Origin of the sequence: Photorhabdus viridis, from assembly GCF_040256935.1 — a bacterium.
GTDB classification, from domain to species: domain Bacteria; phylum Pseudomonadota; class Gammaproteobacteria; order Enterobacterales; family Enterobacteriaceae; genus Photorhabdus; species Photorhabdus viridis.
The window spans coordinates 1-44,920 of the sequence record NZ_JBEJZY010000039.1 but is presented as its reverse complement, the minus strand read 5'-3'; the positions used below and the strand labels follow the sequence as shown (position 1 = coordinate 44,920).

36 protein-coding genes, 1 tRNA gene and 1 pseudogene are annotated in these 44,920 nt (G+C 43.8%); 14 read left to right on the top strand and 24 right to left on the bottom strand.

Annotated elements, in window-relative coordinates; genetic code table 11:
- Positions 1-61 precede the first annotated feature (61 nt).
- The 8 genes from ABR397_RS16655 to ABR397_RS16620 form a co-directional block, all read right to left on the bottom strand.
- Entirely contained in the window at positions 62-427 is a 366-nt protein-coding gene (locus tag ABR397_RS16655) for a hypothetical protein (protein WP_350306736.1), read from the bottom strand.
- Positions 428-1,295: 868 nt separating this feature from the next.
- Complete coding sequence (locus ABR397_RS16650; protein WP_350306735.1) at positions 1,296-1,838, bottom strand: CDP-archaeol synthase; 543 nt, start codon at positions 1,836-1,838, stop codon at positions 1,296-1,298.
- Positions 1,828-2,451, bottom strand: coding sequence for a CDP-alcohol phosphatidyltransferase family protein (locus ABR397_RS16645; protein ID WP_350306734.1), 624 nt, complete (start codon positions 2,449-2,451; stop codon positions 1,828-1,830). The genes ABR397_RS16650 and ABR397_RS16645 overlap by 11 nt, the downstream gene beginning before the upstream one ends.
- On the bottom strand, positions 2,448-4,022 hold the full coding sequence (locus tag ABR397_RS16640) for a fatty acid CoA ligase family protein (protein WP_350306733.1): 1,575 nt from the start codon (positions 4,020-4,022) through the stop codon (positions 2,448-2,450). Before ABR397_RS16640 ends, ABR397_RS16645 begins: the two co-directional genes overlap by 4 nt.
- Positions 4,019-5,074, bottom strand: a complete 1,056-nt coding sequence (locus ABR397_RS16635) for a hypothetical protein (protein ID WP_350306732.1) — start codon at positions 5,072-5,074, stop codon at positions 4,019-4,021. The genes ABR397_RS16640 and ABR397_RS16635 overlap by 4 nt, the downstream gene beginning before the upstream one ends.
- Positions 5,067-7,811 (bottom strand): phosphoenolpyruvate synthase, encoded by a 2,745-nt coding sequence (locus tag ABR397_RS16630; protein ID WP_350306731.1) that lies wholly within the window; start codon positions 7,809-7,811, stop codon positions 5,067-5,069. Before ABR397_RS16630 ends, ABR397_RS16635 begins: the two co-directional genes overlap by 8 nt.
- 167 nt (positions 7,812-7,978) lie before the next feature.
- On the bottom strand, positions 7,979-10,501 hold the full coding sequence (locus ABR397_RS16625; protein WP_350306730.1) for a phosphotransferase: 2,523 nt from the start codon (positions 10,499-10,501) through the stop codon (positions 7,979-7,981).
- Between the two features lie 20 nt (positions 10,502-10,521).
- Positions 10,522-11,466, bottom strand: a complete 945-nt coding sequence (locus ABR397_RS16620) for a prenyltransferase (RefSeq protein WP_046974898.1) — start codon at positions 11,464-11,466, stop codon at positions 10,522-10,524.
- A 610-nt stretch (positions 11,467-12,076) separates the two neighbouring features.
- Here ABR397_RS16620 and ubiT point away from each other — a divergent pair.
- Both ubiT and ABR397_RS16610 read left to right on the top strand, forming a co-directional pair.
- Complete coding sequence (gene ubiT / locus ABR397_RS16615; protein WP_350306729.1) at positions 12,077-12,448, top strand: ubiquinone anaerobic biosynthesis accessory factor UbiT; 372 nt, start codon at positions 12,077-12,079, stop codon at positions 12,446-12,448.
- On the top strand, positions 12,442-12,945 hold the full coding sequence (locus ABR397_RS16610) for a GNAT family N-acetyltransferase (protein WP_350306728.1): 504 nt from the start codon (positions 12,442-12,444) through the stop codon (positions 12,943-12,945). The genes ubiT and ABR397_RS16610 overlap by 7 nt, the downstream gene beginning before the upstream one ends.
- Here ABR397_RS16610 and ABR397_RS16605 read toward each other — a convergent pair.
- Positions 12,914-13,228 (bottom strand): GIY-YIG nuclease family protein, encoded by a 315-nt coding sequence (locus ABR397_RS16605; protein ID WP_350306727.1) that lies wholly within the window; start codon positions 13,226-13,228, stop codon positions 12,914-12,916. The genes ABR397_RS16610 and ABR397_RS16605 overlap by 32 nt on opposite strands.
- Positions 13,229-13,503: 275 nt before the next feature.
- Here ABR397_RS16605 and bhsA point away from each other — a divergent pair, with 275 nt between their 5' ends.
- Both bhsA and ABR397_RS16595 read left to right on the top strand, forming a co-directional pair.
- Positions 13,504-13,755 (top strand): multiple stress resistance protein BhsA, encoded by a 252-nt coding sequence (bhsA, locus tag ABR397_RS16600; protein WP_350306726.1) that lies wholly within the window; start codon positions 13,504-13,506, stop codon positions 13,753-13,755.
- A 123-nt stretch (positions 13,756-13,878) separates the two neighbouring features.
- Entirely contained in the window at positions 13,879-14,310 is a 432-nt protein-coding gene (locus tag ABR397_RS16595; RefSeq protein ID WP_350306725.1) for a YhbP family protein, read from the top strand.
- Positions 14,311-14,312: 2 nt separating this feature from the next.
- Here the strand turns inward: ABR397_RS16595 and nrdG are convergent, their stop codons facing one another.
- The 4 genes from nrdG to pyrI form a co-directional block, all read right to left on the bottom strand.
- Positions 14,313-14,777: an anaerobic ribonucleoside-triphosphate reductase-activating protein gene (nrdG, locus tag ABR397_RS16590; protein WP_350306724.1), complete on the bottom strand. Its 465-nt coding sequence runs from the start codon at positions 14,775-14,777 to the stop codon at positions 14,313-14,315.
- Between the two features lie 23 nt (positions 14,778-14,800).
- A complete protein-coding gene (gene nrdD / locus ABR397_RS16585; protein WP_350306723.1) occupies positions 14,801-16,933 on the bottom strand; it encodes an anaerobic ribonucleoside-triphosphate reductase in 2,133 nt (710 codons plus the stop codon).
- A gap of 256 nt (positions 16,934-17,189) precedes the next feature.
- Complete coding sequence (gene ridA / locus ABR397_RS16580; RefSeq protein ID WP_350306722.1) at positions 17,190-17,576, bottom strand: 2-iminobutanoate/2-iminopropanoate deaminase; 387 nt, start codon at positions 17,574-17,576, stop codon at positions 17,190-17,192.
- A 103-nt stretch (positions 17,577-17,679) separates the two neighbouring features.
- Entirely contained in the window at positions 17,680-18,144 is a 465-nt protein-coding gene (pyrI, locus tag ABR397_RS16575) for an aspartate carbamoyltransferase regulatory subunit (protein ID WP_132352965.1), read from the bottom strand.
- A gap of 628 nt (positions 18,145-18,772) precedes the next feature.
- Here pyrI and ABR397_RS16570 point away from each other — a divergent pair.
- Positions 18,773-19,993: a DUF819 family protein gene (locus ABR397_RS16570; protein ID WP_350306721.1), complete on the top strand. Its 1,221-nt coding sequence runs from the start codon at positions 18,773-18,775 to the stop codon at positions 19,991-19,993.
- A 573-nt stretch (positions 19,994-20,566) separates the two neighbouring features.
- On the opposite strand, the gene pyrB is transcribed toward ABR397_RS16570, so the two are convergent.
- A complete protein-coding gene (gene pyrB / locus ABR397_RS16565) occupies positions 20,567-21,490 on the bottom strand; it encodes an aspartate carbamoyltransferase (RefSeq protein WP_350306720.1) in 924 nt (307 codons plus the stop codon).
- Between the two features lie 312 nt (positions 21,491-21,802).
- Positions 21,803-22,819 carry an ornithine carbamoyltransferase gene (gene argF / locus ABR397_RS16560; RefSeq protein WP_350306719.1) on the bottom strand — a complete coding sequence of 339 codons (1,017 nt, stop codon included), beginning with the start codon at positions 22,817-22,819 and terminating at the stop codon, positions 21,803-21,805.
- 164 nt (positions 22,820-22,983) lie between these two features.
- On the opposite strand from argF, the gene rraB reads away from it, so the two are divergent.
- Complete coding sequence (rraB, locus tag ABR397_RS16555; RefSeq protein WP_350306718.1) at positions 22,984-23,400, top strand: ribonuclease E inhibitor RraB; 417 nt, start codon at positions 22,984-22,986, stop codon at positions 23,398-23,400.
- 115 nt (positions 23,401-23,515) lie between these two features.
- Here rraB and ABR397_RS16550 read toward each other — a convergent pair whose 3' ends face one another.
- From ABR397_RS16550 to pepA, 8 genes are all read right to left on the bottom strand, one after another.
- Positions 23,516-23,719 carry a hypothetical protein gene (locus ABR397_RS16550; protein WP_350306717.1) on the bottom strand — a complete coding sequence of 68 codons (204 nt, stop codon included), beginning with the start codon at positions 23,717-23,719 and terminating at the stop codon, positions 23,516-23,518.
- 122 nt (positions 23,720-23,841) lie between these two features.
- The gene (locus ABR397_RS16545) at positions 23,842-24,615 is read right to left on the bottom strand and encodes an amino acid ABC transporter substrate-binding protein (protein WP_350306716.1); all 774 of its coding nucleotides are present in this window, start codon (positions 24,613-24,615) and stop codon (positions 23,842-23,844) included.
- A 92-nt stretch (positions 24,616-24,707) separates the two neighbouring features.
- Positions 24,708-25,472 (bottom strand): amino acid ABC transporter ATP-binding protein, encoded by a 765-nt coding sequence (locus ABR397_RS16540; RefSeq protein ID WP_350306715.1) that lies wholly within the window; start codon positions 25,470-25,472, stop codon positions 24,708-24,710.
- The gene (locus ABR397_RS16535; protein WP_021324943.1) at positions 25,450-26,151 is read right to left on the bottom strand and encodes an amino acid ABC transporter permease; all 702 of its coding nucleotides are present in this window, start codon (positions 26,149-26,151) and stop codon (positions 25,450-25,452) included. The genes ABR397_RS16540 and ABR397_RS16535 overlap by 23 nt, the downstream gene beginning before the upstream one ends.
- 270 nt (positions 26,152-26,421) lie before the next feature.
- Positions 26,422-27,198 carry an amino acid ABC transporter substrate-binding protein gene (locus ABR397_RS16530; RefSeq protein ID WP_350306714.1) on the bottom strand — a complete coding sequence of 259 codons (777 nt, stop codon included), beginning with the start codon at positions 27,196-27,198 and terminating at the stop codon, positions 26,422-26,424.
- A 363-nt stretch (positions 27,199-27,561) separates the two neighbouring features.
- Positions 27,562-30,459 (bottom strand): valine--tRNA ligase, encoded by a 2,898-nt coding sequence (locus ABR397_RS16525; RefSeq protein ID WP_350306713.1) that lies wholly within the window; start codon positions 30,457-30,459, stop codon positions 27,562-27,564.
- A gap of 13 nt (positions 30,460-30,472) precedes the next feature.
- Positions 30,473-30,922 (bottom strand): DNA polymerase III subunit chi, encoded by a 450-nt coding sequence (locus tag ABR397_RS16520; RefSeq protein WP_350306712.1) that lies wholly within the window; start codon positions 30,920-30,922, stop codon positions 30,473-30,475.
- Between the two features lie 61 nt (positions 30,923-30,983).
- Complete coding sequence (pepA, locus tag ABR397_RS16515) at positions 30,984-32,504, bottom strand: leucyl aminopeptidase (RefSeq protein ID WP_350306711.1); 1,521 nt, start codon at positions 32,502-32,504, stop codon at positions 30,984-30,986.
- Positions 32,505-32,795: 291 nt separating this feature from the next.
- On the opposite strand from pepA, the gene lptF reads away from it, so the two are divergent.
- A complete protein-coding gene (gene lptF / locus ABR397_RS16510; RefSeq protein ID WP_350306710.1) occupies positions 32,796-33,908 on the top strand; it encodes an LPS export ABC transporter permease LptF in 1,113 nt (370 codons plus the stop codon).
- Positions 33,908-34,984, top strand: coding sequence for an LPS export ABC transporter permease LptG (lptG, locus tag ABR397_RS16505; RefSeq protein WP_350306709.1), 1,077 nt, complete (start codon positions 33,908-33,910; stop codon positions 34,982-34,984). Before lptF ends, lptG begins: the two co-directional genes overlap by 1 nt.
- A gap of 109 nt (positions 34,985-35,093) precedes the next feature.
- On the opposite strand, the gene ampH is transcribed toward lptG, so the two are convergent.
- Positions 35,094-36,311, bottom strand: coding sequence for a D-alanyl-D-alanine-carboxypeptidase/endopeptidase AmpH (gene ampH / locus ABR397_RS16500; RefSeq protein ID WP_350306708.1), 1,218 nt, complete (start codon positions 36,309-36,311; stop codon positions 35,094-35,096).
- A gap of 501 nt (positions 36,312-36,812) precedes the next feature.
- Here ampH and ABR397_RS16495 point away from each other — a divergent pair.
- The 6 genes and pseudogenes from ABR397_RS16495 (at position 36,813) to ABR397_RS16470 (ending at position 44,726) form a co-directional block, all read left to right on the top strand.
- Positions 36,813-36,897: transfer RNA gene (locus tag ABR397_RS16495), tRNA-Leu, on the top strand.
- Between the two features lie 197 nt (positions 36,898-37,094).
- A pseudogene (locus tag ABR397_RS16490) lies at positions 37,095-38,217 on the top strand (tyrosine-type recombinase/integrase).
- Between the two features lie 154 nt (positions 38,218-38,371).
- A complete protein-coding gene (locus tag ABR397_RS16485; RefSeq protein WP_350306737.1) occupies positions 38,372-40,156 on the top strand; it encodes a DUF262 domain-containing protein in 1,785 nt (594 codons plus the stop codon).
- Positions 40,137-42,086 carry an ATP-binding protein gene (locus ABR397_RS16480; protein ID WP_350306707.1) on the top strand — a complete coding sequence of 650 codons (1,950 nt, stop codon included), beginning with the start codon at positions 40,137-40,139 and terminating at the stop codon, positions 42,084-42,086. Before ABR397_RS16485 ends, ABR397_RS16480 begins: the two co-directional genes overlap by 20 nt.
- A 196-nt stretch (positions 42,087-42,282) precedes the next feature.
- On the top strand, positions 42,283-43,869 hold the full coding sequence (locus tag ABR397_RS16475) for a DNA methyltransferase (protein ID WP_350306706.1): 1,587 nt from the start codon (positions 42,283-42,285) through the stop codon (positions 43,867-43,869).
- A gap of 281 nt (positions 43,870-44,150) precedes the next feature.
- Positions 44,151-44,726: a recombinase family protein gene (locus ABR397_RS16470; RefSeq protein WP_350306705.1), complete on the top strand. Its 576-nt coding sequence runs from the start codon at positions 44,151-44,153 to the stop codon at positions 44,724-44,726.
- Positions 44,727-44,920: the final 194 nt, after the last annotated feature.

The following is a 44,920-nucleotide window of genomic DNA, read 5'->3' as shown; positions in this document are numbered from 1 at the left end:
CGGTCAATTTTGATCTCAGTTGGGCAAAGTAATCTACAGTTTCCATCATTTTCTCCGTGAATTATGAGGCAGTGGCGAATGTCACACTCGCCAATATGGTCAGGACGGCAGTTAATGCGGCGGCGCTCACCAAGGCGGCAGCGGCTAAAATTTCCACCAGTGCAATCAGTGCAGCAGCAACGGCAAGGGTGACAAGAATAACAACGGCAACGCCGGCAACAATCACAACCACCATTCCTTCACCTACCCGGTGAACTGCGCGGTTTGGAGCAGGAGGGTATCTATCAATATCTGAACGCGGTGCCGCTAATGTCAGAGACAGGGTAAATAATGATGAGAGCGCTTCATTTAACGTAAAATTGACGACCGCAAAAGTCATGGGGGCCAGGTTGCCGATGGTGCAGGAAAAGCGGAGTCCGGTTTTCATGGTTTTTCCTCAATGACATAATCTTTTGGTGTCCGGGCATTATTGAAAGATGTCCAGTATTCATGACCTTCCAGCCCCGGAGAATATCGGTAGCACTCGATTCAGGGATACATGATGCAAGGTGTAGTCTGTCTATTATATGATCAAACGTTAATTGGAATTTATATGTTGATTTAATAAATATCAAGATTGATATTTTAAAGATGTGTAAATCTCACTTTATAACAGTCACTGGTGTAAATTTTATCGGTGTTTAAGTAACATAGTGATTTAATTTATTTCGAAAAGTTTGATTTAAAAAAGATTTATTTAATCAAGTTATGGCGCCATGATAGCCCAATATCATAAGCTGAAATTAATGGTTAATGAATTGTTAAGAAGGTGAGGAATGTGACGTTATGTTGTTTTGGTCGGGGATTTGATGTCGTATGGAAGCAAGGTATTAGCGCTGAAACGACTGGAGGATATGACACATGGCTAAAGTAACTCCTATCTCACATTCGGAAGTGAGAAAACGTCTTCTTAATACACCGGAAGCTCTGCAAGCCTATGCTGAGGCCACAGAAGAATATGAGTTGCTAGAATAGCTCACTGAATGGCGGGAAAAGGCAGGCCTAAAAAAGTAGATGTGGCTAAACGGATGGGAATTAACCCGTCTGCAGTTACCCGGATTGAGAAGAATGTAACGAGAGCTAGCTAGCACACACTTAAACGTTATGCTGCTGCATGCGGAGTTGAATTATCTTTGACTACGAAATAATGTTGTAAAATGCGTGTTCTGTTGGTGATAACAGGCAGAGGCATACTTATCTGGTATGCCCTAAAATGGCTTCCAATTAAGGAAGCCATTTTTCTGCGATATTCCCACCTAGAATCTCGTTTTTTTCAGCGAAAGTAAAAACAGCATATTTTTAACGATAAAAGCGCTGATTAAAAACCAGAGAAAAATGAAAAACGCATCAATATAAGTAAGGTTAAGACAAATAAAATAAGCCATTGTAATACCAATAGCAGAATCGAGCTGATCGAATAAAATAAACAGCTGCTTATTTTGCTTCGGATGTTGTCCCGGTGGTGCGCCGAGTTTCCTTTTCAACCAAGAGTTTGGCAATTCGAAAAGAACATAACCTAAACCTGCCAGGAACCCGGTAAATAAGCAGGAGGCAATCGTCCGTGGAATAATGGTGTCCTGTGTTTCGGTACAGAGTATTAACCACAGCGGTGAAAATAGCGCGGTAATAATGGGTACAGCGATAAAACCACGCCAGGTCTTGTTGTAACCAAAATAGCGTTGGTGTACCGGGATAGCCCAGCAGGAAAAATAGTTTTTCGTAACAATCACCATGTGTAAACAACCACCAAGGATAACGGGGATAAGTAAAATCCCCGCGTGATAAAAACTATTGAACATAGAGACTCCAGAAATGAAGACCTGTAAATAAAACAAACCCTGCAAGTGTTGTACTGATGATAGTACTGAGATGTTTGAATTTATAAAACGGGCGATCCCATAGCATGGCAATACTGAATGCAAGGAGCGCTAATGTCAGTAAAAGATGGGTCAGCCCCGGCGTTGCCACCAAACCTACCAAAGCGTAACTACTGACAATAAATAAGCTCCAGAATACGGGCATACCAAGATAGGAGAGTCGATCTTTATCCTGAATATTTCCGACTTCATTAAATACGGATAATCGCAGACAACCGCTGATTATCATTAAGATAATAAACAGCGAATACCAGGATTGATAACCGGAAAGGTATAGGATGATGGACGGTGAGATCAGGTAAATAAGTTGATCCATAAATCCATCGAGATAGCGGCCAAAAGGGCGGACAATATCTAAATTCCTGGCCAGAATACCATCGAGTGCGTCGCCAAGCATGGCAAGATATAAGAACGCAATGGCGAGATAATACCAATGCTGTAATGCGGCTGCCACGGAGAGAGCGCTAAATACCGCTCCGCCAATAGTGATATAGTCCGCTCTGTTTAGCTGGATAATGAAATGGTTACTGTTCATAATTTTTCCTTGTATGGAAAGGAGGATAATTGGCCTTTCCTGAGCATATTTATCAGTGCTATGCGGTTTATTTTGCTGTTATGGCGAATGTCGACGGGAATAGGATTGGCATAATAAATCCGGGTGACCAGAGTGAGATTCAGTTCGTCTAAAATGGCGGATAAACCTGTCGGCAGGGTGGTACTTTCCAATATCAGCGCGGCTCCACTCAAAGGATGCAACACGAATGCGCTCCGGGCGACGTTTGACAGTTCATTGATTCTTTTTTCCACCATGTAGGGATGGATGATGCGTCCATCATCTAACAGCACCTTGTCTTTTACCCGTCCAAGCAACCAGAGCTGCCCTGCGGTATCCAGGTAGCCGATATCACCGGTACAGTGCCAGATCCCTCCCTGTTTACGCGGGAGTTTGTTTTCTTTCGTCGCTTGAGGATTATCAATATAGTCTTTGAGCACATGAGGCCCAGCCACCAGAATTTCACCGATATTACCGGTAGCCAGCGGAGTAATTTGCTGGGGATCAGCGGTTATCTCTCTGATACATATTTCCGCTTGGGCGATAGGTTTCCCGACCAGATAACCATCATGTGTTGCCCAGTGATTTAATTGTGTTGTCATTTCGACTGTACTGATCGGTTCAACCTCGGTAGAGCCATAGACCACCAGACGCAGAGCATGTGGGAAGACTGTCTGGCAATTTTCAAGCAGTTCCTTATTGGCAGGCGCGCCGCCCACGATGACAGTGCGTACATTGGGGAATGACAATCCCTTATTTCTAGCATAATCAGTGACTTTGCTCATATAAGCGGGTGCGCCGCTGAGGCAGGTGATGCCCTTATCTTGCAACTGCCCGACGATCTTCTGCGCATCAACCGTTGCAGGATGGGCAAAATCAAAATCAGGCAGAATACTGGTGTTGCCGCAGCACAATGAATGCAGCACCATGACGGGGAAACTGTGCAGGTCGATTTCGCTCTTTTCCCCGGGGAAAATCGCTTTTATGGCATAAAGTTGTGCTAACAGGCTGTCATGTGTACGGTTTGCACCTTTAGGCATACCGGTAGAACCAGAGGTAAAAGTAATTAATCCAGTTGTATCCTGCGGTAAATCCCGGCAGATAAAGTTATTCATTGATGAATGTTGGCTGGGCGCTTCCAGTATTTTCATGCCCCAGATAGGCTGTCCGATAACAAAACGGCGCAGTCGCCACAGCTCGGGGATCAGAAACCAGAATTTTCCTAACGCAGGTTGGGCAATAACCGCCGATAATTTACTGTGCCGTAGTATCTCCCGAAGTTGTTTTTTGGAAAGTCCCCGCTCAAGCATAACTGGAACCAGCCCCAATCCTAGAATGGCGATAAGCAATGGGTAAAGTACTAAGCCTGGTTGAACGATCACTAATAAGCGATCGCCGGCTACGAACCCGGCTTGGGTTAACAGATGCTGGAAGTGGGATGCATGAGAAAAAAATTCCCGAAAACTTAAACCACTGCCGTGTGGTGCTTGCAGGGCTAAATGCTCAGGGTATTTTTGGGCCGCATTGACAATTGGCTGACAAATATTTGTCATACGAGCCTCCTGTGATAAAGCGCATATTGATGTCTGGTAGCAGCGGGTGTATTGAAAATCCGTTCTGCGGTCTTTAATGATGTGTTGTCTTCACGCATCAGGGCTGCTCCCAGGCGGGGGTGAATGCGGCTGGTGCTCTGCTGATATGAGTGATATAGCGCGTGATATAGCCGACTTCCCCGGTATTGCGGTGCGACTGCTACGGTTTTCAACAAGCCTATAGCGGGCTGACCTTTTTGGCTCACGGATAAGCTAAGAATTAATCCGGCAATCTCACCGCTGTCGGTTTTAGCTAGGAATGATGCAGGGTAATGGCAAAAAGGTTTAATAAACTCCTCACTGCAATACTGTTTAAATGTTGTCCATGACGGTGTGGTGTAAGCGAAATTTTCGCCGAAGACCGAATCGATAAAGGAATATAATCTAACCTGTTCCTGCATCCATAATTCCGGCGTTAGCGGCAGTAATGTCGCCTGAGTATCAGGGAGCTTTTGCCCGCGCTGATAGTCCAGCCGAAAATTGTTTGCTACTGCCTGAGTATCGTCGAATATTGAGGCGTAGTTGTAACGGATACTAAACCCCAATCTTTCTAACAATAGGGAATAATAAGGTGGGTTGTAAGGTTCATGCTCAAAGGGGGGTACATCAAAATGATCAAGTCGGACGCGGTAATGCCCGAAGGTCGAAAAGTTAATCGGCCCGTAGAGATTGTGGGCGCCATTTTTCTTGGCCCACTGTTCCAGGGCGCTAAACAGCATGGTGTTGCTTGCCATATCATTATCGGTTTCCCAAAAGCCGAAAAACGCGGCGGATTGACCATCAACGGCATGGGGCACTAAAAAACCAGCAAGGCGGGTTTTCCCCGGAATACAGCCAATCCAGGCTTTGCTGTGATTAAACCAGGGATTTTCTAGACTGAACTGTTGTTGTACCTTCTCCCGGTCTTCGCCAGGCCAGAGCGGCCAGTCACGGTAGATTGTTGCCGGAAGATCGAGAAAACTTTCAGGCAGTGGGTTGGCCGGGAACCATTCGCCCATGAAGATGTCAGACATGTTCGCTCCTTGCAGGTAATTCTTCTGTAGTGGTGTCGTGCAAACGGATAACACTCCCGGTTGCACCATCCATACGTACCCGATCGCCATCTTTTAAAATTTGGGTAATCGCTGGAATGCCGACAATAGCGGGGATCCCCAGTTCACGCGCGACAACAGCAGAATGCGAGAGGGTGGAACCGCGTTCGATTAATAACCCGCCTGCGGTAGGGAATAGTGGCGCCCAACCGGGATCGGTACGGACGGTACAAAGGATCTGCCCTGCCAATGACATCTCATCCTGTGGGTTTTTAATTAAGCGGATAGTCGTTTCAACTACCCCTGGATAACAGCCTATGCCCTGTAGCATCTTGCTATCGGTGGGTACTTGTTGTTCTTGATAGGGATAGCTGTAATCTTGCTGTTGATACAGCGAGCCTCTGATAAAGAAGTGGTGAGCAGGCTCATCCTCTGTTTCGTAGCTGGCGTATTCCTGTTTGCGTATAGCGACTAAAGGCTTAAGCTGGGTCTGTACTGCTGTTCCTTCGTAACCGCTGTAGATCTCCTCTAACGTCAGATAGAAAATATCGCGGGGTTCAGCAAGAAGCCCTTCTAATGCATATGCCTGTCCGAGCTGTATGAAAATATCCCGGTATAGCCCAAACATACGGGTTCGGGTGAAGCGCATATTTTCCCGGTGGCGTATCGCCTGACGTAATTTACGCAGATTTTTTTTGAAGGCTTCCATACGCCTGGAACCAAGTTGCTCGTGTATTTGCTGAAATGCCGTGTTTTCAGCCTGAGTACGCAATTTTCTTTCCCGGCTGGACAAGGTTTCTGGTGTGAGGGTATCGATCGCAAGGTAGTTTTTTATTATCAGAAAGAGAAAACTGGGATCTTGTTTTAGCGTAATGGTTTCCAGCTTCAGCTCGCCCATAGTGCGATCGCCATATTTTTCAATATAATCAATGCACTGTTGGTGGAAAGATGTATCGAGTTTGCGTACCTGAGTTAACAGGGTACGTGCATCGCCGTGTGTTAGCAGGGTGCATAATTCTGAATTCTGGCGTGCGTACTGGCACATTTTCAACAACACTTTGGTCGGCTGGGTGCTTTCTATATCTTCATCCCCGGAGAGAAGATCGCCTAATAATGCGGATGAGTTTTCAATACCCGCGGCGGTCAGCCCCCGGTGTACCCGGCCATTAAACATCATCACGTAGAAGTCATTCAGGATAGGCGTCGTCCAACGTTGTAGCAGATGTTTATCCAGATATTTCAATTTCTCGATCAGCTGGCTGCTGTTGCAGGTGTGCAGTTCAGTTCGTTTTATGGCGGCAGCATGCTGTTTAAACTGTTCTAAGAAGAGTTCTACCCGCTGATCCATCGTTCTGAAAGCATATAGCAAGCGCAGGAGCGCCCACCCCATCTGTGGGAGTTTTTTTATTTTACCGCCCAGTGAAGGTGTTTTATCTTCAATAAAATCAACCGGGTCTTCCAGCCCCATCATTCTTTCCATATCTTTTTTATTGGTTTGGAAAGAGGGCAGTAATAATAGTCCTTTGTACCAATTGTTGATGTTGTAATAGATTCTGCCTTTAATTAAACCGAGCATGTTTTCCAACATGGAACGATGCTGGTTAACGTGTTTATCCGAACAACCTAAGGCACGTATTGTCTGTTCATAAACGGTGGCATAACCTGCGCGGGCAAAAGAGAATGTCAGTGGCGTTGTTATTCCACAATAAGATTCCTGAATATTGGAATTATCGAAAATAATATGGCGTTCGCTTTTATCATCCAGACGGGGCAACCGGGTAATTGGCCGGGTCTGTAGAATAAAGATTTGGTGGTTTTGAATCGTCCATTCAATATCTTGTGGACATCCCCGTGCTGCGGCGATTTTTTTGCCAATATCCCGTAATGTATAGATTTCGTTATCGGATAAAGTCGGTTCCCACTGTTCTTCTTCCGCGACGGGCATCGTTACCGTACCGCTGCCGCTGGTGGTATCGAAAACACTTGCTGTCCCTTTTTGCGTAATATGACGCTCGATTTCAGGCGTGGTGAGATGAACGGAAAATTCATCGGTATCACATTCGCCGGAAACCACACCTTCTCCTGTGCCCCAGGCGGATGAGATGAGGCAATGTTGTCTGTTGCCGGTCACTGGATGAGCAGTAAACATGACGCCAGAAACCTCACCGGCAACCATATTCTGAATGATGACAGCGCTACGGATATTGCCCATCGGCAGCTGTTTGTGTAAACGATATTGTAATGCGCGGGTATTAAAGGCGGAGGCCATCACGGCGCGTAAACTGTCGGCAAGGGCGGATTTGCCACGCTGAAACAGATAGCTGTCCATCTGTCCGGCGAAGGAGGCGTTGGCTGCATCTTCACCAATAGCTGATGAGCGAACAGCAAAAAACGCATCCGGGTAATTCTCTGACAAAAGAGCTAATTCTTTTTCTAACTCAGCAGGCAACGGAATCGACTGTAGCCATTGGCGCAGAGGGGCGGCGATGGCGTCGAGTTTTTCCTGGCTAATATCATGCGGCACAGCGGCTAATTGTGCCACAATGTTAATCGCAAACGTATCGTTGATTAATAAACCGTTCAGCACTTCGCTGCTGATGACCCAATAATCAGGTACAGGGAAACCGTTTTGCGTAAGCCATAATAAATTAGCCGCCTTACCGCCTAAGGAATGTTCTGCTAATTCAATAGCGCTATCTTGAGTGTAGAGATATTTCATGTTGTTCCACCAATGCAGCAATAGTACACCGTGCCTACATGATGGCCCTATCTGCGCGTAATAATATTGGCGTAGGTCAATCAATAAGACTCGAATGTATTACAGCACCCTTATTTTAGAGGAAGAGTCAGTTAAATAATTTATTTGGGTTACTATTAGTTCCGCGTTTAGTTCCGCGTTAATGAAATAAGCCAGCGGATAGTTTTCATTGTGCGTTCCATAAATGGATAGCCAACGACATTATGCGCCATCATATAAAGCGGTATTCTTCTCATCCATAAATCACGTAATGCGAGCTCATAACCACGTCGCCAACTGATTGGATCGAGAGAAATTCCCGATTTTTGTTCAAGTTCGACCCGGTGCAGTTCAATATAAGAGGCCACACTGTCCACATCGCTATGCTGGTCTAAACTAAAGGCCAGTAATTCAGCAAGGTCGCGCTGTGGCAGATGCAAAGTAGACAATTCCCAATCCCAGGCACATAAACGCAATCCTTCTTCCTGCTGCCGGAAAGCAATATTCCGTGGGTTGAAATCACCGTGGATCAACGTCCTGGGCATTTGCTCGATTTCTTGCCACCAAGTGGCGGCATTATCTACCCAGTGCTGAAAGTCTTGTTGTTCTTCGGCGGTGAACAACTCAGGGAATGTTTGGTGAATAAAATTGCCTAGTTTTTGCCACAGGGGCTTCATTTGTGAAACGGTATCGGCGTCAGGAATTTGCAGTTGTGGGAATTTCCACATAAGTTCTCCTTCCTGCCCTAACCAGATGGAGTGAATATCGGCTACCCCTCTGATGGCAGTTTCAAGATGGTGCTGTTCCCACGGTGTTTCCAGGTTAATATTGTTCATTAGCACCATATCCTGGAGTAATTCTTCAATCAGGGCATAAGTTCCGGTTGCTTGATTTTCAATCACACCATAGATAACGGGGATATAACGCATCAACTGTGGATTTTGCTGATTCATAATAGCCAGCTCGCGGCTATGACTTTGGTGAAATTCAAGCTGGTGGGCAAAATCTTGGAAAACAGCAAACAATTCAGGGGAACAGTGCTTGGCAATATCCAAGACCATTTTAACGATCTCACTCCCCAAAGGTTTCAGTTTCAGCATCACTGGCAGAGTACGTTGCGCGGATGTCGTCATCGTAAAGGGAAATAAACCAATTAAACGTTCTGCATAATTCGAACTCAGATGTGTCAGCAGGCTGTGCTCATCATTGCCAGAAAATTCGGGTTTGATCGTGGTCAGGTGAGCTCCCTGTAACACAGGATTAAAGTTTGCCTGCTGGAAAAATGGCAGATCAAGCTCCTGTAGGGTGTGCGGAATAATACCGTTAGTGTGGGGTGGGCGGTTGCGGCCAAGTCTTTCATGTGATTGGGCGAACTCATCCGCTGCAATCGCTGACAGTGTTGAAATATCAAGAGCCAGGCAATAACTGGCGATGATTTCAGCCAGGCGGGCAGTGCCGTTTTCATCGGTGCAGCCTAGCATGTTCAGACATTCACGTTGGTGTGGTAAATAGGTCCCGCCACCGACTGTTCCTACGATTAGCGAGGGCAGTGTGACACTGCAATAAACTCGGTTATCGGCAGTTAGTGTCATGTGTAAATGCGCGACTGATGATTCATGCACACAGGCGATGTCTTGACCGAGGGCAGTAAACATACCGGCGATAACATTTGCTGCATTAATATTTACGCCGACCATCCCTGAGGCGATAGCCCCCTCGCAGATATGATGATAAGCCGTGACAAGTTGTTTCGGAGTGACTCTTAGGATTTGCTGACAGGATTCAGCACTGAGATAAACCTCGGCGACGACACGTGTCCCACGTCCTTCAATAAACGTTTTATAAGAGACTTTTTTATCGCCGGAAGTATTACCATCTATTATAAAGTGGCGCAGTGGTATAAACGCCATCTTGGCGAGTTGTTTTTGGATCCATTGGCATGCATACCAGGTGCAGACGGTAGTCATATTTTGGCCTGCTGCTGCCGCTGTATTGTAGATGAATTGCACATGGACGCTGCGCCCAATGATTTGAGGTTTTATTTCCAATAATCGCGCATGTTTGGAGTGGCGGCCAATTTCATGTCGTATTTCGCTGAGATGCTCGTTAATCCAATCACTGAATATGACGCTGTGTGCTACGCTATGAAATTCAAAACGGGGGGCTCGTATCATGCGTTGGCCGAGCACACGGGTAGTGGCGCCGCCTGATTGCATAATGGCAAAGGAGCCACGGGATATCGACGCAATTAAAGCCCCTTCTGTGGTGGCGAGCGGTGCATAATATACCCCTTGAGCGTATTGTCCCTTTATCAAGAGAGGGCCGGCGATCCCCACAGGGATTTCTATTGAACCAATAAATCCCTCAATGGTTTTTGTTAGTTTCGTCGCATCCAAATGGGTTGCGGCTACGTGTTCCAGTGGATGCCCAGTATGTTTTGCCAGATAATCCAGGCGTTTTTGCCGGGCTTCCTCGGTATATGTATAGAGGTGGCGGCGGGGCAATAATTCTGCTTGAGTTGCTTCTGGGCGGACGGCAGATGCTTCTTGGTGTTTAATGCTGAATGTGTCACGTGATAATTCGAGAATAGAATCTCGCGCACAGTTTTTTATGTGAGCAGTGGTATTATCTGAGACATCAAATACACATGATTGGATTTCTTTTTGCAACATAACTCTATTTCCTTTAATACCTAAGCAAACCCAAGCTTTATTAAGATGCTGGCAGTGCAAACTGAGTAACCCAGTACCATAAATATTCCCACTACAGCCTCATCGCGTTTGCGATTTTGGATGGTGGGGCGATGAAGGAATTTGCCTAATTGCCATAGACATAATGCATAACAAACGACCAAGATAATTAACGCCCATAACGCTATACCATCAGTGGTGATATTGATTAGCCAAATCTGTAACGCCAACATTACGGTGAGTAATGATGCGATAATAGCGACGGCTATTTTTCTGCCAAAAATAGATGAATAAGTCGGTATTTCCAGACGCTCTTCATCCGGACCTTTACATTTGCGTGTAATTTCGAAACTGAATCCGGAGAAAAAGCACAATCCCATTAAAACCCATATTGGGAAAGTGAGTGCGACGTTAGGGCTGGCGATATTGCCCAACCACCAGATAATGAGCGGCATTACCAGCATATGGGAAATGGCGTACCAAGTGAGGTGCTGGTTTAACCATTCACTGATAAAGAACTCTTTCCCCATAAGGCAAGTCCAGATAAAGACTAATAGCCAGGCAAAAGTGACCGAGCCAACGCCTCGATCTAAAAATAGGCTTCCACCCAATTGCAATGCGATACAGCAGATACCGAGTACTCGTAGATTTTTCAGCGTAATAATACCGCGCTGTAAGATCCTCTGTGGGTGGTGTTCACAATCCAGTTGATAATCCTTATGCTCATCGAATATCCGTAATAGTAAAAAATAGGAGAAGGCCATCAGGCAACCGAGCAGGATTTCCCATGACAAAACAGGCTTTTCCCCTATTGAATAAAAAGCTACGGAATAGCTGATGATATAAAAAATAAAGAAAAGCGGTGCATTTTGTAGCGGGAAACGCTCATCCATCCATAGCTTTATCCTCTTACCAATGAATTTTGAATAGATCTCTTGGCCTTCCATACGTCATTCCTATTTATTGTATAAAGATTAAACTAATATACGTTTGTAACAATCCAATCCGAGGATAATAAATCCAAAAGTAAATCTTAATAAAGTCTATACGTGCTTTTTAGCCGGTAGCCGTAAGAAATACGTGTCGACCAGCGCCATACGTTAAGCCAAAAATTTGCAATCCGCTATAATCAGGATGTGTAAATTTAAATATCAGTATGCAACTTATGTTTACATTTTATTTCATAACTGTATGTTTGTATGATATTTTTGGTTTTTTTGATTGAAAAATAATGGGTCTTGATGTCATGTGTCGGTCTGATATAAATGACATCCACCCCGTTATCTACAGCAACTATGTTCCACATAAATAAGCTTTTTGTGGAGCAAGTCTGTTCTATATGAAATACTGGAATAAAGTAATAATAATTAACAATTGTAATTAACTTAATGGTGAGATGTTTTGATTTAGAGCAGTTTATAGGCGGATATTACCTCAATAGTTGAAAGGTACAATTTACAACTGGTTCTGTATTGGATTCTTGATGTAGGATCGGAGAAATACCGATATATTCTGGTTGAATAGCTATGCTACTTTATTAAGTAAGGAGTTTGAGCTGTGTTAGGAAAAATCCGCGATCTTAATCTGCGCTGGTTTACTACTGTCCGTGATAATCATTTAGTTGTCAGCCAACATAAGCAGAGAGAGGTTAATTTTATCGGCGAAGCCAATAGTCTGATTTTAATAGCTACCCGCAAAGAAGAACTGGATATTTTGTCTTTCCTGAGTTGCTGTCGTTTGTGTATTACAGGAGATACAGAATCAGGGTTGTATGTTGGAAATTGTGTAGATGCGATAACGCTGAAGCCTATGTCTATGTCTATGTCTATGTCTATGCCTATCGCTCTTCGTACCGGTTTATTGCGGTTGGTTGAGTATATTAAAGTTAGTTTACCGGAGGGCGCAGAACATGCGCGATTATCATGTTGATCAGGGTAGAAATTCCAGTAGATGCAGCGGGAATAGATCAATTACTGCGGGAATCTTTTGATACCCCGGCAGAAGCGGAGTTGGTACAGCAATTACGAGAAGATGGATTACTCACGTTGGGTATGGTTGCTACGGATGAAGAAGGTCAGGTTATTGGTTACGTGGCATTCAGTCCGGTAGATATTAATGGTAAGGATCATCAATGGGTTGGTTTAGCGCCGTTAGCGGTTGCTGAAGAATATCGCCGGCAGGGGATTGGTGAAAAACTCGTTTATGAAGGTCTGGATAGCCTGAATGAATTTGGTTACGGCGTAGTCGTTGTTTTAGGTGATCCGCACTATTATCGCCGGTTTGGTTTTACGCTTGCCAGTGAGCACCAGTTACATTGTAAGTGGCCAACGTGTGGACCTTATTTTCAGGTATATGAATTAGCTGATAGTTCCTTGGCTGATTATACTGGGCTGGTTACTTATTCTCCCCATTTTGACTGTTTCTGATTGATACCAAATATTTTGCTATACAGGTGGGCTGGCAAATAACCAGCCTCTCTTTTTGTTGTTTACTTAATTGCTTTACCTGATATTCCAATCGTGAGGCACTGGCTCTGTCGCCGGCATAACAATTGAAAACCAGTTGTAATGGTCCTTTCCCTCTCAGTGCTTTTGCTCCTTTACCTTTTACATGTTGTGCAAAACGGCGGTTGATGTCTGTCGTTATCCCTGTATACAGCATCCCTGCTTTCGTTTTCAGCAAGTAAAGAACCCATTGATTTTTAGCCATATAATTTTTTCTTAATTTTTTATTTTTGAGATTTATATTTTACTAAGACGTTTTTTCTATATTATTTTTCCAAATAACTTAATTTAAGTCATTATAATATAAAAGTTTTATTAAAATTTGTTACATATCAAATTCCTATATATCGTATTTTTTGTTCAAAAAAATTGAAAAAAAATAGCAATAATTGCTAATTTTTATTCTGGCCGTTAGATCATACTATGATCCACATCACAGAGAGTAACTCATTCCATTAAAAATTGATCAAGGATCATGTTATGAAAATTGTAAAATATATCGCTGCTGCTTTGACTTTAAGTGCTATATCTTTTGGTAGTATGGCAGCAACAGAAGTTCAAACTACTTCATCTGCCAAGGTTGGCGTGGTTTCTGTAACCGGTGCTGATACCTTGGAAGGTTTGAGTGCTGAATTGTCCAAAAAAGCTGACAAAGCTGGCGCATCTTCTTTCCGTATCATATCTACTAGTGGTAAGAACCAATTGTCAGGTGTTGCTGAAATCTATAACTAATTTATAGTAGAACACACTGAACCCTGACTTTGTCGGGAGATGTCAGAACACGCCGAAAGATGATGTTTATCCCGGCGTGGTTCTGGGTTTCCAGGCTAATAAAATCCTCCCATTGGAGGGAGTGTGAATACCACTGAAAACTTTCAGATTATCCGGCAATACCTCGCAAGACAGCACGTCTTCACGCTTTGCACGACAACAGAAAATGATATCTGGTGTGCAAGTTGTTTCTATGTTTTCGATGCCGAGAAAAAAGCTTTTTGGTTTATGACTGAATCCCATACCCGTCATGGTGAAATGATGCAGATAAACTCACAGGTGGCAGGTACTGTTGCCGGGCAGATTCGTAATATCGTGCAGATAAAAGGTATTCAGTTCAAAGGGGAAGTCATTCGTCTAGAAGGAGAAGCAGATAAAGCTGCCAGAGCACGTTATTGCCGCCGCTTTCCTGTGGCAATCGCGGCTAAAACACCTGTTTGGCAACTGAATCTCAGTGAAATAAAAATGACTGATAACACGCTGGGATTTGGTAAGAAAATCTGCTGGCAGCGATAAAATTATCTTAGTCGATGAATCATCTGGTTGCGGCTGCCGCGCCATAATAAGCCGGGATCATAAAGATTCTGGATAAATTTGCCATCTACCAGCACATTAATATAGCTAACAACTTCCTGTTGGGCTTTGCTGAGTTCACTTAGCAGATAGCCAGTCCACAGCCAGATATCCTTTTCAGGGCACTCTACCGTGACCTGTTTTACCAGTTTCAGGATCACGGATATGTTGTGCGGATGAAGAGGATCGCCGCCAGACAGAGACAGCCCTTGCCGTTTAATGCGGTTATCCTGTAAATCAGCGATAATATGGTCTGCCATTTCTTGGGTAAATAGTTGGCCGGAGTTTGTTCGCCAGGTGCTTTTGTTATAGCAACCGGGGCATTGGTGCTCGCATCCTGCGACAAACAGAGTACAGCGGGTTCCGGGACCGTTAACCACATCAACCGGGTAATATTGGTGGTAATTCATTTTTTAGCCTGCCTGAATGCATCTCATTGCCCATTTGTCAGATGTTTTACTCTGCGTTTTACCTCTTCTTGCTTGCCTGCATTGAAGGGGCGGGCGTCAGGACTTCCCAGATAACCGCAGACACGGCGGGTTACCGATACCCTAGAGGGGGCATGATTGCCACACCGGGGGCAGGTAAACCCTTTACTGGTGCAGGAAAATTCACCGGTAAATCCGCAGTCATAGCATTCGTCAATGGGGGTATTGGTCCCGTAATAAGGAATGTGTAAATAGCTGTAATCCCAGACATCTTCCAGTGCTTTCAAATTATGTTGCAGATTAGGATATTCGCCGTAACAGATAAAACCGCCGTTTGCCAGGGGTGGATAAGATGCTTCAAAATCCAGTTTATCGTAAGGATTGGCCTTCTTTTCAACGTCAAGATGAAAACTGTTGGTGTAATAGCCTTTGTCTGTCACCCCTTCGATAACACCAAATTCGGCGGCATCAAGGCGGCAGAAACGATCACATAGGTTTTCACTTGGTGTGCTGTACAGGCTAAAACCATAACCCGTCTCTTTTTTCCATTGATCAGTTGCTTTTCGCAGATGGCTAACAATTGCGAGAGCTTTTACACGTAATTGCTGGTCATCAAATAGATGAATCTGATTGCCATACAATGCGTTAATGGTTTCATGAATGCCAATATAGCCCAGAGAGATAGAAGCCCGGCCATGTTTAAAGATTTCAGCGATATTATCGCCGGCTTTCAGGCGAACCCCGCAAGCACCTTCCATATAAAGGATTGGAGCAACCTGTGCTTTGACATCTTCCAGACGGGCAATACGAGTCATCAATGCTTGTTTTGCCAGTGCCAGACGCTTATCCAGCAATCGCCAAAAATGTTTTTCATCTCGTCTAGCTTCGATAGCAATCCGAGGCAGGTTTAAACTGATAACCCCCAAATTATTGCGACCTTCATGAATTTGCTCGCCATTTTCTTCATAAACACCGAGGAAACTGCGGCAGCCCATTGGGGTTTTAAAGGAGCCAGTGACTTTAACAACTTGATCGTAGTTAAGAATATCAGGGTACATTCGCTTGCTGGCGCATTTTAGAGCCAGTTGTTTGATATCGTAGTTGGGGTCACCAAACTTATGGTTCAGGCCATCACGGATAGCAAATACCAGTTTGGGGAATACCGCTGTTTTGTGGTTCTTGCCCAACCCGGCAATACGGTTACGCAGAATAGATTGTTGGATTAGGCGGCACTCTTTTGAAGTACCCAGACCAAAGCCAAAAGTGACAAAAGGTGTTTGTCCGTTGGCGGTGTGCAGTGTATTAACTTCATATTCCAGTGACTGGAAAGCGTCGTAACACTCTTTTTCTGTCTGGGCTTCAGCGTAAGATTTTTTATCGGTAATATCCCACTCTTCAGTAACGGCCAAGTGTTTGTCATAGCTGGCTTTAACGAATGGCGCCAATACTTCATCTATACGGTTAATCGTGGTACCGCCATAAATATGGCTGGCAACCTGGGCAATAATTTGAGCAGTTACCGCTGTTGCGGTTGCAATGGATTTGGGGGGCTCTATTTCAGCGTTACCCATCTTGAACCCGTTGGTTAACATGCCTTTCAGGTCGATCAGCATACAGTTGAACATCGGGAAAAAGGGTGCATAGTCCAAATCGTGATAGTGGATTTCGCCTCTTTCATGAGCCATTACCACATCACGCGGCAGCATGTGCTGTTTGGCATAATGCTTGGCAACAATTCCTGCCAGCAGATCGCGTTGGGTTGGAATAACTTTACTGTCTTTATTCGCGTTTTCATTAAGCAGGGAAATATTGCTCTGTTCGACCAACCCCCTGATTTCCTGATTAAGGCGGCTGCGAGATTCCCGGGCAAGATCCCTGTCATGACGATATTCAATATAGAGACGGGCAAGGTGCTTATAGTTGCCTGCCATCAATTGGTTTTCTACCGAGTGCTGAATATTTCGTATATCAACTTGACTATGGTCAGCCATTAACTGCGTTACTGCGGATGCAACTTGAGCACAGTACTCATCATCTGTGACTCCAGCGGCAGAAGCGGCCTGTTTTACGGCATCTCTGATACGGATTTCATCAAATGGTACCTGACGACCATCTCGTTTTATCACAACAGTTTTCACAATATAACTCCTTGAGAATGTTATCCAAAGGTATAAGCCATTCCCGTTCTGATATTCAGCTTCAATAGAGGTGATGCTATATATGGTTTGTATTTTTATATTTAAGCACAATATGTAGTAAGTTAAAGTGAAATAATAACGACCTGGTTTGATCTAAAACAAAGAATAGGAAGCTATATCTGGGAGATAGGAAAAAGTAAAAAAACCTTGGTCAATGGGTGAACTGACCAAGGGTTGATAGGAAATGGAATAGGGATTATTTACGAACGGCGATAGCTTCGATTTCGATTTTAACGTCTTTTGGCAGACGGGCTACTTCAACGCAGGAACGTGCTGGGAAAGCGGCATTGTGTTCTTTGAAGAATGCTTCATAAGTCGCGTTAACAGTGCCGAAGTCATTCAGATCTTTGACGAAAACAGTTGTTTTAACGATGTCGCCGACAGTCAGGCCTGCTTTCTCAACGATAGCTTTAACATTTTCCAGTGATTGACGAGCTTGGGCAGCGATATCTTCTGCGACATTACCTGTTTCTGGATTGACTGGAATCTGACCGGAAGTGATTACCATACTGCCCAGATCAACACCCTGAACATATGGGCCAATTGCAGCAGGGGCTTTCTCGGTATTAATCTCGTATGACATAGGTTCTCCTGTTAATGTAATAACTGAATAAATATTTTAACAAAGGGACTATTATAGTGCCCGTATAGTGCCCGTACTTGCCTCAGCAACTGGCATAGATTATTTACTTGCTGAGTATCACCACATTGCGATCAAACTCTTTCTCGCAGTATTTGCAGGTCAATACCACATCTTCAAATGTGACTTTGACCCGAAAACTGCTTTCTACCGGCTCATTGTGGCTGATGCAATTGCTATTAGGACAGACTAACACGCTATCAATACGCTCAGGCAGGTTAATTGGCAGTTTTTTCACAACTTCATAGTCTTCAATACAGTTCACCGTTGCATTCGGCGCATACATAGCAAGCTGATTAGCCTGTTGTTCTGTCAGAAATGTGTTTTCGATTTTGATGAGATCTTTTTTACCTAACTGATTGGAAGGCAGGTTCAGGCCGATGGTAATACGTTGATCGGTTTCAGTTAGCTTAAATAGAGAGAGTAACTTGAAACCTACCTGAGCTGGGATATGGTCAATCACCGTACCGCATTTAATGGCTTCGACTTGTAGTTGATGATCTTGGGTCATAGTGTGCTGTATGAATACATTTTAGTGACAACTATTTCTGTATTCATCCTCCAGATATATTGTTAAGAATCGATACATCTTCCATTTTAAGTGGCGCCATCCTGTTTATCCAGATAAGACGCAGGTAATTCAGTGTCATTCTACGGTGGTTATTCCGAAAAGTTGCGGGGCTTGGGAGAAGAAGAGATTCGTATCCACTGCCAGCTATGTGTTGGAAACAACGTAACCTCCGACAATTGAAGGAAAAGAACCCGGAGAAATGGGCCGCTTCTGTGGAGAAACTCAAAGTAACATTGCTCTGTAATTGGCTGAATTAGTTTGTATATTTCACTATTTGTGGCTTTAAAGGCCACAAATATCATATAAATTAGACTGATGGACAACGGTCAGTGTGCCTTGAACGTGAGATTACTGATTCTGCCGTTGATAAAAGTGTGAAGGAATACCTGATTCATGAGTTGGTGTATTCTCCCAAAAATCCTAATATCTTGGTACATTCCCTTCTAAGGGATATTGATTTTTTTGCTTTAGAATAGGAGGTGTATTTAAAATTTTCTCCACTCTAATGATTTATTTTTCTGAGTGTGTTTTTATTATGAAATGATAAACGAGGTGATAGGAAAAAATAATGAATAATACTCTGATTGATCCTAATGATACTTTATTCCTTTGGGCCTTTGTGATGATTGCTGCGACACTGGCTATTGTCATGGAACAGAGATATAAGTGGGCATCGAAAGTACCCGGTGCCATTATAGCATTGGTTATTGCTATTTTTGCATCCAATTTATATATAATACCGACCGAATCGGTAGTATACGATGCTGTTTGGCAATATATAGTGCCGCTGGCAATACCTTTATTATTATTTAAGGTTGATTTGCAAATTATTCTCAAAGAAAGTGGGAGGCTCCTTATATTATTCTTAATGTCTTCTGTCGCAACTATAATTGGTGCGGTTTTAGCATTTAAACTTCTTAGGAATTATATCCCTGAATTGGATAAAATCAGTGCTATGATTTCCGCGTCATACACTGGTGGTGGAGTGAATTTTGCGGCAATGGCGGCCAAGCTGGAACCCACTCAAAATATGACGGCATCTACTATCGTCGCTGATAATCTCGTAGTAGCTTTTTTTTTCATAATATTAATAGCGTTAGCGGGCTGGTCATTTGCAAGAAAGTTTTGGCGGAGTCCTTATTCTGAGGCTATAGCAAGTGATCCAAATTCAGATAAACCGAAATCTTTGGCGGGATCCTATTGGCAACCTAAGAACATTTCATTGAAGGATATTTCATTATCTTTAGCATGGGCTATCTTTATAGTCGTTATTTCGTTCAAATTATCGGCTTGGCTAAAAGTATTTTTAGGACAACCTGAAAATATCTATCAGGAATTATTTTTTAGTTTGATATCAGATAAATATCTTATTTTAACAACAATAACTTTCACTATGGCTTCGATATTCAAAAAGACCTTTAATAATTTAAGTGGTAGTCAGGAATTAGGAACTTATGCGATTTATATGTTCTTCGTTGTAATAGGTATTCCTGCTTCTATAAAATTAATTATTATCAATGCGCCTTTGTTATTTTTATTTGTATTTATTGTCGCAATGATTAATTTATTATTGACCCTTGGTGTAGGGAAATTATTTAAGTTTAATCTTGAGGAAATTATATTAGCGTGTAATGCAAATATTGGTGGTCCAACAACTGCTGCGGCGTTAGCTATTAGTAAAGGTTGGGTAAATTTAGTCGGGCCTATTATGGTTATTGGTACAGTAGGATATGTGATTGGTAACTATGTTGGCGCAATTGTTTATTTTATTGTTACAGAAATTTTATGATATTCTCAAGCGCTAAGTTTTTATCTATATTAAAAATTTAGTGCTTTTTAGATTAATTGTGATTATATCAACTTCTTATGATGTATTTATAGGGTTGAGTTATCATCTCTATGAAATGGTCATATAAAAACCTTGGAAGCCGAATGAAAATATTAATGATGATGTAAATAGTATTGAGAAATTCGTAAGATATTCTCTGTTTAAAATCACACTTAATAATAAAACAGAAGTAATCCATAGGTATTCTATCCTGGTAAAGAGATGAGAGTAAGTATATAAATTAATGTCTATATCGGTATGTCCTATATAATAACCAGCCAGAAAAGCAATCGTTGATAATATTATCAATCTTCAATGTCCTTGGTTGATTGACTTTTGACAGTTAACGATATGCTTTTATCTGGAGGCATATCGTTAACTGTACCTCTAAATCTGTCGGTTTATTATCTGAGTTCACTTTCGATTTTGAAGATGAATAAATAGGCTTGCTATTCAATTAGATACAGAAGCAGAATATCATTTCAAAAGTAGATAATAACGATTCCATTTAGGGATATTAAATATTTTCTTTAATCAATCGTTTAGCACTAAAGACAATAGTGCCTGACGGGCATAAATACCATTTTCCGCCTGTTGAAAATAATAGGCATGGGGGGTTTTATCCACATCAACAGAAATTTCATCAATACGTGGCAATGGATGCAAAATTTTGAGGTTCTCTTTCGCGCCTGTCAGATCGGCGGCACGCAGAACAAATTGCGCTTTTACATTGGCGTATTCTGATGGATCAAGGCGCTCTTTTTGCACACGAGTCATATAAAGGATGTCTAGTTCCGGTAATACTTCTTCTATGTTGGTATGCAGGCTGTAAGTTGCCCCTTTTTCATTCAGCATATGAAGAATATGATTTGGCATTGCCAATGCTTCCGGGGCGATAAAATAAAAATGGTTGCCATTAAATTTCGCCAACGCTTGTGACAGTGAATGAACCGTGCGGCCATATTTCAGGTCACCAACCATAGCAATATTTAGGCTATCCAACTGTTGCTGCGTTTCTTGAATAGTGAACAGATCCAGTAAAGTTTGAGTTGGATGTTGGTTAGCGCCGTCACCAGCATTGATAATCGGAGTATGACCGGAAAATTCGGAGGCCAGGCGCGGGGAACCTTCCTGCGGGTGACGCATCACGATAGCGTCAACATATTGGCTGATAACGGAAATGGTATCCGCCAGCGTTTCGCCTTTCTTACCCAGAGAAGTGTTGCTGCTGTCTGAAAAGCCAACCACGGAAGCGCCAAGGCGGTGGATTGCGGTTTCAAAAGAGAGGCGGGTACGAGTAGAGGCTTCAAAGAAACAGCTGGCGATAACCTTGTGTTTCAGCAATTCAGGCTGTGGTCTGGTTTTCAGTGTAGCAGCGGTTCGCAACACCAATTCCAGATCTTCGCGGCTCAGATCATTTATTGAGATGATATGTTTGCGATATAACGGATTAGCCATTTTTCACTCTCCTCTAATGCTGACATCCGGGGTGGTGATCATCAATTGATTACCGGGCAAAAAAAAACCCCTCAATGAGGGGCATTAAATGATTGGTTTAGCAACGGGAAAAACAATGATTGCTGCCTGCCTTTAGGCAGTTGCACCCGTACTTTAGCTTGATGAAAAGAGGTGCTGTTTTTCATAATTTCTCCCGGCAAATTGTCGCGCATTATACTCGTGAAAAATCTCACAGCAAGCGTTTGCCCGAAGAAAAATGATATTGGTTGGAGCGCCTCCTTACAGACATATCCCCGCAGATATCATAAGTGACTAGATTTTAAGATCACTTGCCAGTGTCGCTACCATTACCGCTTTTATGGTATGCAGACGATTTTCTGCCTGATCAAACACAATGCTATGCTTTGACTCAAAAACTTCATTGGTGACTTCCAGCCCTCCATACATATCAAATTCAGCGGCGAGTTGTTTGCCTAACGTCGTTTCTTCATCATGGAATGCGGGCAGGCAGTGCAGGAATTTTACCTGTGGGTTGCCTGTCATTTTCACCACATCCATATTCACCTGATAAGGTTTCAATAGGTTAACCCGTTGTTGCCAAACTTCTTTTGGCTCTCCCATAGAAACCCAGACATCGGTATAAAGAAAATCAGCGTCTTTAACCCCCTCAGGGACATTTTCAGTTAGTGTAATTTTCCCACCTGTTTTTTCGGCCAGTTTCTGACATTCAGCAACCAGTGCTGCATCTGGCCAGTACTGTTTAGGAGCAATCAGCCGAACATCCATGCCTGTCAATGCCGCGGCTTCTAACATGGTATTACCCATATTGTTACGGGCATCCCCCAAGTAGGCGAATTTGATTTCTGACAGCGGTTTCTCTGGTTGATGCTCCTGAATAGTCAGCAAATCTGCCAATAACTGAGTAGGATGAAATTCATCCGTCAGCCCATTCCATACAGGGACATCTGCATATTTTGCCAGGGCTTCAACCACTTTCTGAGCATAGCCGCGATATTGAATACCGTCATACATGCGGCCAAGTATACGGGCGGTATCCTTAATTGATTCTTTATGGCCAATCTGGCTACCACTGGAACCAAGATAGGTGATATTTGCCCCCTGATCGTAAGCGGCTACTTCAAATGAACAGCGGGTGCGGGTGGAGTCTTTTTCAAAAATCAGCACAATATTTTTACCTGTTAGCCAGGCTTTTTCTGTGCCGGATCTTTTAGTCGATTTTAATTCAGCCGCCAGTTTTAGGAAGACATGGATTTCTGCTGAGGAAAAATCAAGCAGTCTTAGGAAATTACGTTGATAGAATGGATTCATTGTTGGATATCTCCACATTTATTTTTTGCATTTAAATTCAATTTATATCTATAAAAATTCAATTTCAACTCCGCATTAGATTTCTTTGATGTAAACAGTGGTTAGCCTGCTTGTGGTGTGGGAGAATGAACGTTGGGACGGCCAACTGATTGAGGGTATTGGGTATGGCAAATCAAAAAGACTTAGAAGAACAACGCGAAGAAACACGCCTTATTATTGAAGAATTACTGGAAGATGGTAGTGATCCAGATGCGCTTTATGCCATTGAACACCACTTTTCTGCGGAAGATTTTAATCTGTTGGAAAAGGCGGCAGTTGAAGCCTTTAAGCTGGGTTATGAAGTGACTGACGCGGAAGAATTGGAAATCGAAGATGGTTCTATTCTGATGTGTTGTGATGTCATCAGAGAATGTGGGTTGAACGCTGAATTGATCGATGCTCAGGTTGAACAACTGGTAAATCTGGCTCAGAAGATGGGTGTCAATTATGACGGCTGGGGCACTTATTTCGAAGATCCTGATGAGCAAGATGAAGACGGCGAAGATGATTTGCCAGAGCAGGGTGAGACCAGACTTCATTAATAAAATCAGTTCGTTATAAATCTTGTGTTAGCCCTGGTCGTGGCTGATGCATGTAATTCAAAACAAAATAGTCCTTATATGCTTTTGCGAATAAGGACTATTGTATTTTAGTGGATTATTTTATCAAACCATGTTCTCTGACCTTTAAAAGAATCGTCCCTCTCCTGATTTGGTTTGCCTCATTGACTTCCCTTTTTAATTCTCGTCCCAGCTCATTAGAAACCAGATCGTTATGTTTTTCTGCGAGTTCTCCTAACTCTTTTGCGGTATGAACAACGTCGGTCACTTTCCATGCCAGAGACAGGCCTTTTGATGCCACTTTAGTTACTGAATGGAATTAATTTAAAGTTGTTTTTGGGTATAGATAATAATCAGGCATTGAAATTAAAAATAATTTAATTAAGATAAAACCGCCTCTTGCAAAAAGAGGCGGTTATTCTCTTATTTAGAAACGTCAGTGCCAAAATATTGAGTAGAAATACGCAAATAAGTGCCATCAGCTTTGATATCGGCTAACGCTTTATCGATAGCAGCTTGTAATTCTGGTTCGCCTTTTCGGATTAGAATACCAACTTGATCACCATTGGGTTCAGTTGCAACAATTTTTACCGGTGCATTGGGTTTGTGTTTCTTGAAGTCCAGATAGGAGAGATTATCGTTGATAGTAGCGTCGGCTCTGCCTGTAGCAACCAAATCAATTGACTGATTAAATCCTTCAGTAGGGACGATTTCTGCGCCGTGACGTTTTGCTAACTGCGCATAATTACTGGTCAGGCTGTGGCTTGATGTTTTACCTTTCAGGTCGTTGAACGTTTTAATACTGTCATTATTTTTGCGGGTGATAAGTACGGCTTTAGAAATAATATAAGGCGCAGAAAAGTCATATTTCTTTTTACGCTCTGGCGTAATAGCGACTTGATTAAGTACCGCATCATAGCGTTTGGCATCAAGTCCGGCAATAAGCCCATCCCATTTTCCTTCAGTGAATTCCGCTTTGACATTCAGACGGCGTGCGATTTCGCGACCAATATCAACATCAAAGCCGGTTAAGGTTCCTGAAGCATCGTGATAGGTAAATGGCGGATAGGTTCCTTCAGTAGCGATTTTAAACACGCCGGCTGATTTAATGTTATCAAGGCCAGACTCTGCACTGGCAGAATATGCAATGCCAAATTGAATGATGCCAGCCAATAATACGGTAAGGAATGCTTTCATTTTATTTCTCCAAACTGTCAGAAAATTTATTTAATCGTAATTGACTTGATGGATTCAACGCGCAATTACGGCAAGGTGTTTTTAACGGTGGGTTATATCTCCCAATCCGGTAAGGTATTCGTTAAAGTTGAAACAAATTCAACCGTCCGCTGCTTGAGGGGGTGGGTAAAAATCGTTTTCGATGTTCCCGATTCGACAATTTCGCCAGATTCTAAAAATATGACGTTGTAGGCAAGATTAGCTGCCAGACGCAGATCGTGTGTCGCCATCAACATCGTCGTTCCCTCTTTAGCCAATTGTTTCAATACAGCAACCACTTCCAGCGATAATTCCGGATCAAGCGCGGAAGTTGGCTCATCACACAATAACACTTTGGGGGAAGGCGCCAGTGCCCTGGCAATTGCTACACGCTGTTGCTGACCACCGGATAGTGTGGCAGGCAAGACATCGACTTTGTGTGACATGCCAACCTTTTCCAGTAGCTCAAGCGCTCGCTTTTTAGCCTCTTCAGGCGACCATTTCTGCACCCAAATAAGCCCTTCCATAATGTTTTCAATCACCGTCAGATGAGGGAAAAGCTGAAAATTTTGAAACACCATGCCGGTTTGCTGGCGGATCCGTTGTATATCCTTATGGGCAATGCGTTCTTTACCGATGAAGGTTATGCTTTCACTGCCGATTTGCAGCTTCCCGGCTTGGGGAGTTTCTAATAAGTTGATGCAGCGCAACAGCGTGCTTTTACCACTTCCTGATGGGCCAATTAGGGCGGTAAGACTGCCTTCCTCAATGGTAAGATCGATATTTTTCAGGATCTTTTGCCCATCAAAACTTTTTTCAATGCCGGAGAGCTGAATCATCTTTTAATTCCTTTGTATCACTCTGTTGCGAGAACTTCTTTTCCAGACGGGTTTGCAATGATGACAATACTGAACTGATTATCAGATAAAGTATTGCCGCCTCGGTATAAAGAATGAGAGGTTGATAAGTCACCGCAGCAATACGCTGTGCAGCAAGGAAAAGCTCCGGTACGGTAATGACTGAGGCTAATGAAGTATCTTTCACCAGTGAAATAAAGGTGTTTGAGAGTGGCGGAATGGCGATTCTCGCGGCTTGAGGCAGAATGATCCGACGTAATGATTGTGTCCAGCTCATACCAATAGAATAAGCCGCTTCCCATTGTCCTTTTGGTACTGACAATAAAGTGGCGCGAATCACCTCAGATGTATAGGCGCCAACATTTAGAGTGAAACCAATAACGGCTGAGGTAAATGCGCCCAGCGTAATGCCAACGCTAGGTAAGGCATAAAAAATTAGAAACAGTTGTACAAGTAACGGTGTACCACGGATCAGCCATACGTAGAATTTGACGACAGCAATAAGCGGTTTTGGCCCGTAAAGCCGGATTAGTGCAACGATAAACCCAAGTATAATACCAAGAGTAAAGGTAATAAGCGTCAGCGGAATAGTGAAAGTAAAGCCTGCATAAAGCATAGGCCAAAAAGAATCGAGTACTAAATTAAACCAGGAGGGCTCCATATACTTTCCCTATTGTGTAATATAAAAATATATTTATTTTTATGAGATTGTTTTAAATATCATATGGCAAGCTGGGAGTTTATATATATAAAATAAAGTTATATCATATTGTCATTTTAGATATATCAAAGAATTTGTATAAATCAATATATTTCATTTTTGATGAAAATATTCTCTGATTCTTCAATTCAACTGGATTAACGATAAAGTTCCCTGGTCAGAATTTGTATCCAACTTTGAGGGAACGAGTGTATTTGAGTAAGGTATGTTTCACTTATCGGGAGTATTGTCGCCAAAATATTGAGCCCAGATGCGCTGATAGGTGCCATCGGCTTTGATATCAACGATTGCTTTATCAATAGCTGCTTTTAGCTTTGACTCGCCTTGGCGGAGTAAAATTGCTGTTTGCCCTGCATTTGGATCAGATGCAACAATTTTCACTGGTGCATTTGGCTTGTGCTTCTTATAGTCCAGATAAGAGAGGCTATCGTTGATAGTGGCATCGGCTCTGCCGGTACTGACCAGTTCGATTTCTTGGCTAAATCCATTCGTGCCGATGATTTCCGCGCCATTATTTCTTGCTATCTGAGCGAAGTTGTTGGTCAGAGTATGTGCTGAGGTTTTGCCTCGCAAATCGCTGAATGTTTTTATGCTGTTGTTATCTTTATTGGTGATAAGTACGGCTTGAGATGTGATATAAGGAATAGAGAAATCATATTTTTTCTGGCGTTCAGGTGTAATTGCAATTTGATTAATAACAGCGTCGGAACGTCCGGCATCCAGTCCGGCAATAAGACCATCCCATTTTCCTTCAATAAATGTCGGTTTGACGTTTAACCGATGGGCAATTTCACGACCGATATCGACATCAAAACCAGTCAAAAAACCTGACGCGTCGCGATAGGTAAAAGGAGGATAGGCCCCTTCAGTTGCAATTCTGAATATGCCGGTGGATTGAATCTTATCAAGCGTTGATTCTGCATTAGCAGAATGTGCAAGACCGAATTGAACAGTACTTGCCAATAACAGGGTGAAAATTATTTTCATTTTATTTATCCAAATTATTAGAATTATTAAGTTATAATTTGATGTTTTACTGGTAATAATATATTTATTTGTGTGATTTTATTCCAGATATAATGTGAGAAATTTAATGATTTATATATAAAATAAAATTATATCATATTGTAATTTTAGATATATAGATGTAGAAAATTAATGAAATAAATATTTATTATATACATCCTTATTAATGAAATAGATGTTATTATTTTCAATATATTTGATGATGTTTATATAGAATGGGGTGAATTTACACTTTCTTATAAATTTTATCATTTATGTTTTGAATTAAAAAGCCACTGACAACGAATTGCAGTGGCTTTGATGAAAATTTACTTGTTGAGAATATTACAGCGCAGCAATGGTTTCCTTCTGAGCTAACAGCTTCTCTTTTGATGCATTACAAGTTGCCAAGCGTTCACGCTCTTTAGTAACAACGGCTTCAGGCGCCCGGCTGACAAAGCCTTCATTCGATAGTTTACCTTCAATACTGCCAATCTCTTTATCCAGCTTCTCAATCTCTTTATCCAAACGGCTCAACTCGGCTTGTCTATCGACTAAGCCCGCCATTGGGATTAACACCTCTGCGCCATTAATCAGCTTGGTTACAGAAACCGGAGCTTTTTCACCCGCAGACAGAATGGTGACAGAAGAGAGGCGGCCCATTGCCTGAATAAAATTCAGATTTTCTGCTACACGACGTTGCGCGCCAGCATCAGCATTACGCAGCAGAGCTTCTAATGGTTTACCTGGGGCGATGTTCATTTCAGCACGGATATTACGTACTGCAATAATCGCTTCTTTAATCCATTCCAGATCGGTCAGTGCCAATTCATCCGCTTTCGCCAGATCAAATTCTGGGAACGGTTGCAACATAAGGGTATCTGCTTCAATCCCCTTAACTATTTTCACCCGCTGCCAAATGGTTTCGGTGATAAATGGAATAATAGGATGAGCCAGACGCAATAACCCTTCCAGAACTTCAACCAAAGTATGACGGGCACCACGAACTTCTGTTTCTGAACCTTTGTTGATTGCTGGTTTAGACAGCTCCAGATACCAGTCACAGAACTGATTCCAGGTGAATTCATAAAGAATATTGGCAGCCATATCAAAACGATAGGTATCCAGTGCTTCACGATAGGTTTTTACTGTCTGGTTAAATTCAGCCAGGATCCAGCGATCAGCCAGTGACAGCACCATTTCGCCGCCATTTTGGCCGCAATCCTGACCTTCCGTATTCATCAATACAAAACGGCTGGCGTTCCACAGTTTGTTACAGAAATTACGGTAACCTTGCAGGCGCTTCATATCCCAGTTGATATCACGACCTGTAGAGGCCAATGCCGCCAGTGTAAAGCGCAGGGCATCGGTACCGTGAGATTCAATACCCGCCGGAAATTGCTTTTCTGTACGTTTGCGGATTTTTTCAGCCAATTGTGGTTGCATCATATTGCCGGTACGTTTTTCCAGCAGGTCTTCTAGGGAAATACCGTCAACCATATCCAGCGGGTCAATCACATTCCCTTTGGATTTGGACATCTTCTGGCCTTCGTCATCCCGGATAAGGCCGGTCATGTAGACAGTCTTAAATGGAACTTGAGGTTTGCCATTTTCATCTTTGATGAAATGCATGGTCATCATGATCATACGGGCAATCCAGAAGAAGATGATGTCAAAGCCACTTACCAACACGTCCGTTGGATGGAAAGTTTTCAGCGCTTCAGTTTGTTCAGGCCAGCCAAGGGTAGAAAAAGTCCACAGACCGGAAGAGAACCAAGTATCCAGTACATCTTCATCCTGGTTTAGGGCGACATCTGTACCCAGATTATTTTCACGACGTACTTCTTCTTCGTTGCGGCCTACATAGACATTACCTTCAGCGTCATACCACGCCGGAATACGGTGGCCCCACCACAATTGACGGGAGATACACCAATCCTGAATATCGCGCATCCAAGAGTAATACATATTTTCATATTGCTTAGGTACGAACTGGATATCGCCATTTTCAACGGCTTCGATAGCCACTTTCGCCATAGGCGCTGTACGGACATACCACTGATCAGTCAGCATTGGCTCAATAACCACACCGCCACGATCGCCATAAGGAACGGTCAGATCGTGAGCTTTGACTTCGACCAGCAGACCCAGTTTTTCAAACTCAGCAACCATCGCTTTACGGGCGGCAAAACGCTCCATGCCCCGGTATTCAACCGGAATATCAGAACTGTAAACATCAGAAATCTCACCATTGGTATCGAAAACTTCTGCTTCATTACGGATATTGCCATCAAGTGTCATGATATTGATCATTGTCAGAGTATGCCGTTTACCCACTTCATAGTCATTGAAGTCATGGGCAGGCGTGATTTTCACGCAACCGGTGCCTTTTTCCATATCCGCGTGTTCATCACCGACAATAGGAATGCGGCGATTAACCAATGGCAGAATGATCTCTTTACCGATTAAATCCTTATAACGCGGATCTTCCGGGTTAACTGCTACGCCGGTATCGCCCAGCATAGTTTCAGGCCGGGTAGTTGCAACGATCAGATAATCTTTACCTTCTGCGGTTGTTACGCCGTCAGCCAGCGGATAACGCAGATGCCACATAGAACCTTTAACTTCCCGATTCTCAACTTCCAGATCAGAAATTGCAGTGTGCAGTTTCGGGTCCCAGTTAACCAGACGTTTGCCCCGGTAAATCAGGTTTTCTTTATATAAACGGACAAAAGCTTCTTTTACGGCGTTGGACAGGCCTTCATCCATGGTAAAACGTTCACGCTCCCAGTCAACAGAGTTACCCAGACGGCGCATCTGATTGGTAATCGTGCCGCCGGATTCGGCTTTCCACTGCCAGATTTTATCGATAAAAGCATCGCGGCCATAATCGTGACGGGTTTTGCCTTCTTCTGCGGCGATCTTACGTTCAACTACCATTTGAGTAGCAATACCTGCATGGTCAGTACCGGATTGCCACAAGGTGTTTTTACCCTGCATCCGCTGATAACGGATCATCGTATCCATAATGGTTTGCTGGAACGCATGGCCCATATGCAGACTGCCAGTTACATTTGGCGGCGGGATAACAATGCAGAAGCTTTCGCGGCTGGTGTCACCATTAGGTTTGAAATAACCACTGTTCTCCCAATGGGTATAAAGAGGCTGCTCAATTTCTTTAGGATTGTAAGTTTTATCGAGAGATGGCTCGGATTGCGTTTGATTAGCGGGTGTTTTTTCCATTTTATCTTGATACTTAGTATGTTGGCGGCGTTGCCATGGTCAAATTAAAGCCGACGCTGCGATATGTTTTATATCGTTCACGCGCCAACTGTTTCAAATTTTCATCTATAGGAACGAAGTCTATCACTTCATGGAAAGCGGTGGCAAAGTCTGCAAAGTGCGGCAGCAAATTTATCAGGATATCACGGGGTGCATTTCCCCGTTTTTGTGGCCAACATAACTCAACCGGAGCGCCATATCTTGGCCCTTCACCCGCGAGGTTATGCGGGACGAACTGATGAGGTTCCTGTTGCCATAAAGCTTCATCTAACTTTTCTGCCTGTTGTTGATCTTTACAAGCAATTAGCACCCGCTTTCCTGCTCGCCATTGGTCAGCCGCAAGTTGACATGCCAGCCATTCGTGAGCCTGCAAATCCTCTTGAGGTGATGGCTGTTCCAGTAAATAAAACGTGGCACTTTTCATAATGTCTCTGTTACGAAAAAAGGGCATTGTAAATGCCCTTTAATAAGCGGGGGAGATCAAATCAATCGTCGTTATTGATACCAGCATTGCCTGCACGATTTAACAGGAATTGCGACAGTAATGCAACCGGGCGGCCTGTTGCGCCTTTTGTTTTACCTGAACGCCATGCAGTACCAGCGATATCCAGATGTGCCCAGTGATATTTTGTGGCGAAGCGGGACAGGAAGCAGGCTGCGGTAATTGCACCACCCCCACTGCCGCCGGTATTTGCCAGATCGGCGAAATTAGAATCGATTTGCTCAAGAAACTCATCGGTCATTGGCAGGCGCCATGCGCGATCGCCTGATTGTTCAGAAGCATTTAGCAGCTCATGAGCCAGTGGGTTATGGTTGGATAGCAATCCACTGTAATGATTACCCAGAGCAGTGATGCAAGCGCCAGTCAGCGTGGCGATATCAATGACCAGTTCCGGATCAAAACGTTCAACGTAGGTTAATGCATCACACAGAACCAGCCGGCCTTCCGCATCAGTATTGAGCACTTCCACAGTTTGACCAGATAGAGTGGTTAAAATATCTCCTGGGCGGTAAGCACGGCCTCCGGGCATATTCTCACAGCCTGCCATAACACCGATAACATTGAGTGGTAGTTGCAACTCAGCAACTACACGCATAACACCATAAACGGTTGCAGCACCACACATATCGTATTTCATCTCATCCATGCCACCCGCAGGTTTGATTGAAATACCACCGGAGTCAAAAGTCAGGCCCTTGCCAACCAGAACAATGGGTTTGGCATTTTTATCCGGACTGCCTTTATATTCCATGACAGACATTAGTGATTCATTCTGAGAACCCTGACCAACAGCCAGATAGGCGTTCATTCCCAGTTCTTTCATCTGCTCTTCACCAATGACTTTGGTTGTAATATGACTATTGGCAGAATCTGCGAGTTGGCGTGCCTGAGAGGCCAGGTAAGCTGCGTTACAGATATTTGGCGGCATATTGCTAAGATCTTTGGTCGCTTTGATACCGGCAGCAATGGCAAGACCGTGTTGGATTGCACGTTCACCGCTAGTCAGCTCCCGGCGAGTCGGAACATTGAAGACCATTTTACGCAGTGGGCGACGCAACTCATTTTTATTACTTTTAAGCTGGTCGAAAACATAGAGAGATTCTTTGGCTGTTTCTACCGCTTGGCGTACTTTCCAGTAATTATTGCGGCCTTTAACATGCAACTCTGTTAAGAAGCAGACCGCTTCCATTGAACCTGTTTCATTAAGGGTGTTGATCGTTTTATGGACAATTTGTTTATACTGACGTTCATCCAGTTCTCGCTCTTTACCGCAGCCGATGAGCAAAATACGTTCAGATAACACATTGGGAACATGATGCAGCAGCAGAGATTGACCAACTTTGCCTTCTAGTTCACCACGGCGCAGCAAAGCGCTGATATAACCATCACTTATTTTATCGAGCTGTTCGGCAATAGGGGAAAGACGGCGGGGTTCGAAAACGCCGACAATGATACACGCACTGCGTTGTTTCTCCGGACTACCGCTTTTTACACTAAATTCCATGCGTTCTCCTGAATCTTAAAGACAAAGACGGACGCTATCGTTAAAATACAGCGTTCCGCATTAATCTACCCCATAGAAAGTTCACTCTTTATGTTAAGCTAAACGCACTACTTAATAATTGTTTAGCTAACTATTTAAGTATGTTCTGATTGGGAACCTAAATAAATATGAAATGCTTCGAGAACATTTTAGCAATAGGGAAGCCAAACTGATGCATATAATAAATAGTAGATATACAATGAAGTTAGCCATTTTCCTGCAAAAAGACAAGTTTTCACAGGCGTAATAAGCGTGATCATTATTAGATATCTGGTACGGGAAACTCTGAAAAGCCAAGTTGCGATACTCTTTATCCTTTTACTGATTTTTTTCTGTCAAAAATTAGTAGAAATTCTGGGTGCGGCAGTGGAAGGAAACGTCCCGGCAAATTTGGTTTTATCCTTGTTAGGGCTGGGTGTGCCTGAAATGGCGCAGCTTATTTTACCCCTGAGTCTTTTTCTTGGGGTGTTGATGACTTTCAGCAAACTCTATACTGAAAGTGAAATTACTGTTATGCATGCGTGTGGCTTGGGCAAACGCGTGTTGGTGGTTTCGGCGTTTATTCTGGCGTTGTTGACTTCCGCACTGGCGGCGGTGAATGTCATTTGGGCGATGCCGTGGTCCTCAATATATCAGGAGCATGTGCTGGCTGACGCCAAGGCTAACCCAAGCCTGGCGGCGATAATGGAAGGAAGATTCAAACCTTCTAATAACGGTAATTTGGTGCTCTATATTGGTAACGTGCACGGCGACAAATTCGAAAACGTATTTCTTGCCCAGCTTCGTCCGGTTGATAACCAGCGTCCCTCAGTTGTGATCTCGGATGGTGGTCATATGGTGGAACGGCCTGATGGCAAACAGATGGTTGTCCTTAACCACGGTACCCGTTACGAAGGTACTGCAATGCTGCGGGATTTCAGAATTACCGAATTCAATGATTATCAAGCGGTTGTTGGGCACCAGTCTGCAACTGTAGATGGCGATAAAATTGAACAAAAGTCCATGACTCAGTTATGGCAAAATGATGATAAAGATTCCCGTGCTGAGTTCCATTGGCGCTTGACCCTGGTGCTCTCGGTATTGATTATGACGATGATGGTTGTACCGTTAAGCGCGGTGAACCCACGTCAGGGCCGGGTACTCAGCATGTTGCCTGCGATGCTGCTTTACCTGATCTTCTTCTTACTGCAAAGCTCCCTGCGTTCTAACGGTAGCAAAGGCAAATTGGATCCGATGATCTGGATGTGGGCGGTTAACGGGTCTTATCTGATGCTGGCGCTGATTCTCAATACTTGGGATACCGTACCGATGCGCAGGATTCGGGCCCGTTTCAAAGGTAGAATCAAAGGTAGAGGAGTAGCCTGATGTTTGGTGTATTGGATCGTTATATTGGGCGGACTATTCTACAAACCATTCTGATGACACTATTTATGCTGGTATCACTCTCCGGCATTATTAAGTTTGTTGACGAGTTGAGAAGAGTGGGGCGGGGAGAATATACCACTCTTTCCGCTGGTCTTTATGCTTTGCTGAGTGTGCCGAAAGATATTCAGATATTCTTCCCGATGGCAGCTTTACTTGGGGCCTTACTTGGGCTTGGCACGCTGGCAACCCGCAGTGAGCTGGTGGTTATGCAGGCTTCTGGTTTTACCCGTATGCAGGTTGCTGGCGCAGTCATGAAAACGGCAATTCCGCTGGTTATCCTGACTATGGTTATTGGTGAATGGATTGCGCCACAAGGTGAACAGATGGCACGTAACTACCGGGCTCAGAAGATATTTGGTGGTTCTTTGGTTTCAACAACCAAAGGCATGTGGGCGAAAGACGGGGCTGATTTTATCTACATCCAGCAGTTAACGAGTGATACAGAGATTAAAGGCGTCAATATCTATCATTTTGATGATGATAAAAAACTACTCTCTGTAAGATATGCAGCCAGTGCTGTTTATGATGAAGATAGTGACTTGTGGAAGCTTTCCCAGGTGGAAGAATCTGACCTGACAGACAGCAAAAAAATCACGGGATCACAGAGTATATCAGGTGACTGGAAAACCCGGCTGACACCACAAAAATTGGGTGTTGTCGCGCTCGACCCTGACGCGCTTTCCATCAGTGGTTTGTATCAGTACATCAAGTATCTCAAACAGAGTGAGCAGGAGTCAGGGCGTTATCAATTGAATATGTGGAAAAAGATATTTGCCCCACTTTCAGTTGCGGTAATGATGTTGATGGCGCTCTCTTTCATCTTCGGACCGCTGCGCACCGTACCGATGGGTGTTAAGATAATAACGGGGATCAGCTTCGGCTTCTTATTTTATGTCCTCAACGAGATCTTTGGTCCACTGAGTCTGGTTTACAGTATGCCGGCAGTTCTTGCAGCGCTGCTACCAAGTTTTCTGTTCCTTACTGTGAGTGTTTATTTACTGCTTAAGAGACAGTAACTTTTAGCAATCGTGGTGCGGGTGATAGGAACCATATTAGAGAAGCCGCAGGGATGGAGAACTAAGCGGGAAACTCCATCCCAGGTATCTTGATTTATAAAACTCAGATTCAAGTTTGTTTGTGATTCCTCGACAATGCAGTTACTAGTTGATTAACTCCGGTCGTTACACTGCTGAACTTACTGCGTTGTTTCCGGGTAATCACCACAAATACTCCGATATTTTGCTCGGGGATCATTGCCATATACGTATTGAACCCACCGCCGCCGCCGGTTTTCTGATAAATGCCTGGTACATCGCCACGGGAGTTCATGTAAACCCAGCCAAGGCCGATGCCATCTGCCTGACCGGCAACATCCATCCCTTTAATTGAAGCCAGAGCGGAACGCTTAAAATAAACTCCCTGCTCACGGCTGGCGGTCTGCTTACGTAACTGACTGTCTGATGACAAAAACTGCTGCATCCAGAGTTGCATATCTCTTGGCGTTGAATAAATTCCACCACTACCTGCTGCTGCAACAGTATTAAGGCATGGGCTGGATTTATCACTTTCCATCAGACGGGCGCACTGAGAGCGGCTTGGTGTCAGTGTCGTGTCTTTCATGTAATAAGGGCCAGTGATCTTATCGTGCAATAAGCGGGTATATGGCTTACCTGCGGCCTTAGCGAGCGCATCCGCTAATAAATCGTAAGCCAGATTGGAATAGGATACAGTTGTGCTTGGAGATACATCTAATTGAGCCGTTTTCAACCAAGTCCAGCGATTGGCTTGTGTAGGCCAGACAAAAACAGGGCGTCCCCATTGACCTCCCGGCTGTTCACGAGGTAAACCACTGGTATGGCTTGCCAGGTGGAACAACCGGATAGGCTGAAGAGGGCTGTATTGAGGCACTCTCACGCCATAATAGCTGTAATCCTGCAATGGATCGGTGGAACGCAGAACCTTATCCTCTTCCAGCTTGATCATAATCTCACTGGTCATCAGCTTAGTCAGTGAGGCGATGCGTATAACTGAATCAGGTTTAGGACGGATGCCGTTTCCCGGACGGGTTTCACCGAAGCTGCGGTAAACCGCCTGATTATTATCAATCACCACCATCGCCATGCCTTGGGCATTACTGCCATTAAAAATATCCTGCGCGTACTGATCAACCAATTGCGAAGCTAGCTTTTTAGTTCTCGCGTTTCCTTCAAACACCTCCCATTTCAATGGTTGTTTCTTTGATTGCAGAAACTTTGGCGAATAGGTCTTATCGGAAGAAGAACAGGCTGCGAGAGCCAACACCATGGCAGAAACAGGGAAGATCTTAAAAAACTGTTTATTCATTTTGAATTAACCAATCAGGCATACTTCCAGTGAACTCACGGACAGGATAGAGATATCAAAATACGGTTACTTATTCTTTTTAAACAGCATCATCAACGCGCCAATGACAATACCCAAAAAGATACCGGCGCCAATCCAGCTAATAATCGTCATAACCATTTACCTCATAGTGAATTATCATCCAGATTATATAAGGTGATTATAAGTTGTCTATCGGCGTCAGGTGTTTCAGCCCATTATGGTGATATAAAACTGCTTTAGGTTTTTTTCGGTTTGTTGTGAGCAGGTGCTGAGTAGGAGGATTAATTTCAGACCGAAAAGATATTGCTGAGTATGCTTTATACTTGTTTGGGGCTTTTGTGTTTAAGAATTGAACGTGCATTTGCATGGAATAGATGAAAATGATCTTTTTTTCGACGGTTAAACTAAATCAGTAGGATAACTATTGCTAACAGATCACTGACAGGTATAATGGCCTCGTTCTCCGCATACTACTTCAGTGCCGAAGTGGCGAAATCGGTAGACGCAGTTGATTCAAAATCAACCGCCTTCGGGTGTGCCGGTTCGAGTCCGGCCTTCGGCACCAACAGAACATCAATGGACGTCAACTGACGTCTTTTTTTGTGCCTCAAATCCAGTATCCGCAAGGCTTTCCTCGCTTTTTCACTCAACCTAAGTCAACCTGATTCAATCTGCATCAACTTACTGATGCGGGTACAACTGCGGGTATATCGCGGTTCGATAATGTTTGTACCACACAGAACCCTTGAAAGGATACTCATCATGGCTCTGAGTGATGTGAAAGTTCGTTCGGCTAAGCCTGAAGTAAAAGCCTATAAGCTGACTGACGGCGAAGGTATGGTTTTGCTGGTTCACCCTAACGGTTCCAAATATTGGCGGCTACGTTATCGCTTTGGCGGCAAAGAGAAGATGCTGGCGTTGGGGAAATATCCTGAAGTTTCGCTGGCGGATGCCAGGGCACGCCGGGACGAAGCGCGTAAGCTGTTAGCTAACGGCGTCGATCCCAGTGAAAACAAGAAAGCCGTTAAGGTAGAACAAGAGCAGGAAGCGATAACGTTTGAAGTGGTCGCCAGAGACTGGCATGCCAGTAATCAGAAGTGGTTCGCATCGCATAGTGCTCGTGTATTGAAAAGCCTGGAGGATAATCTCTTTGCTGCCATTGGTAAGCGGAACATTGCAGAACTGAAAACGCGAGACCTACTTGTACCCATCAAAGCAGTCGAGTCATCCGGGCGTCTTGAAGTCGCCGCCCGTTTACAACAACGCACTACAGCGATTATGCGTTTTGCTGTGCAGAGCGGCTTAATCGACTACAACCCCGCGCAAGAGATTGCCGGTGCGGTAGCTACGGCGAAAAGGCAGCACCGTGCTGCTCTGGAGCTTAACCGCATACCTGAATTACTTCACCGCATTGATCATTACTCCGGCAGGCGTTAAGCATTCTCAGCGTGGTTCGAAGATGCGGACTCCTCATCTTGTTCCCTTGTCGCGGCAGGCTCTAGCCATTTTGGAACAGATCAAAAGCATGAGTGGGAATCGAGAGCTGATTTTTGTTGGTGATCACGATCCGCGCAAGCCGATGAGTGAAAACACGGTAAATAAAGCACTGCGTGTAATGGGCTACGATACGAAAGTTGAAGTGTGCGGTCATGGTTTCAGAACCATGGCTTGTAGTTCATTAATTGAATCAGGATTGTGGTCGAAGGATGCGGTTGAGCGGCAAATGAGCCATCAGGAGCGTAGCTCTGTACGGGCGGCTTACATCCATAAGGCTGAACACTTGGGGGAGCGTAGGCTGATGGTGCAGTGGTGGGGGGATTATCTTGATGAAAATCGGGAAAAGGGGATTAGTCCGTTTGACTTTGCTAAGTTGAATAAGGGCTGATTAAAAGGGCTTCTATAAGGCGCGCCTCAGGCATGCCTTATTTTTTTGCTTATTTTGGTGTTTGCAAGTTATTGGCTCAGCTGTGCTATTGCAGATTTTGCAATGTACTGATTTTGAACAAGGGTCAAAGACACTGCTCCGCAAGCAGGGCATAATACAGTTATTAATCATTAGTACGGTTTCGTCTGCTATGAGCACAATCACCCCCCACTACCGTAACGTACAACAGTTGCTGCAAAGCCAATCCTTTTCTATCGATGAGTATCAGCGTGAGTACAAGTGGGAGAAGGAGAACATTGATGAGCTTTTGTCTGATCTTCAGGGGAAATTCTTCAACTACTACAAGCAGGGCGATGAAACCAGTGCTATTAGTAACTATGGAGAGTATTTTCTTGGCTCTATCATTGTCAGCAAACGCAACAACAAAAACTACCTGATCGATGGCCAGCAGCGAGTCACCTCTTTGACATTGTTGCTGATTTGCCTTTACCGATCTGCCGAGGAACAGAGGCTGCCGGTAGCCCAAACCTTAGCCCCTCTTATTTTCAGCGACAACCTCGGTAATCCCAAGTTCAACCTCGACATCTCTGAGCGGCTTCCTGTTATCAATGCCCTATTCAAGGGGGAAGCGTTCAATCCGGATGGTAAAGATGAATCCATCCAAACCATGTTCGCCCGTTATAACGATATTGAGGCAAACGACCTGATGGCAGAGATAGGAAATGCATTGCCACATTTCATCTACTGGTTGCTGACACGGGTAGGTTTGATAGAGATTGCCACCGATAACGACAGTTATGCCTACGCCATTTTTGAAACGATGAATGATCGGGGTAAGCCGCTTAGCCCAGTAGATATGTTGAAGGCATATTTATTGGCTCCGATTGAAGAACAGGATGCGCGACTACAGGCTAATCAAATCTGGAAACAGCAAGTCCTGGAGTTGATCGGTTCGGTCTTTCACCGCTGGGTGCGCGAAAACAACTCTCGCTTAGGTTTGGGGAAAGCTCAGGAGAACCAGAAAATGATGGCTGTAAGCTTTCCATTTTTTGCCAAAGCGTACCGACGAATCCTAAATAGCAGCAAACATTACACACCGAAGCTACGAGTGGTTTACTACAACGCACACAATGATTTTACTTGGCAAAATACGGTGCTCTTGGCATCGTTAATAGAAACTGACGATGATGAGACTGTAGACCGCAAACTGGCGGTCACAGCTACTTATTTGGACATCTGGCTAATGCGTCGGGTAGTGAATTATGTCCGGGTTGGATATTCTAGCGTGTCTTACGCTATGTGGTTATTGTGCAGGGATATCAGGCGTAAACCGTTATTGGAGTTGGTAGCTATCCTCCAGAAGAAGCTCGCAGATGATGATGTTACGTTCTCTGGCTATGCAGTAAAAGGGCGAACGGGCATTGACGGTTTAGGGCTCAATCAGTTCAGTCGTCGTTATATCTACCATCTTCTGGCACGTCTGACAGAAGCGACTGAGATCGGCGCAGGGAGCACTGAAACATTTGATCGATTGGTGAACCGTACTCTCAAGAATCCATTCGACATCGAACATATTTGGGCTGATGATTACGAAATTGTGAAAGATCAGTTCAGCACTGAGCAGGAATTTCAGGATTGGCGCAATCATGTTGCGTCACTTTTGCTCTTACCAGCAGATGTTAACCGGAGCTTGCAGGACAAGCTGTTTCCGCTGAAGCGGGGGCACTATGCCAAACAGAACTTCTATGCTGCAAGTTTGGACACTACTGCTTACGAACATCAGCCACAGTTTCAGCAGTTTGCGACCCAATATGAGTTGCCTTTCAAATCTGCTGAAGTATTTGATAAAGCAGAACAACAGGCACGCCGGAAACTGATTGCGGGATTAGTAGAAATAATTTGGTCACCAAATCGTTTATTTGAGGCTGCCCATGTCTGAGCAACCACTACAGAACTCACTTTTTGAGGACGATTACCTGCTACGGGAGCTTGGGCAGGTAGCACATGTTCCACAGGTTGCTTTAACAGAGTTAGTTGCCAACGCCTGGGATGCTGGAGCGTCACGAGTAGACTTGGTTTTACCTACCGAAATAGGTGGAATATTGACTGTGACAGACGATGGCCATGGTATGACTCCGGAGCAATTTAAAAAGCGTTGGATGACATTGCGCTACACCCGCGAGAAGTATCAAGGTTTCAATGTCGAGTTCCCTGCCGGACGAACGGCCCGCCCGCGAAAAGCTTACGGTCGCAATGGTATTGGCCGCCATGGCTTACTTTGTTTTGCTGACGAATACGAAGTGAAAACCTGGCGCGATGGTATTTTGGCAACCTTCATTGTTGGCACCGGAGCTGGTTCAAGCCCTTTCGTGTGCCGAAGTGAGACTGAGGAGAAACACATAGGCTGCGGTACACGGTTGCAGGTACAGGTGACACGCAAACTGCCCGATGCCGATGAAATACTCACAGTATTATCCGCCCGCTTCATCTACGATCCTGAGTTCGAGGTGCGTGTTAATGGCAAGTTGCGCCCCTTTACTGAGATTAATGGGCGAATAAGTGAAGAAACCCTGTACCTCAGTGCTGGACGTCATGCCAAAGTTGTTGTCATCGACTCAACTCGTCTGAATCATTCTTCTTTGCACCAAGGAATCGCATTTTGGGTACAACACAGATTAGTTGGAACCCCGTCATGGGCGGTTGGACAGATAGCCAATTTCGATGGACGTACTCGCTTTGCCCGGCGTTACAAGGTGATCGTTGACACAGAAGGTTTCGAATCTGATGTTGAACAAGACTGGACCGCTTTTCGTGTCACTGATGCCGTAAATGAATTATATCAGGCTACAGCTGAGCACATTCGTGAGGTTGCACAGAGGCTTGCTGTAGAATTTATTGAAATTACATCAGAGGACGCTCTGATGCAAAACCGCTCAGAGTTAGCAACCTTGGGTCAGGGGGCCCGCTTGGGAGTGGCTGAATTCACTACAGCGGTTGCCCAAGAACATCCGACTGTCTCCCCAGAATTTCTTGCCACAGCAGTTAAGGCGCTTATTCATCTTGAAAAGACCAAGAGCGGAGCCGCATTACTGGAAAAGCTTGCTACTTTGCAGCACGATGATATAGAGGGCTTAGATCGGTTACTGGCTGAATGGACAGTCAAGGATGCGTTGCGGGTCCTTGATGAAATTGACAGTCGACTCAGCGTGGTAGAAACAATTCAGCGTTTGGCTGATGATCCTGATACGGATGAGTTACACACTCTACATCCATTGATTTTACGTTCTCGTTGGTTGTTTGGTCCTGAATTCGAATCGCAGGAATATTGCTCGAATATGACATTACAATCTGTAGCCCGCGAACTATTCAAAAGTCATGATGCTCAATTTATAAACGAGCGCAATCGTCCTGATATTGTAGTTTTGCCTGAAAAAACAACGTGGCAAATGACTGGCATCGAGTCATTTGATCCAGTAGATGTGTCTCTTGTTCAAATGCAACAGGTTTTGGTAATTGAACTGAAGAAAGGCGGATTTGAGCTCACAAGAAAAGAAGTGAATCAAGCTGATGGCTATGTACAGGACATTGCAGCATCAGGTTTGATAACAGGAACACCATTTATTAACGCTTGGGTCGTTGGGCAAAAGGTAGCGGCTGGTGTTGCCCGTGAGAAAGTTGTTGGTGATGGAGAACGCAATCCGTATGGGAGAGTTCGCGCTACGACTTTTGGTTCTTTGGTTGGAACAGCTAATGCTCGATTGATGAAACTACGCTATGTTTTGGCAGACAGGTACGAAAGCACATCTACAGATGACCTTATCAATCGAGTGTTATGTCAACCCGTTCAGTCAGGCTTGAAATTTAAATAAGCATGAAAAGAATTTACTTCACCTCAGCGGACAAATTATATCCGCACTATGAAGCTTGTTCATAGCTGAGGGTTGGCGTCGCTGAGGTTAATATGTTGCCTTACAAGGTTGAGGACCTTTAAGGTTTAGACCTTCTGGATTTTTTTAACCCATTACAACTGTTACTAAAAAGCTGACATACCCTAAAGGATTACTGATGGCCGTTAATCAGGCAAAAATATTTGAACAACTCGAGCAACTTACCCGTGAATTGGACCGTGATGAGTTCATTTATGGTTTTATGGCAGCCTTTGACTTTCCTAAAGCAACGATCACACAGGTTCGACAAGGTAGTAGCCGTAATATCGCAAAGGAAGCCGGTCATGTTGGTTTGAAAAATAAACTCTATTTTCAAAGCCTCAATGACAAAGAAGACCTTGATGAGGCTTTTGAGCGACGTATCGCTGATCCAGTAATAGCTAAAAATAAGATTCGTTTTGTATTAGTTACTGATTTTGTGAGATTTTTAGCCTGGGATACATGTAGCAAAGAGAGGCTCGATATTGAGCTAGATGAGCTTTATAGCAACTATGGTTTTTTCTTACCTTTAGCTGGTTTAGAAAAGGCAATTATAAGTAGTGAGAACCCCGCAGATGTTAAAGCTGCAGAGAAGATGGGCAAGCTGTTTGATCTCATTCGTGTTCACAATGATCTCAGTAAACCAGAAGATATTCATGCGCTTAACGTCTTCCTGACACGTTTGCTATTCTGTCTGTTCGCCGAAGATACAGGTATATTTGAACCAGCTCAGTTCACCTCTGCGATCAAGAGTTACACCGAGGAAGATGGTAGCGATCTCGATACCTTCCTGTATCAATTATTCACCGTCCTTAACGCCGCTCCAGCTAGCCAGCAACGACAAAAGATACCTACTCATTTAGCGGCATTTCCTTATGTAAATGGTGGGCTTTTTTCCACTGACGAGCCTATTCCAGAACTAGGCAAAAAGGGCCGTAAAATACTGCTTGAATGTGGCACGATGGACTGGAGTGAAATAAACCCTGATATCTTTGGCAGTATGTTCCAGGCAGTAATTGATGTCGAACAACGTAGTCGTTTAGGCCAGCACTATACTTCGTACAGCAACATAATGAAGGTGATAAAGCCGCTGTTCCTTGAGCCTTTAGAAACTGAGCTTAATAAACAACGTCGTAGCGCAAAAGGTTTAAAGGCTCTACTGGTTCGTTTGTCCAAAATAAAGATATTTGATCCTGCCTGCGGGTCAGGAAACTTTCTAATCGTATCTTACAAAGAATTACGCAAGTTAGAGATGAAAGTCATTGATGCTCTGAAAGAGCTGGAACCACAAGGTTTTTCGATGAGTGGGCTACATCTTTCACAGTTTTATGGTATCGAAATTGACGACTTCGCTTGCGAAATAGCTCGGTTATCCCTCTGGCTGGCCGAACATCAATTAAACAGCCAGTGGGAACAAGCGTTTGGATTTGCTCCCCCTGCATTGCCTTTACGTGAAAGTGGCAATATCCATAGCGGAAACAGCCTTCAACTTGATTGGGCTTTAGTATGTCCAAAGGGATCTGAGGATGAGGTATATATTATTGGAAATCCGCCTTTTTTAGGTACCTTGGGGCGAACAGAAGAACAGAAATCAGATATGCAGGCCGTTTTTAGCGGGTTTAAATCACTAGGCTATCTTGATTACGTGGCTTGCTGGTTCTGGAAAGGTGCTCAATACATACAACAATCTCGCGCTGAGCTGGCTGTAGCGAGCCGCATAAATTGAAAAAGCGCGTCATTTAAATTGATAAAATTTCTGCGCCGCGCTTTTTATCAAAACATGTGGTTTATTTAGCCTCTTTTATAGTCAATAATTGACTGCATTTCACTCGTTTCTTTCTACATTCCTACAAACACTCATTTTGAACGTTAATTGATCTAAAAAAGCCGTCTGAGCGATCTATACAAATGGAAGCATTGTAAGTCAGCGTGAGGTTTTCCGCACACTCACACATAGAGCTAATTTTGATAAATACAATTTATTCTATGTGCGGCGACGGAATTTACATGTCAAAGATCGGTTATATCCGGGTGTCAACAAATGACCAAAATAGCGATTTACAAAAAAATGCGTTGATGAGTATAAATTGCGAACAAATTTTTGAGGATAAATTAAGTGGAAAAACAACTAACAGACCCGGTTTAAAGCAGGCTTTAAGGCAACTTAAAAAAGGGGATACTTTAGTTGTTTGGAAATTGGATAGACTGGGACGTAGTGTAAAACATTTGGTCGATTTAGTTTCTAATTTAAATGAGCGAGGTATTCATTTTCAGAGTCTGACTGACAGTATTGATACCGGTACAGCTATGGGGAGATTCTTCTTTCACGTCATGAGTGCACTGGCAGAAATGGAGCGGGAATTGATAGTTGAAAGGACAATCGCTGGATTAATAGCTGCTCGTGCGCAAGGGAGGATTGGAGGTAGACCAGCAGCGCTGTCAGTTGCTGAACAACAACAAGCTGCTAGATTGCTAGTAAAAGGTCACACACGTAAACAGCTATCGCTAATTTACGATGTTTCACTCTCTACTATTTATAAATATTTACCAATAGAGAAAACCAGACAAGAACAGCTAAAATAAACCACATGTTTTGATAAAAAGCGCGGCGCAGAAATTTTATCAATTTAAATGACGCGCTTTTTCAATTTATGCGGCTCGCTACACTCATTGATAAAACGGGATGATAAAGAGCGTGCTGGTGGCAGATTAGGGTAATTATTAATAAAGCCACGGATCTGTTCTGGTGTCACCAGAGCTAAATCTTGTGTTAGTTC

What these genes read in the sequence shown, in the direction of transcription:
- ABR397_RS16655 (WP_350306736.1), bottom strand. Translation starts at nt 427, where the DNA reads ATGAAAACCGGACTCCGCTTTTCCTGCACCATCGGCAACCTGGCCCCC.
- ABR397_RS16650 (WP_350306735.1), bottom strand. Translation starts at nt 1,838, where the DNA reads ATGTTCAATAGTTTTTATCACGCGGGGATTTTACTTATCCCCGTTATC.
- ABR397_RS16645 (WP_350306734.1), bottom strand. Translation starts at nt 2,451, where the DNA reads ATGAACAGTAACCATTTCATTATCCAGCTAAACAGAGCGGACTATATC.
- ABR397_RS16640 (WP_350306733.1), bottom strand. Translation starts at nt 4,022, where the DNA reads ATGACAAATATTTGTCAGCCAATTGTCAATGCGGCCCAAAAATACCCT.
- ABR397_RS16635 (WP_350306732.1), bottom strand. Translation starts at nt 5,074, where the DNA reads ATGTCTGACATCTTCATGGGCGAATGGTTCCCGGCCAACCCACTGCCT.
- ABR397_RS16630 (WP_350306731.1), bottom strand. Translation starts at nt 7,811, where the DNA reads ATGAAATATCTCTACACTCAAGATAGCGCTATTGAATTAGCAGAACAT.
- ABR397_RS16625 (WP_350306730.1), bottom strand. Translation starts at nt 10,501, where the DNA reads ATGTTGCAAAAAGAAATCCAATCATGTGTATTTGATGTCTCAGATAAT.
- ABR397_RS16620 (WP_046974898.1), bottom strand. Translation starts at nt 11,466, where the DNA reads ATGGAAGGCCAAGAGATCTATTCAAAATTCATTGGTAAGAGGATAAAG.
- ABR397_RS16610 (WP_350306728.1), top strand. Translation starts at nt 12,442, where the DNA reads ATGTTGATCAGGGTAGAAATTCCAGTAGATGCAGCGGGAATAGATCAA.
- ABR397_RS16605 (WP_350306727.1), bottom strand. Translation starts at nt 13,228, where the DNA reads ATGGCTAAAAATCAATGGGTTCTTTACTTGCTGAAAACGAAAGCAGGG.
- bhsA (WP_350306726.1), top strand. Translation starts at nt 13,504, where the DNA reads ATGAAAATTGTAAAATATATCGCTGCTGCTTTGACTTTAAGTGCTATA.
- nrdG (WP_350306724.1), bottom strand. Translation starts at nt 14,777, where the DNA reads ATGAATTACCACCAATATTACCCGGTTGATGTGGTTAACGGTCCCGGA.
- ridA (WP_350306722.1), bottom strand. Translation starts at nt 17,576, where the DNA reads ATGTCATACGAGATTAATACCGAGAAAGCCCCTGCTGCAATTGGCCCA.
- pyrI (WP_132352965.1), bottom strand. Translation starts at nt 18,144, where the DNA reads ATGACCCAAGATCATCAACTACAAGTCGAAGCCATTAAATGCGGTACG.
- ABR397_RS16570 (WP_350306721.1), top strand. Translation starts at nt 18,773, where the DNA reads ATGAATAATACTCTGATTGATCCTAATGATACTTTATTCCTTTGGGCC.
- pyrB (WP_350306720.1), bottom strand. Translation starts at nt 21,490, where the DNA reads ATGGCTAATCCGTTATATCGCAAACATATCATCTCAATAAATGATCTG.
- argF (WP_350306719.1), bottom strand. Translation starts at nt 22,819, where the DNA reads ATGAATCCATTCTATCAACGTAATTTCCTAAGACTGCTTGATTTTTCC.
- rraB (WP_350306718.1), top strand. Translation starts at nt 22,984, where the DNA reads ATGGCAAATCAAAAAGACTTAGAAGAACAACGCGAAGAAACACGCCTT.
- ABR397_RS16545 (WP_350306716.1), bottom strand. Translation starts at nt 24,615, where the DNA reads ATGAAAGCATTCCTTACCGTATTATTGGCTGGCATCATTCAATTTGGC.
- ABR397_RS16540 (WP_350306715.1), bottom strand. Translation starts at nt 25,472, where the DNA reads ATGATTCAGCTCTCCGGCATTGAAAAAAGTTTTGATGGGCAAAAGATC.
- ABR397_RS16535 (WP_021324943.1), bottom strand. Translation starts at nt 26,151, where the DNA reads ATGGAGCCCTCCTGGTTTAATTTAGTACTCGATTCTTTTTGGCCTATG.
- ABR397_RS16530 (WP_350306714.1), bottom strand. Translation starts at nt 27,198, where the DNA reads ATGAAAATAATTTTCACCCTGTTATTGGCAAGTACTGTTCAATTCGGT.
- ABR397_RS16525 (WP_350306713.1), bottom strand. Translation starts at nt 30,459, where the DNA reads ATGGAAAAAACACCCGCTAATCAAACGCAATCCGAGCCATCTCTCGAT.
- ABR397_RS16520 (WP_350306712.1), bottom strand. Translation starts at nt 30,922, where the DNA reads ATGAAAAGTGCCACGTTTTATTTACTGGAACAGCCATCACCTCAAGAG.
- pepA (WP_350306711.1), bottom strand. Translation starts at nt 32,504, where the DNA reads ATGGAATTTAGTGTAAAAAGCGGTAGTCCGGAGAAACAACGCAGTGCG.
- lptG (WP_350306709.1), top strand. Translation starts at nt 33,908, where the DNA reads ATGTTTGGTGTATTGGATCGTTATATTGGGCGGACTATTCTACAAACC.
- ampH (WP_350306708.1), bottom strand. Translation starts at nt 36,311, where the DNA reads ATGAATAAACAGTTTTTTAAGATCTTCCCTGTTTCTGCCATGGTGTTG.
- ABR397_RS16475 (WP_350306706.1), top strand. Translation starts at nt 42,283, where the DNA reads ATGGCCGTTAATCAGGCAAAAATATTTGAACAACTCGAGCAACTTACC.
- ABR397_RS16470 (WP_350306705.1), top strand. Translation starts at nt 44,151, where the DNA reads ATGTCAAAGATCGGTTATATCCGGGTGTCAACAAATGACCAAAATAGC.